Annotated in this window: 31 protein-coding genes and 8 pseudogenes; 20 read left to right on the forward strand and 19 right to left on the reverse strand. The window is 60.9% G+C overall.

Features of this window, described 5'->3' with window-relative positions:
- Positions 1–179: 179 nt before the first annotated feature.
- The 11 genes and pseudogenes from IVB01_RS07405 to IVB01_RS07445 all read right to left on the reverse strand — a co-directional run bounded on the left by IVB01_RS07405 (position 180) and on the right by IVB01_RS07445 (position 13,643).
- Positions 180–1,770, reverse strand: a protein-coding gene (locus IVB01_RS07405) for an IS66 family transposase (protein WP_247494357.1) whose coding sequence is annotated in 2 segments (ribosomal slippage) — positions 180–1,493 and positions 1,495–1,770 — 1,590 coding nt in all. Because the reading frame shifts where the segments join, the coding sequence is not laid out codon by codon here.
- 265 nt (positions 1,771–2,035) lie between these two features.
- Complete coding sequence (locus IVB01_RS07410) at positions 2,036–2,251, reverse strand: GreA/GreB family elongation factor (RefSeq protein ID WP_247494333.1); 216 nt, start codon at positions 2,249–2,251, stop codon at positions 2,036–2,038.
- 44 nt (positions 2,252–2,295) lie between these two features.
- A pseudogene (locus IVB01_RS07415) lies at positions 2,296–2,689 on the reverse strand (IS3 family transposase); the annotation flags it as partial.
- Between the two features lie 78 nt (positions 2,690–2,767).
- Positions 2,768–2,935 (reverse strand): annotated as a pseudogene (locus IVB01_RS35645) (hypothetical protein); the annotation flags it as partial.
- A gap of 1,048 nt (positions 2,936–3,983) precedes the next feature.
- Positions 3,984–4,292, reverse strand: coding sequence for a PDZ domain-containing protein (locus tag IVB01_RS35650; protein ID WP_346659330.1), 309 nt, complete (start codon positions 4,290–4,292; stop codon positions 3,984–3,986).
- A 14-nt stretch (positions 4,293–4,306) separates the two neighbouring features.
- Positions 4,307–4,666 carry a trypsin-like peptidase domain-containing protein gene (locus IVB01_RS35655; RefSeq protein WP_346659331.1) on the reverse strand — a complete coding sequence of 120 codons (360 nt, stop codon included), beginning with the start codon at positions 4,664–4,666 and terminating at the stop codon, positions 4,307–4,309.
- Between the two features lie 1,124 nt (positions 4,667–5,790).
- Positions 5,791–7,155, reverse strand: coding sequence for an HlyD family type I secretion periplasmic adaptor subunit (locus IVB01_RS07425; protein WP_247494334.1), 1,365 nt, complete (start codon positions 7,153–7,155; stop codon positions 5,791–5,793).
- An 18-nt stretch (positions 7,156–7,173) separates the two neighbouring features.
- Positions 7,174–8,994, reverse strand: coding sequence for a type I secretion system permease/ATPase (locus IVB01_RS07430; RefSeq protein WP_247494335.1), 1,821 nt, complete (start codon positions 8,992–8,994; stop codon positions 7,174–7,176).
- A gap of 12 nt (positions 8,995–9,006) precedes the next feature.
- On the reverse strand, positions 9,007–11,559 hold the full coding sequence (locus IVB01_RS07435; RefSeq protein ID WP_247494336.1) for a hypothetical protein: 2,553 nt from the start codon (positions 11,557–11,559) through the stop codon (positions 9,007–9,009).
- Between the two features lie 700 nt (positions 11,560–12,259).
- Positions 12,260–12,802 carry a hypothetical protein gene (locus IVB01_RS07440; protein ID WP_247494337.1) on the reverse strand — a complete coding sequence of 181 codons (543 nt, stop codon included), beginning with the start codon at positions 12,800–12,802 and terminating at the stop codon, positions 12,260–12,262.
- Positions 12,803–12,941: 139 nt separating this feature from the next.
- The gene (locus IVB01_RS07445) at positions 12,942–13,643 is read right to left on the reverse strand and encodes a sigma-70 family RNA polymerase sigma factor (protein ID WP_247494338.1); all 702 of its coding nucleotides are present in this window, start codon (positions 13,641–13,643) and stop codon (positions 12,942–12,944) included.
- Between the two features lie 749 nt (positions 13,644–14,392).
- On the opposite strand from IVB01_RS07445, the gene IVB01_RS07450 reads away from it, so the two are divergent.
- From IVB01_RS07450 to IVB01_RS07460, 3 genes are all read left to right on the forward strand, one after another.
- Complete coding sequence (locus IVB01_RS07450) at positions 14,393–14,572, forward strand: hypothetical protein (protein WP_247494339.1); 180 nt, start codon at positions 14,393–14,395, stop codon at positions 14,570–14,572.
- 147 nt (positions 14,573–14,719) lie between these two features.
- Positions 14,720–15,970 carry an HlyD family efflux transporter periplasmic adaptor subunit gene (locus IVB01_RS07455; protein ID WP_247494340.1) on the forward strand — a complete coding sequence of 417 codons (1,251 nt, stop codon included), beginning with the start codon at positions 14,720–14,722 and terminating at the stop codon, positions 15,968–15,970.
- 3 nt (positions 15,971–15,973) lie between these two features.
- Positions 15,974–18,442 (forward strand): peptidase domain-containing ABC transporter, encoded by a 2,469-nt coding sequence (locus IVB01_RS07460; protein ID WP_247494341.1) that lies wholly within the window; start codon positions 15,974–15,976, stop codon positions 18,440–18,442.
- Positions 18,443–19,213: 771 nt separating this feature from the next.
- Here IVB01_RS07460 and IVB01_RS35660 read toward each other — a convergent pair.
- Positions 19,214–19,423 carry a hypothetical protein gene (locus tag IVB01_RS35660; protein WP_247494358.1) on the reverse strand — a complete coding sequence of 70 codons (210 nt, stop codon included), beginning with the start codon at positions 19,421–19,423 and terminating at the stop codon, positions 19,214–19,216.
- Positions 19,424–20,064: 641 nt separating this feature from the next.
- A pseudogene (locus IVB01_RS07475) lies at positions 20,065–21,436 on the reverse strand (IS1182 family transposase).
- 10 nt (positions 21,437–21,446) lie between these two features.
- Here IVB01_RS07475 and IVB01_RS07480 point away from each other — a divergent pair.
- Positions 21,447–21,653 (forward strand): annotated as a pseudogene (locus IVB01_RS07480) (IS110 family transposase); the annotation flags it as partial.
- Between the two features lie 464 nt (positions 21,654–22,117).
- On the opposite strand, the gene IVB01_RS07485 reads toward IVB01_RS07480, so the two are convergent.
- A complete protein-coding gene (locus IVB01_RS07485; protein ID WP_247494342.1) occupies positions 22,118–23,317 on the reverse strand; it encodes an MBL fold metallo-hydrolase in 1,200 nt (399 codons plus the stop codon).
- A gap of 256 nt (positions 23,318–23,573) precedes the next feature.
- Between IVB01_RS07485 and IVB01_RS07490 the strand changes: the two genes are divergently transcribed.
- Complete coding sequence (locus IVB01_RS07490) at positions 23,574–23,723, forward strand: hypothetical protein (protein ID WP_247494343.1); 150 nt, start codon at positions 23,574–23,576, stop codon at positions 23,721–23,723.
- Positions 23,724–23,732: 9 nt separating this feature from the next.
- Here IVB01_RS07490 and IVB01_RS07495 read toward each other — a convergent pair whose 3' ends face one another.
- Positions 23,733–24,071: a hypothetical protein gene (locus tag IVB01_RS07495; RefSeq protein WP_247494359.1), complete on the reverse strand. Its 339-nt coding sequence runs from the start codon at positions 24,069–24,071 to the stop codon at positions 23,733–23,735.
- Between the two features lie 541 nt (positions 24,072–24,612).
- Here IVB01_RS07495 and IVB01_RS07500 point away from each other — a divergent pair.
- Together IVB01_RS07500 and IVB01_RS07505 are read left to right on the forward strand one after the other, a co-directional pair.
- Positions 24,613–25,965, forward strand: coding sequence for a carbohydrate porin (locus tag IVB01_RS07500; RefSeq protein WP_247494344.1), 1,353 nt, complete (start codon positions 24,613–24,615; stop codon positions 25,963–25,965).
- A 418-nt stretch (positions 25,966–26,383) separates the two neighbouring features.
- The gene (locus IVB01_RS07505; RefSeq protein ID WP_247494345.1) at positions 26,384–26,740 is read left to right on the forward strand and encodes a PRC-barrel domain-containing protein; all 357 of its coding nucleotides are present in this window, start codon (positions 26,384–26,386) and stop codon (positions 26,738–26,740) included.
- A 351-nt stretch (positions 26,741–27,091) separates the two neighbouring features.
- On the opposite strand, the pseudogene IVB01_RS07510 reads toward IVB01_RS07505, so the two are convergent.
- Positions 27,092–27,857, reverse strand: a pseudogene (locus IVB01_RS07510) (IS5 family transposase).
- A 483-nt stretch (positions 27,858–28,340) separates the two neighbouring features.
- On the opposite strand from IVB01_RS07510, the gene IVB01_RS07515 reads away from it, so the two are divergent.
- From IVB01_RS07515 to IVB01_RS35665, 3 genes and pseudogenes are all read left to right on the forward strand, one after another.
- Entirely contained in the window at positions 28,341–29,000 is a 660-nt protein-coding gene (locus tag IVB01_RS07515; RefSeq protein ID WP_247494346.1) for a response regulator transcription factor, read from the forward strand.
- 280 nt (positions 29,001–29,280) lie between these two features.
- A pseudogene (locus IVB01_RS07520) lies at positions 29,281–29,837 on the forward strand (DDE-type integrase/transposase/recombinase); the annotation flags it as partial.
- Positions 29,837–29,992: pseudogene (locus tag IVB01_RS35665) on the forward strand (leucine zipper domain-containing protein); the annotation flags it as partial. The pseudogenes IVB01_RS07520 and IVB01_RS35665, both read left to right, overlap by 1 nt.
- Positions 29,993–30,718: 726 nt before the next feature.
- Here the strand turns inward: IVB01_RS35665 and IVB01_RS35670 are convergent.
- Both IVB01_RS35670 and IVB01_RS07535 read right to left on the reverse strand, forming a co-directional pair.
- Positions 30,719–31,915 (reverse strand): ATP-binding protein, encoded by a 1,197-nt coding sequence (locus IVB01_RS35670; RefSeq protein WP_346659332.1) that lies wholly within the window; start codon positions 31,913–31,915, stop codon positions 30,719–30,721.
- Positions 31,912–32,575 (reverse strand): annotated as a pseudogene (locus tag IVB01_RS07535) (response regulator transcription factor). Before IVB01_RS07535 ends, IVB01_RS35670 begins: the two are co-directional and overlap by 4 nt.
- Positions 32,576–32,853: 278 nt before the next feature.
- On the opposite strand from IVB01_RS07535, the gene IVB01_RS07540 reads away from it, so the two are divergent.
- The 3 genes from IVB01_RS07540 to IVB01_RS07550 all read left to right on the forward strand — a co-directional run bounded on the left by IVB01_RS07540 (position 32,854) and on the right by IVB01_RS07550 (position 34,974).
- A complete protein-coding gene (locus IVB01_RS07540) occupies positions 32,854–33,636 on the forward strand; it encodes a hypothetical protein (protein WP_247494347.1) in 783 nt (260 codons plus the stop codon).
- A 178-nt stretch (positions 33,637–33,814) separates the two neighbouring features.
- On the forward strand, positions 33,815–34,108 hold the full coding sequence (locus IVB01_RS07545; protein ID WP_247494361.1) for a hypothetical protein: 294 nt from the start codon (positions 33,815–33,817) through the stop codon (positions 34,106–34,108).
- Positions 34,109–34,200: 92 nt separating this feature from the next.
- On the forward strand, positions 34,201–34,974 hold the full coding sequence (locus IVB01_RS07550; RefSeq protein ID WP_247494348.1) for a hypothetical protein: 774 nt from the start codon (positions 34,201–34,203) through the stop codon (positions 34,972–34,974).
- 117 nt (positions 34,975–35,091) lie between these two features.
- On the opposite strand, the gene IVB01_RS07555 is transcribed toward IVB01_RS07550, so the two are convergent.
- Positions 35,092–36,015, reverse strand: coding sequence for a LysR substrate-binding domain-containing protein (locus tag IVB01_RS07555; RefSeq protein ID WP_247494349.1), 924 nt, complete (start codon positions 36,013–36,015; stop codon positions 35,092–35,094).
- A 209-nt stretch (positions 36,016–36,224) separates the two neighbouring features.
- Here IVB01_RS07555 and IVB01_RS07560 point away from each other — a divergent pair, with 209 nt between their 5' ends.
- The 7 genes from IVB01_RS07560 to IVB01_RS07590 all read left to right on the forward strand — a co-directional run bounded on the left by IVB01_RS07560 (position 36,225) and on the right by IVB01_RS07590 (position 44,689).
- Positions 36,225–39,410, forward strand: coding sequence for an efflux RND transporter permease subunit (locus IVB01_RS07560; RefSeq protein WP_247494350.1), 3,186 nt, complete (start codon positions 36,225–36,227; stop codon positions 39,408–39,410).
- A 16-nt stretch (positions 39,411–39,426) separates the two neighbouring features.
- On the forward strand, positions 39,427–40,620 hold the full coding sequence (locus IVB01_RS07565) for an efflux RND transporter periplasmic adaptor subunit (protein WP_247494351.1): 1,194 nt from the start codon (positions 39,427–39,429) through the stop codon (positions 40,618–40,620).
- Positions 40,621–40,630: 10 nt separating this feature from the next.
- Positions 40,631–41,782 (forward strand): OpgC domain-containing protein, encoded by a 1,152-nt coding sequence (locus IVB01_RS07570; RefSeq protein WP_247494352.1) that lies wholly within the window; start codon positions 40,631–40,633, stop codon positions 41,780–41,782.
- Positions 41,779–42,531 carry a TMEM165/GDT1 family protein gene (locus IVB01_RS07575; protein ID WP_247494353.1) on the forward strand — a complete coding sequence of 251 codons (753 nt, stop codon included), beginning with the start codon at positions 41,779–41,781 and terminating at the stop codon, positions 42,529–42,531. The genes IVB01_RS07570 and IVB01_RS07575 overlap by 4 nt, the downstream gene beginning before the upstream one ends.
- Positions 42,528–42,728 (forward strand): hypothetical protein, encoded by a 201-nt coding sequence (locus IVB01_RS07580; protein ID WP_247494354.1) that lies wholly within the window; start codon positions 42,528–42,530, stop codon positions 42,726–42,728. The genes IVB01_RS07575 and IVB01_RS07580 overlap by 4 nt, the downstream gene beginning before the upstream one ends.
- A gap of 510 nt (positions 42,729–43,238) precedes the next feature.
- The gene (locus tag IVB01_RS07585) at positions 43,239–43,544 is read left to right on the forward strand and encodes a hypothetical protein (protein WP_247494355.1); all 306 of its coding nucleotides are present in this window, start codon (positions 43,239–43,241) and stop codon (positions 43,542–43,544) included.
- Between the two features lie 908 nt (positions 43,545–44,452).
- Positions 44,453–44,689: a PilZ domain-containing protein gene (locus IVB01_RS07590; protein WP_247494356.1), complete on the forward strand. Its 237-nt coding sequence runs from the start codon at positions 44,453–44,455 to the stop codon at positions 44,687–44,689.
- Positions 44,690–44,863: the final 174 nt, after the last annotated feature.

Below are 44,863 nucleotides of genomic sequence, written 5' to 3' on the forward strand. Positions count from 1 at the left end.
CGCCACCCGGCAATACCGTCATGTGGCGCGGGCTGTCACGTCTCACCGACATAGCGCTAGGTGTCATGGTCGGAGGAGAATTTGTGGGTAATTGAAAGCCGGTGAGGCCCGGTGAGGTCCGGTGAGGCCCGGTGAGGCCCGGTGAGGGCCGCGGGATAATGCATAGCGCGGTGGCCCGTTCAGGCAGCGGACTGAACGGGGGTCTTCCAGTCCCAAGGCAGCAGTTCATTGAGCCGACCTTGCTGCGTGCTGGCGATGCGGGCCAAGACGTCCGCGAGCCAGGCTTGCGGATCGACGTCGTTGAGCTTTGCCGTCATGATCAACGTCGCCATGATGGCGGCGCGATCGGCACCGCGTTCGGAGCCGGCGAAGAGCCAAGACTTGCGGCCGAGAGCAAAGCCGCGTAGCGCGCGCTCCGCCGCATTGTTTGTCAGGCAGATCCGTCCGTCATCGACGAAGCGAGCGAACCGGTCCCAGCGGCGCAGCATATAGTCGATTGGCTTGGCGACCGCGGACGAGTTCGACAGCCGGGCGCGCTGCTCGCGCAGCCATGCTTCCAATGCCGTCAAAAGCGGGGCGCTTTGTTCTTTACGCACCCGCAGCCGCTCTTCGGCGCTTTGGCCGTTGATGCCGCGCTCGATATCGAACAGTGCATCGATGCGCTTGACCGCCTCCAGCGCGATCGGCGAGATCGCCGCCGCGTTCTTGCCGCGCCTCGCATTGGCGACGATGTCCGCCAGTTCGAAGAACTGCCGCCTGGCATGGGCCCAACAGAGTGCGGGCGTGACCGGTCCCGGCGCGCGCGCGGCGTCATACAGCTCGTTGTAGCCGCTATAGGCGTCGGCCTGCAGGATGCCGGTGAAGCCTTGGAGATGCCGCGTGGGATGCTCCCGCCGTCGATCGCGCGAGGCGTAATAGAGCGCGGCCGGCGGCGCCCGTCCGCCAAACGGCCGGTCGTCGCGGACATCGGTCCAGATATGCCCTTTGACCGTCTGCCCCTTGGCCAGGATCGGCACCGTGGTGTCGTCGCCGTGCAGCCGCTCGGCAGCCAGGGCGTGGCGCTCGATCAGTGCATGGAGCGGCTGCAAGGCTGCCGCGCAGGCGCCGACCTGGTCGGCCAGTGTCGACAGGCTCAGATCGATGCCCTCCCGGGCGTAGCGCTCGCTCTGCCGGTTCAGGCGCTGATGCTGACCAAACTTCTCGAACAGGATCATGGCCAGGAGGTTGGGCCCGGCGAAGCCGCGCGGCGTCACGTGGAAGGGGGCCGGCGGCTGAGTGATCGTCTCGCAGTTCCGACACGAGAACTTCTCGCGCACCGTCTGGATCACCTTCCACTGCCGGGGAACGACCTCCAGCATCTCGGTGATGTCCTCCCCCAGCTTCGAGAGCCTCCAGGACCCACAGCAGGGGCAGCTCTCCGGAGCCGAGATCACGATGCGCTCACGCGGCAAATGGTCGGGGAACGGTTTGCGCGACGGTCGCGTGCGCTTTGAACGACTGCACGGTCTGTGTCTTGGCCGCGGCCTGCCCGGCTGCCAGCTCGTCCTCGGTTGCCGTTGCTTCCAGCTCTTCAAGCTGAAGCTCCATCTGCTCCAAAAGCCGCGCCTTGCGCTCCGAGCGGCTGCCATAAATCTGGCGACGCAGCTTCTCGATCTCGAGCTTGAGGTAGCTGATCAGGGCCTCGGCCGCCTTCGCGTCGGCAGCCTCCGCTTTGGCGCTCGCCGCGACCGCTTCCGCCTGAAGGCGCGCGGCGCGCTCCGCGAGGATCATCGCATGCGCGGCGGCAAGATCGGTGGGAAGCGATTCAGATGTGGTCACGACGATGATGGAATCACATCCATCACGATCCGGGAAGCGCAAAGCCTCATCCGACCGACGTCGGCCGCCACGTCTGAGCGCAGTAGTCGCGGCGCTGACCGATGGACGGCCGCGATGATCCCGCTGCCTGCCGGCGTGCGGCAGCAAAAACGATGGTGATAACGATGACCGTTAACGCGGCCTGCTTAGTTGGAACGTCACGCACATCATGCCTCCTTCAGTGGGACACGCTTAGTATCGTCAAGGACCGCTTGCTATGGCCTGGGGTTTGAAACTCGATGCCTTGACCAACCGACAGGCCGATCAACGCAGCTCCGACCGGCGTAAGGACCGAGATGCGCTTTAGTGTTATGTCTGCTTCGTGCGGGTACACCAACACCACGTCCCGCACGTCACCAGTGGTATTATCGCAGTTCCGCACCTGTGAGCCCATGCGGACGCCTGAGCTGCTGCCGGTTTAATGGACACCCGGTTAAGCTAATCCCACCTGCGCTCGAACTCAACCGGGCTGAGATAGCCGATGGTCGAATGCCTGCGGGTCGTGTTGTAAAATCGTTCGATGTAGTCGAACACATCGGCGCGTGCCTCATCTCTGGTTCGATAGATCTTGTTGGCCGTACGCTCGGTCTTGAGCGAGGAGAAGAAGCTCTCCATCGCCGCGTTGTCCCAGACGTTGCCGGAGCGGCTCATGCTGCAAACGATGCCGTGGTCGGCCATCAGGCGCTGGAACTGTTCGCTGGTGTACTGGCTACCCTGGTCGGAGTGATGCAAACAGCGCATCCGGCTTGCCGCGCCGCCAGACGGCCATCAACAATGCGTCGGTCACGAGCTGCGCCGTCATGGCGGCACTCATCGACCAGCCCACCACGCGGCCGATGCGGAACGTCACCCACGAACCCATGGTGACGATGCTGTCCAATCTGGCTGCGCGATGAGGGACGATTTCCGCACGGTCGATCTCACTCAGCAAAAAACGTGCGTCCTCGTCACCTTGATCTGCACCCACACGCGCGAGCCGTCCCAGGCGACTATGGTCAGACGCCGGAAGGGTGATGTCTGCGATATAGTGGTTTTTCACAGCCTCCTTGTTTGAACTCCCCACGTGGGAGAGCCACACACTAAAGCTGCTTGATGAAGGTATCCGGAGGGCACACTGCCGTCCGGCTAAGCTCTGCTTGGACGCGGCCTGTATGCAAGCATCGCCGCGCGATGCGCAGACCTGTCGAGGACATTATCATATCGTGCCAACCGGAAGACCTTCCGCCGCGCGCTGTACCGCGAGCGATCCTGCGCTCATTCTGACACATGGTGATCTCCTTCGATCAGGCGGCGGTAGGCCCTGGATCATCATCCATTGGCTCATTGTTGGCGGACCTGCCTGGACGAACCAGCGGTACTACGTTGGTATCGGAGCCTGTTACGCTTTCGATCCTGACTACGTTCATGCAGCCCGAGACGAAGTACGGCATCTGGTCGCCGACGTGGAGGCCGATCAATGCAGCCCCCAATGCGATAGAACGGATATCTGGGCAAGGTCGGACTTGCAGTCTTCCGGCCAGACTAGTTGGACCGTCTTTCGCGGGACGCCCCAATTCGTCCAATAGGTGATCCAGGATCCGATCGTTACGACCGACTGCAGGTCGGGGGCATCGCCTGGGACAATCTCAGCGCGGTTGATCTCCAGCACTAGGAACATCGCACTGATATCGCCTCGCTGAGTGGCTACGCGCGCGAGTTGCTCGAGACGAGGATAATCGGCGGCGGACAAGGCGATCTTCGGAAGAGGCAGCACGGCGCACTCCTTCTGCTATGGCAAGTTGGGCCCCTGAAGAGAAAGCCGCAAAACCACAATTTTGATGAGAAGAGAGCCCGGACGGCGAGATTTGCCGTCCGGCTAAACGCGTGCTTGCAGGCGACCAGCGTGGAGACAGAGCCGCGCTATGCGCGGATCGATGTCGACTAAAATCGTCATACCGTTAAGATAGTGCCGGATCGCGGGGCCAACATTGCGGCGAAAGCGCGCACACTAGGAGTCTAGCCCAGCTTTCGGTTCTCATATCGTCACTCGGACTGAAATTGACGCCGAGAGGAGCCGCAACTCTCCAGCCTGACTACGCTGCTCACATGGAAGAACAGGCTCGTCATGTCCGCTCGATTATCACAATTTAATGCGCGCGGCCGATGTCGACATCGGCATCGCGCGCTCCGCCCTCACACCTCAGGCTGAGGCGCACGGGCTTGCCGATCCCGATCTGCTCAATCCGATCGGTCAGATCAGAGAGGCGACGCACCAGCTTGCCGTCAGCAGCGGTGATGACGTCGCCGAGTGTGCCGGATGAGAGGTCGACGCCGCGGATTCCGGCGCGTTCGGCCGGAGAGCCCGGCGCGGTGCGTACGACGATCAAACCTTCGGTCCCCAAACGAGCGGCGACCGCTTCGCTCGCGGCGACGATAGCGATGCCGGGCGTCGGCACACGGCCGTAGCGGATTAGTTCGGGGACGCCCGGTTGACTATGTCGATCGGAACGGCAAAGCCGATGTCGGCATTGGACCCCGACGGCGACAGGATCGCCGTCGTTACCGCTGTCAGGCGGCCGGCGGAATCGAGCAGTGGGCCGCCGGAATTGCCCGGGTTGATGGCGGTCTCGGTCTGGATCACGTTAGCGATCTCCCGCCCGCTACAGGTCGGCAGGCGCCGCTTAAGCGCGCTGATAATGCCGCTGGACATCGACTGGTCGAGTCCGATGGGATTGCCTATCGCGAACGCAGACTGGCCGACCTTGAGATCAGCGGAGCTGCCGATCGCGACTGCTGGCGGCAAAGTGCGCGCGCTCCTGATGCGCAGCACGGTGCAGTCGTAGTCCCGCGCCGTGCCGACAATCTCGGCACGCGTCGTTTAGCCGGAGGAAAAGCGGATCGCGACCTCGCTCGCGTTCTGCACCACGTGATTTGTTGGTCACGACGTGCCCATCATTGTCCCAGATAAATCCTGTCCGGGAGGCTCCCCCACCCTCCGACTCCTCGGTGAAAGGGTTGGCGGTAGAGTGCGCCACGACCTGCACGACCGAGGGCGAGACTTTCTCGAAGATTTCGATATTGGCGCGCTCGGCCTCCGACAGTTGGCCGCGCTCCGCAACCGCGCGAGCAACCGAGCCTAGCCAGCGAAGATGCGGGAGGCGGCAAACACCAGCAGTGCGGCCGCTATCACGGCGACGATAATGGAATTGCGGCGATTGATGGTCATGGGATTTTCCGCGCAACAACACGCTGGTTTACAAGAGGTTCTGGTGAACCTGCCTATAAGGTTCCCGCCTTTGAGGACCGACAGCAAGAAAACGAGTATGTCGCAAACACCTTCGTGCGTCGGCGCGATGCTGAGGACTGGGCACTTGGTGTAGAGCGCTCTATCGATCGCGGCACCCCGATCCGACGTTCCCGCTCTTTTGAGCAGCCTCGCATTTTTTCCGATTTGATGCGCTGCATCTCGACGATCTTGCCGAGGTCGGCAAACCCGTCCGCCGACTTTAACCCCCAACAATTTCTGCACTCGGTAGAATTGTTCGCTTCGCTGTGGCAACGGCAATTGCGCCAAGCCGAGATACGTCGAATCGAATGGACTGATGTGACATGTCGACGCGAACGCTCCCCATTCGCGATCGCAAAGATCGCGACGCAAGGACGGAAACATCAAGTAGCTCCTCTCCTCAATTCGACGGGCTACGATGCATGGCAGATTGTGATCGAGCAACGTATCGTCACGCGCGGCGCGTCAGCGTGCCGAACTCCGCCTCGCAATGAGCCCGGCCCGGCGGATGATTGGAGCGCCCCGGTATTGGCAACCGAGATCGCCCCGCTCGCAGCGTTCGTGCGCTGGGCCGGCCGAGCGGCGGCATTTCAGTAAATCTTAACGAAGGGCTCGAGGTCACCTTACTCGCGAGTGCTCGCCATCGACTTCCAAGATGCTCGCTCCCTTCAGGTTTCGCGGAACGCGCGGGAGAAGCTGTCGAGGACCGGCTTCATGATGTACTCGAAAAACGTACGCTCTCCGGTCTTGATGTAAACGTCCGCGGGCATCCCGGGCATCGGGATGAATTCAGGCATTCGCCTGAGAATTTCGTCTTTGTCGAGGCGCACCCGAACGACATAGAATTCCCGACGCGTGTCACCATCAGGGCGGGTTTCGGTCTTCCCCTGCACTTGCTCTGCCAAGACATCCGCTGACACGTAGATGACGCTCGCCCCGACCATGGGCGTGATGCGCTGGTTGAGTGCCGACAGCCGCACCAGCGCCTCCTGGCCTACGCTCACATGCGAAATGTCCTTGGGATTCACACGTGCCTCGATGATACGCTCGTCGCCGATCGGCAGGAGCTCTAGAATCACCGCACCAGGAGAGACGACGCCGCCCGGTGTATGGAAGTTGTTCTTCACCACAATGCCTCGGACCGGTGAACGGACATCGCCCCGATCGACCACATCCTGAGCGGCACGAATCTGCTCCTCCCCGTCGTCCAGCTCCGCCTCGGTCTCGCGCAACTCCTTGATCGCGTCCCGCAGCGCCGTCGCGTGGAGCTGCGCTATTCTTTCGTTCGCCTGAGCGATCCGCTCCTTCGAATCGGCGATTCGGCCGAGATACTCGCCGAGGTCGCCCCCGAGACTCGCCTCAGAGCGCCGCAACGCTAGCACATCCGACTTGCGTACCAACTGCTGGCCAAGAAGCGAATTTTTGTCCTTCAGCTCTTCGGCGAACAAGGCAATGCGCTCCTTGGTCGACTGAACTTGCGCCTGATATCCGCGGATGCTTTCCTCCAGCCCGGCGATTTGCTTCAAGAGAACGCTTTCCTCGGTCACCAGACTAGCCCGGCGCGCCTGAAGCTCGGCACGTTGCCGCTCAAGAATCGCTTTGATTTCTGGATCACGAGCGTTCTCTCTGAGTTCGGCCGGAGTTTCGATTGCATCTGAAGAGCTCATTTCAGCTTCTAGACGCGCCTTCATGGCGAGCAGTCGATACTTCTTCAAAACCAGCCGTTTCAGCTTGGCGTTGGCAGGGGTATCGTCCATACGAACGAGGACTTGGTTGGCCTCGACGACATCCCCGTCCTTGACCGCAATCTCGCGGATGATGCCGCCCTCGAAGTGCTGGACTAACTTGTTCTGCCCGGTAGCCACGAACGTGCCCGAGGCGACGACCGCACTGTTAAGTGGGGCGACTGCGGCCCAAACGCCGAAACACCCGAGCCAAACAACCAGGATGGCGAGGCCGGTGAAGATGGGCCATTTGGCGCTCAGCGGAACACCGCGGTACCATTCGCCAATGTCGTCCTTTACCGCTCTCATGCTGTCCTCCCGCGCTGGTCACCCACTCGAGGATTCGACGAGTTGCGGCTGCTCCGGCTCATCACCGCCGGCCCTGCCGGGCGACCGAACCAGGCGATGCAACACCTCGCTCGGCGAGCCGAATGCTTCCGCGCGTCCGGCCCGCAGTATGAGCACTTTGTCAACACTGTTCAGTAGCGCCGGGCGCAGGGTTACGACCACCGCCGTAACCCCTCGCCTCTTGGCGCGCTGCAGGGTCTCGGTTAGAGCCTGCTCGCCCGCCGCGTCGAGATTCGAGTTGGGCTCGTCGAGCACGACAAGGGACGGATTGCCGAAGAAAGCCCGGGCGAGCGCAATGCGCTGCTTTTGTCCTCCCGAGAGCGGCCCGCCACTGCGGTCGAGCACGGTCTCGTATCCTTGCTTCAACTGGCAGACCATGTCGTGAATTCCGGACAACATCGCCGCCTCATAGATGCTCTCGTCGGGCAAGTCGTCGCGCATGCGGCAGATGTTCTGCTTGATGGTCCCGGGAAATAGCTCGACCTCCTGCGGCAGGTAACCGCTATATTCCCCGAACTGGCGGCGATCCCAGTTGCGCAGCTCCGTTCCGTCCAGCCTGACCTTGCCGGCTGTCGGCACCAGACAACCCACCAGAATGCGGGCGAGAGTCGACTTGCCCGATCCGGACGGTCCGACAATTGCCAAAGACTCTCCGGGCGCGAGCTCGAGTGACACACCATTGAGCACCGGTTCCTTCGAGCCGGGTGGCAGATACAAGACCCGATCAACGCTCAGGCGCCCTTGCGGTCTGGGCAACCGCAGCTTGGGCGTCTCGCGCTGGAACGATTCGACCGCCTGCTTTACGCGGGCATAAGCCGATCGCGCCTGAACGCAGCTGCGCCATCCCTCAATCAAGCCCTCGAGGGGCTGCAGGGCGCGGCCGGCAATGATCGAAGCCGCAATCATCATGCCGCCCGTGATCTCGGCGTGGAGGGCCAGATAGGCCCCGGTGCCCAGGATCGTGATCTGGGCCACGAGCCGGACAAACTTAGACGCCCCGCTGATCCAGAAATTCCGGTCGAGGGCTTGGCTCTGCACCGTCAGGGCCGGCGCCTGCCGGCGCCCCCAGTGGAGAATGCTTTCGCTCAGCATTCCCATCGCATTGATCACCTGCGAATTTCGGGCCAACGACTCGGCCGCCGCATCGGCCTCGGCGGCATGCAGGCTTGCCTCGCTTAGACGCTCCGAGGTCGCTTTCTGGTTGATCAGCGCAATCAGTGCGAGGACCAAGCCCGAAACGACTGCGATCCAGCCCAGATGGCGGTGAACGAGGAATATGACTGCGAAGTAGAGGGGTGAGAGTGGCGCGTCCATCAGTAGAAGCATGATAGGGCTCGAGATGAAGCCTCGCACCTGGTGCAGGCTGCGGATCGCCTGGATGGTTCCGCCCTCGCCGGCCCTGGCGTTGTTGATGCTGCTCGCCAGCACTGCGCCGCCAAGCACAGCCTCCATCTTGGTCGCAAGACGCCCCAGCACCTGCCGACGCAGAATGTCCACGATCGAGAGGATACCGATGAACGTCAGCGCGAGAGCCGAGAGCATCAGCAATGTCTCGAGACTACGGCTCGTCAGCACGCGATCGGATATTTGAAACAGGTAGATCGGCAACGTGAGCATCAGCAGATTCACAACGACCGAAAATGCCGCGACCGCTGTCAGGTTGCTGCGCGCGACCGAACGCCAGGTGGCCAGCGCGTTGACAGGTCCGACATAGTCGCGGACCTCGCCGCCGGGTGCGATGCGAAGTTGAGATCCGGAGTGGTTGCGCGGCAGATCGTCCAGTGTCTCGACAGCTGCCATGTTTGCCTCCCGCTAGAGGATGGCATCATGAGTTCCAACGTGATCGATCGGAGTGTTATCTACGATGTCGGGAGGCGGCGGTGCGGGTTTTTGGACATCGGCAGTCACCGGCGCGGAAATGTCTTGAGCCGATGCGGCGTCCACCTGAGACACGGCAGTCTGGGAGGGCGCGCTGTCGCTGCTGAGCGTGACGCCATAGTCTGTATACTGGGTTCCGTTGAACAGCGCATCTGCCGGAGGCGGTGGCGCATCGTTCAACGCGATCACATCGCTCGCGACGGCGCTCGTGGCCGTGGCATTCGATGTCTCCGTCACGACGTTCTCCGGGGCAGTGGTGGCGGATCCCGAACTCTCAATCGGTGCGTCAGCGGTGGTGGCGAGTGCAAGAAGCGTGTCGGCCGATCCAGGAGTTTGAGCGCTGCTGGTGTCCGGCACCGCCGGCTCTGCCGGTTCGGGCGCGGGTATGCTGAGCGAGTCTCCGGCGCTGGTGAGCACTGGCTCGGTCGTGTCAGCGACCGGAGCCGAACTCGCCAAGGCATCGCCAGCCACACTGCCCGTGTCGGCCGGTTGCGACACGTGGCTCGGCGCATCGGTCAGCGCGGCGGCCGTTGTGGTGAGAACCGGCTCACTCGTGTCCTCGACCGGCGCCGCACTCGCCAAAGCATCGCCCGTCCCACTGCCGGTGTAGGCCGGTTGCGATAGCTCACTCGGTAGATCGGTCGGAGCCGCGACTGTTGTGGTGAGCACCGGCTCGATCATGTCAGCAACCGGCGCCGGACTCGCCAATGCATCACCAGCCACACTCGCCGTGTCGGCCGGATCCGGCAGCTCGCTCGGCGGATCGGTCGAAGCCGCAGCTGTTGTGGTGAGCACCGGCTCGGTCATGTCGGCGACCGGCGCCGGGCTCGCCAATGCGTCGCCAGCCACACTCGCCGTATCGGCCGGATCCGACAGCTCGCCCAGTGGATCGGTCGGAGCCGCAGCTGTTGTGGTGAGCACCGGCTCAGTCATGTCAGCAACCGGCGTCCCGCTCGCCAGAGCGTCGCCAGCCACGTTCGCCATGTTGGCCGGATGGGACAGCTCGCTGGTCGGATCGGTCGAAGCGGCAGCTGTTGTGGTGAGCACAGGCTCGCTCGTCTCGAGAACCGGCGCGCCACTCGCAAGAGCATTGCTAGCCATATCAGTGGGCTGTGACACGTCACCAGGCGCACCGTTACCCGTGGTCAGTTCCGACTCCGCGATCTCAAGGGGTGGTGCTGAACTATCGAAGCTGTGACTTCCCGTGCTGTCCGATGCAGCCGTTTGCGACAACGCGGTCCACTGAGTGTCTGGACCCGTCGTCTGGCCAACCACTTCGTTGCTCACTGTGCTCACTGTGTCGGTCGCTGTCGCGAGTGCCGGCGGCACCGCCGCCTCGAGCGGCGCAATCGCGCCAACCACGTCGTTGGATAGCGTGCTGACGGTGTCGGTCGCGGTCGCCAGTGCCGGCGGCACCGCCGCCTCGACCGGCGCAATGGCGCCAACCACGTCGTTGGATAGCGTGCTCACGGTGTCGGTCGCCGTCGCCAGTGCCGGCGACACCGCCGCCTCGACCGGCGCAATGGCGCCAACCACGTCGTTGGATAGCGTGCTCGCGGTGTCGGTCGCCGTCGCCAGTGCCGGCGGCACCGCCGCCTCGACCGGCGCAATCGCGCCAATCACGTCGTTGGATAGCGTGCTGACGCTGTCGCTCGCCGTCGCCAGGGCCGGCGGCACTGCCGCCTCGACCGGCGGAATTTCGGCAACCACGTCGTTGGATAGCATGCTAACGGTGTCGGTCGCCGTCACCAGTGCCGGCGGCACCGCCGCCTCGAGCGGGGCAATGGCGCCAACCACGTCATTCGGTAGCGTGCTGACGGTGTCGGTCGCTGTCGCCAGTGCCGGCGGCACCGCCGCCTCGAGCGGCGCAATTTCGCCAACCACGTCGTTCGGTAGCGTGCTGACGCTGTCGCTCGCCGTCGCCAGGGCCGGCGGCACCGCCGCCTCGACCGGCGCAATGGCGCCAACCACGTCGTTGGATAGCGTGCTCACGCTGTCGGTCGCGGTCGCCAGTGCCGGCGGCACCGCCGCCTCGAGCGGCGCAATGGCGCCAACCACGTCGTTGGGCAGCGTGCTGACAGTGCCGGTCGCCGTCGCGAGTGCCGGCGGCACGACCGCCTCGACCGGCGGAATTTCGGCAACCACGTCGTTGGGCAGCGTGCTAACCGTGTCGGTCGCTGTCGCGAGTGCCGGCGGCACGACCGCCTCGACCGGCGGAATTTCGGCAACCACGTCGTTGGATAGCATGCTGACGGTGTCGGTCGCCGTCGCCAGTGCCGGCGGCACCGCCGCCTCGAGCGGGGCAATGGCGCCAACCACGTCATTCGGTAGCGTGCTGACGGTGTCGGTCGCCGTCGCGAGTGCCGGCGGCACCGCCGCCTCGACCAGCGCAGTTGCGCCAACAACGTCGTTCGGTAGCGTGCTGACGGTGTCGGTCGCCGTCGCCAGTGCCGGCGGCACTGCCGCCTCGACCGGCTCGCCGACCATTCCAAGCAGGGGAGGAAAGGAGCTGACGATCGACGGGTCACACGAGTCGCAAAGCACATTAGACCGAATGGACTCGAGCGTTGACCCACCAGGCAATTCAGTGCTTCCGAGGTCGGAATCTGTTGACAGCGAGTTGACGCGACTGACGTCGGCTGAGGTGTGAACATGGTGCTTGCAAGACTCGGCCTCTTCGCCACCCCCGCCCTCACCTCCATGGTTCGCAGCGGCGACTGCTTCGTCACGAGCGGTGCTCGGTCTGGGCGTCTGTTCATGCGGATCCGCCAGGAGGCTGGTCGGATCGAGCTGAGCCACTTGCGTCTCCGGCGAAGCGGCCGGCCCTTTAGGCCTCTCATCTTCCGCGCCCGACTTCGCGGGATCGCTCGCAGGCAGCTCGTCGTTCGTCTGTTGCGACCCCGTACCTGCCTGAGCGGCTGGCGCCTCTTCGTGCTCGGCCAGCACGGGTTTGAACGGGGCGGCAAGGAACTCTTCGCAGGCAATCAGCGGGGCAATGAAGAACGACCAGGTCAAGAAACTGAAAGAGCCGGATCGCTTGTCAGTGCGCTGCACTCCGGCTTCGAAAATCTTCCGCTCTTGTTCGAACAATTCGCGCTTTTCTACCTGCTGCATGACCGGCGCCTTTCGTGTTCAAAAACCACTCTCGCCCGGCAGCATTCACCGCCAGGCGGGTCTCTTCGGCATGTCAGGCGTCCGTGTCATGCGACGTATCCGTCGCCGTGTCGAAATGCCCTACGTCGAAGTGATCCGTTGGGCCCATCAAACCGATGGCGTATTCGAGCGCATCGTCGCAAGACATCGAAGCGAGCGCGCCGTGTATGTCACCCGAATGATCGGGACCGTGCGAGCTGAAATCACCCGCGAACTCACCATGGGAGAAGTCGAACTTGGCCAGCGCATCACCCGGACTACGATCGGTGTCGCCTCGGCTGCCACCGTCAGCCGGCTCGAGGTGGCAATAATCCTTGGGCTGGTATTCGCCGTCCTTCGCGTCCTTCCAGCCCCCATCCTGCTCTGGGTAGTCGCCCTCGCCGCTAAGCCTGGGATGATCGTCCTTGCCGCCGACGTTCGAATACGCGTCGTTATCGCTGTGATCGTCATTCCACCTTGACTGCTTGCCGTCGCCACCGTCGTCCGGCTTGGTTGACGTGCATTCCTCGCGTGGGACGCCGGTTCCTACAAGCTTTGTCAGTCCGAGAATGCTCGTAACACTGCTCAGGATAGACATGGCTTCGCTCCTCGCTTCAGCTTTGCGACGACCCGGGCACATGCGTCACGTGCGTGTGCCCTGCTCGGATCACCACGCCGTCACCCTACTGTCGCCGAAGCACGCCTTTGGATGCATCGGCGAAAAATAAGTTCAGGCCTCATTCGAGCTGCCGACGCATGGCCACGAGCTCTCTCCGGATCCAGGCCTTGACGGTTCCGACCGGAACCCGGAGGTATTCGGAAATCTCCTCGTGCGTGCGCCCGTCGACGATCGCCAGAAGCAGGCTCGCGCGGCGCTGTGGCTCGAGTTGATCGAGCATGGTTCGCAGCGTCATGCTGTCTGGGATGCAGGAGGCAGGGTTCGGAACGGTCTGTTCCCGCGCACAGATGGCATTCAATGTATCGTCCTCGATCGCGAATTCGCGCCTGGCGTTCTGCCGCATCTTGAGCGCCGTGTTGCGGACGATCGCATAGATCCAGCCCCGGGCTGATCCGCGTGCAGGGTCGAAGTTCTTCGCATACCGAAGAACCTGCGCGAATGCGTCGTGGATGACATCCTCGGAACGCGATCTGTCGTGCACGATACGGTGCGCCATCGCGCGCAACTGCTCCTTCTCCTGAGTGTAGATCTTGCCAACGGCCGACTGCGATCCGGAGGCGCACTCAAGCAGAGCTGTTTCATAATTAAGAGCCGTCTCGCGATTGATATAACTGTCATGGCGCGCTGCGCCGGAGCGAGACTTCGCCTTCGTTAAAGCGACGCATTGATGGGGCATGGTCGAGATCAACCCCTCAAAAGGCAGAAAAACCTGACTGCATTCACCCGCAGGCCCGCCGCCTGCTGCATTTAATGCCTGCATTTAAAATGCATTTAAATGATCCGCTTTTAAAAAAATACGAAATTGCTGTCGGCGAACTCAAGTCAGCAGCATCGACTTCGTTCCCGAAGTTTTCAAACTTTTTTCCCGACCGCCAAACCGGGGACGCGGTCGCCAGGGTGTAGGCGGATCATAACGGGTCGTGCTCGCTGGCCAGGTGAGCCGCTGTGAGCAGCGACACAACTCCTCGAGCCGACTTCTCAGCATGGCGATTAGTCTCGTTTGTAACTTCAGAGCACGCATCTGATCCGACGACCGGGTAACGCCATCGAGGGTGGTTTCGAAGTACCTTCAAGAAAACTACGCTCCAAGCCTTCACCTTCCCGCCTCTATCCAACCTGACTGCAACGTAATCAGTTGCGACGGCTCTGAGCCTTGTAACGCCCAGCGGGCGCTGCGGATTGCGCGAGTTCACCATCGAAACACGTCAAGTCGTTTCTTGGATCGAGGCTCGCGCCGATGGAGCGCCAACGGGCTTTCCTTCGGAAGACGCGATGTCGCATCTCAGCCGCGCAGAACCAGGAGATCAGAACGTCCAACTGATGAAGCCGCCACTGACTTCCACTTGGGACGCCTTGCATACAACGTTGCAAACATCACGATGCAACAAGCGTCAACACTGCCCCTCACAAATTTTGCGAGACCGTGCATCCAGATTGGCGGCTTCCGACTAATTGTAGCGTGGCAGCACCTACAGCAACATCGCGCCACTAACATCCAAGGAGAGCAACATGATGGAAGAACTTACCTACCCTGTCGAACTAACCGATGAGGAACTCGACCTCGTAGCAGCCGGCACCGGCAGCTGCGGCTGCGGCGGCGGCGACCGCAATTTTCAAGTCGGCCTGGTTAACCTCAATGACGTGAACATTGGCGTTAACGTCGGCGGGATCCAGCTCCAAAAGGCGTAATGGCAAGATGTGTGGGCGAACCGCTTCTCCCTACCGGGGAGCGGTTCGCCACCGCATTGTGCGGTACCCATCCGCAGCCGTGGCGCGGCGGAGAGATACTATGTACAGCCCTTGAATTGACGAACGAGAGCGTAGCAAGGTGCGTCCATGGATACTCGGCCAGCTCTATTTCGCAAGGAAGCTGTCGACTTTTTGCATCAGCGCCACACCTGGGGTGAGGTCGTACTGCTGCAGCCGCTGTCGAGCACGCTTCTTAGCTGGAGCCTTGCGACTCTCGTTGTACTCATTTTGTGTTTTCTCTCCATCGCGCAGTACGCGCGCAAGGAGACCGTCTCCGGGTATCTGACGCCGACCTCCGGCACAGCTAGGATTTTCGTACCACAACAGGGCTTCATCAAAGCGATACAAGTGAAGGAGGGGCAAGAGGTTGCGGAGGGCGACCCGCTCCTGACCGTAGTCACTTCCCAAATCACCGCCAATGGCGATGACGTCAATGCCACCGTACTTGTGGTGCTGACGCAGCAACGCAATGTAGTCGAGCGACAGATCGATGCGGAAGATCGCCGAACCGCCTCCGAGCAGGACCGCCTCGACTCCACGATCAAGGGGATTGAAGGAGAGATTGCCCAACTCGAGGACCAGCGGAACATCCAAAACGAGCGACTGAAGCTTTCCGAGAGCTTCGTATCAACGGGCGCCAAGCTAACCGCGAGTGGCGCCTTGCCAACGATTGAGCTCAAGCGCCGCGAGCAGGCCGCACTTGAGCAGAAGCAGAGTGTGGTGTCGCTCGATCAGCAGATCACCGCGCGACGCACCCAGTTGACAGACGCTCGGCATACACTCGACCAACTCCCGACCATCGCCGCAGAGAGGATCCGGGGACTGCGTAATGAACTCTCCTCGATCGAACAGCGCGTCGCCGAGGTGAACGGGCGGCAGGCTTACGTCATCAGGGCGCCAACGAGTGGGCGCGTATCCACGCTGCAGGCGACTGTTGGCCAGATCGCCGATCCGAGGCATATGCAGCTCGAAATCATTCCCCTTGATACGCACTTGCAGGCCGAGTTGTTCTTTCCGACACGCGCGTTTGGTTTTGTGCGCCCCGGCCAGCAGGTTAGGATCCTTTACGATGCATTTCCTTATCAGAAATTCGGCACCTACCGTGGCAGCGTGACAAAAGTCTCTCACACAATTCTGACCGGCACCGAAACGACCGGGCCGATCACCCTCAAGGAACCGGCTTACCGTGTGACTGCGGCTCTCGAGCGGCCCGACATCGACGCCTATGGCCGTAAGATGCCGCTTCAGCCGGACATGCTGCTCAGGGCCGACGTTATCCTTGAGCAGCGCTCGCTGATGAGGTGGCTGCTTGATCCGGTGTTAAGCGCAAGGATGTAGCGCATGCAGGGACTATTGAATTTCAGCGGACGCAGAACCCTCCCGGTCATCCGGCAGACGGAGGCGACGGAATGCGGACTCGCTTGCCTCGCCATGGTAGCGTCCTATCATGGTCATCGGACTGACTTGAACAGCCTGCGGCGCCGGCATCCAGTGTCCTTAAAAGGCGTCACTCTTCGCGACCTCATCCAAATAGCAGCTCACCTGGGACTGGCATGTCGGCCGCTGCGAATTGAGATCGGCCATCTCTGCCAATTGCGTGCGCCGGCTATTCTGCACTGGGACATGGCTCATTTCGTTGTACTGAAAGCATACAGGAAGAAGGGGATCGTGGTGCACGATCCGGCAGCCGGCGAGAAATGGTTTCCCCTCCCTGAAGCATCTAGACATCTCACCGGGATCGCACTCGAACTCTCGCCCACTGAAGAGTTCCGCCGCACAGACGAGAGAGTGAGATTGCCGTTCTCGGTATTCTGGAGCGGAATCAACGGAAACACGTGTGCTATCGCCCAAATATTGGTTCTGTCAGTGGTCATCGAGATTCTTCTCCTCGCCGCCCCTTTCTATATGCAGCTCACCGTTGACGAGGTCATCGCCAGGGGAGATGTCGATCTCATGGTCGTACTCGGGCTAGGCTTCGCGCTCCTTCTCCTCATACGGATCGCGTCGACGGCGACTCGCTCCTTCATTATTCTGGTTCTGCAGAACACGTTGAGTTTTGAAATTGGCGCGCGGCTGTTTCATCATCTGGTGCGCTTGCCACTCTCATACTTCGAAAAACGGCACATCGGCGACATCCTGTCGCGCTTCAATTCGATCGAGCCCATCCGCAACGTACTCGCGGAGGGATTGATCACGGGGTTGATCGACGGTCTCATGTCGGTGTTGATGCTGGCGTTGATGTTCACCTACAGTGTTCAGCTCGGACTTGTCGTCCTGCTAGCGTTCGCGTTGTATGCCGCGCTGCGGCTCGCTCTTTTTGGGATGTTCCGGCAACGGAGCGAAGCGACCATTCATAGTAAGGCAGACGAGAACTCCACCTTCATCGAAACCGTGCGAGCGGTGCAAAGCCTAAAGTTGCTCAACCGCGAAAACGAACGGGAGAGCCAGTGGCTGAACCGCTATGCGGCGTACATTAATGCCAACGTGCGGCTAGGTCGGGCGAGGATCAGCTTCAAAGCAATGAACGACACGATATTTGGCTTGGAGAACGTCGTCACAATCTACCTCGCCGCTCGCCTCGCACTGGACAATCTCATCACTGTTGGCATGATATTCGCGTTTGTCAGCTACAAGCTGCAGTTCGCTGAGCGGACGGCGCTGCTGATCGAAAAGCTGGTGGATGTCCGCATTCTCGGACTGCACCTGGAGCGGCTCGCCGACATTGCGCTCACCCCGCTCGAGCGGGGGCACGACCGAGACCTGTCGTATATCCGACCGATTCGCGGCGAGATCGAACTGCGCAACGTGTGCTTCCGGTATGCAGAAGGAGAGTCTCTGATTCTTAACAACGTCAATCTGTACGTTGCTCCCGGACAATTCGTGACAATCATGGGGCCATCGGGCTGCGGCAAGTCAACTCTTGTCAAGATTATGCTTGGACTGCTCGAGCCCACGAGCGGAGAGGTTCTGGTCGACGGCCTTCCGCTGGGCCAGATCGGACCGCGCGCTTATCGCGAGCAAATCGGCGCGGTGATGCAGGAGGATCAATTGCTGTCGGGGTCCATTGCCGACAATATCTGCTTTTTTGATACAACATTCGATCTGCAAGTCATGATCGATTGCGCGCGGATTGCCGGCATTCACGAGGACATCATGGCCATGCCGATGAGCTACAACAGCCTCATCGGCGACATGGGAAGCTCGTTATCCAGCGGACAGAAACAGCGAGTACTGCTTGCGCGCGCGCTCTATCGCCGACCAAAGATCCTGTTTCTGGACGAGGGCACGGCACATCTCGACACCGAGAAGGAGAAAGAAATCAATGCGAATCTCCGGCATCTAAACATGACACGCGTGAGTGTAGCGCACCGGCCCGAAATCACCCACGGAGCGGATCTTATCGTCCATCTCGCCTCGGCGAGTGGGCCGTCCCAGGTCGGAATTCCAAGCCGCAGCCCAGCTGCGGCGCCTACGGGCAATGCCGGCTCCGCTGGGCTTGCCGTAGAGGATGCAAGGTCGGGCGATGCTGCATCGGTCGTGGACGGCCACGATGGCCGCTCCGATCACGGCCGCACGAGCGATTACTCCAATCATGCCGGAAAGGACGACTCGTCGAATGATGGCAAGGGCGACCAGTCCACGCACGATGGCGACTTCAAGAGCGCCGAGAACGACGAGTCCCAGCCGCAGCACAACGAGGACCTGCCAAAGAAGGACAATTGCCCCAAGCCGTCCGATGACCGCGGGAACGGCGGCACCCATCGCAGCCCGGGTGAAGCGCTAGCAAAGATCGACTTTTCGCGATGGTAATCTCGGCTCGCGTGATCCCCGACAATTAGGGTGACATGCAGGGACGCTCCATGTCGGTTTCCTCGACAATGCGCTCGAGGTGCGATCGATCATCAGCACAATCGGATTATGATTGGGTACGATATCGACATCATCCGGCAACGGCTATTGCAATGCTTTGGCCTCATCCCATGGCGCGCGCATCGGACATCGCGTCGCTCGTCAAGATTACCGGCTTGCCTTGGGGTGGATCGGTCCGACCACCGCATTTGGCGTTGTCGTTAGGAAGCCGTAGTCCGAAGGCGGCCCCGGCGTGGTCAGCCTCCTGCATCGAACCAACTTTGAAAGGGATAGACATTAAGCGTGAACTTCCGAACCCAACTTTCCGTGGTTTCCATTTGCATCAATGGAGTAACCTGGTTTCGACTTTGGGGGCGTGGGGATGGCGCACTACCGAGCTTACCTTTTGGATCAGCACCACCACGTTATAAGCGTGGCCAAGTTGCAGTGTGCCGACGAGCAGGAAGCACGAGAACGTGCCCAGCAGCTAGTTGATGTCAACGACATCGAGCTATGGCAACTCGATCACTGTGTTGCGGTATTTCAAGCCGCCATAACCCGAACCTCGCAGGCGGCGGTACAGGGAAGCGTTCAGCGGGCGCAGCCCCCTACAATGAAACCTAAGTGAAGGCTGCGACTTTAAGAGGCGTGCGACCCGGTTGAGCGCGAGGATGGAGGCTTGGCTGGCTGTGACGCTGTAGAGATTGCAGGTGGAGATCACCGGCCGCCGACCTACTCGACCTCGATCATTCGCTCCTTGGCGGCCCGCAGGCTGCGGAGATAGTAGCCTTGTGCCCGAACGGCTGACTTGATTTCGTCGCTGACCTTAAGAACTCTTTTTCTGCTCTTGCGCCACTTATGTGCAGAGTAAAGCACGGGTACGCCAGAGCCCGTACTTAGAACGAGCAAGTCGCGCTTGTCATTGCGATAGACATCAAACACCTTTCGACCCCGCTGCTCATCTTGAACTAAGAATGAAATATGTTTGGTCGTCTCAATGGACGAGCTTAGTATCTCGAACGGCTGTGCGGGTTGTAAATCTGCAACGCCCGCGACTTTTGCGTCATGGCGTTCCGGATTTGGAACGAACTGATGCAAGCTCGGATATCGCCAAATTGGGCGCGCTAGGCAGTTAATTCAGCGATGCCGTGAACGGCACGAGACAGGAGGATCGCTTGTACCCGTCCCGTGCGGATCGGACATGCCAGGAGCTCGAACAGCAACGATCAGCCGGATGTGATTCTAAGGAAGGTAGAACGAAATACTCACGGAGCCAATTCAGGAGACTGACGAATTCTGGAAAATGGCGTGCCCGACCGCCATCAGTTTCAAGACTCCGATCCGAAAGACCTGCTTCTGCTGTTGCACGCCAGCCATCAGCGGGCATGCCAATGCCGCTCCGCTCACCAACGTCTTGAAATCGCGCCGTCTCATACCCGTCCCCCGAATGGGTACGGAAGATACACATTGCTCCGATTCAATTGAGCAAGCCGGCCCGCCAACCGCGGAGGTCGGGATGGGTCTTGGCCGTGTAAAAACACCCTTCCCAATGAAGTCGATGGGAAGCGAGGACCGGTTCGGTCTCAGGCCGCGATTGCAGCCATCAGCGGCTTGGTCCCGACGATGTTCATGACCCGTGTTAGATTATAGGCAAGGACCGAGAGAGCCATCTCGGCGGCTACTTTTGGAAGCGTTTTGGTGAGGAAGTGTGTCGCTCCCATGCGGGCCTTCATCGTGCCGAACGGATGCTCGACCGTCTCGCGACGCTGGCGCATGGCTTGTGGGTTTGCATCAAGGCGCTGCTGCACGGCTTCGAGCAGATACTCATGCTCCCATCGCGGGATACGCCGCTCTGGGCCTGTCGTGCACTGCGATTTGAGCGAACAATCTTGACAGGTAGCCGCTTGCCGTCCTCTTCGCTCGTAAAGCGATATGGCAGTTGTTCCCCGGCCGGACAGCGATAGGCGTCCTCTTCTGGCAAATAGACAAAGTCCTGCCTGCCGAAGCGACCATGTGACTTGGCACCCGACGTCTGCGGCTTTGGCAGAGTCACCGTGACGCCGGCCTCGTGGCACGCGAGGATCTCCAGGCTGCTGAAGTAGCCGCAATCGGCAACGGCCTCGAGCGTCTCGGTCTTGAGAATAACCTTGGCCTGCTTAGCCATATTGGCCAGTTGGTCCCGATCCGAGCCGCTGTTCGTGACCTCATGCGTCGCAATCAGATGATGCTCGGTATCCACGGCGACCTGCACGTTGTAGCCGACGACGCCGGAACCACGCCCGCTCGTCGCCATCGAACGGCTGTCGGGATCGGTCAGTGAGATTTGGTGGTCAGACGAAGCAAGCATCTGCTTCTCGTAAACGGCAAGCTTGCCCATTTTCTCCTTCGGCTTCGTCAGTTTCTCGGTAAGCCTCGTTACCTTCGCGGCTAGTGCCTCCGTCGGCTCCTGCCGGTCGGCCGTGTCAAGTTGGCTCAGATAGCGCGCGACGCTCTCCTCCAGCTGGGCCCGCCGCCGCTCCACCTTCGCCCGCGTGAAGTTCTTGTCGCGATTGTTCACGGCCTTAAACTTGCTGCCATCGATGGCAACGCCCGCCGTCGCCAGCAAGCCCATCTCGCGGCAGAGTTCGACGAAGCGCGCACATACCTTGCGCAGCGCCAGGCCATTGTCTTTGCGGAAGTCCGCGATCGTCTTGTGATCAGGTGCGAGCCGACCCAGCAACCACATGACCTCGACATTGCGCCCGGCCTCTCGTTCGAGCCGCCGGCTCGACTGAACCCGGTTCCGATAGCCGTAAATGTAAAGCTTGAGGAGAACCGAGGGGTGGTACGATGGCCGACCAGTCGCCGCCGGCTCCACCAGCTCATCTCAGCCAAATCGAGCGCATCGACAAACGCGTCGATCACGCGAACAGGGTTGCTATCGTCAATGAAATCATCGAGGCATTCGGGCAACAACGTCGACTGTCTCTACGAAGCAGCCAACGTACTTCTCACTCGCGTAGCAAAATGGTCAGCGCTCAAAGCCTGGGGCATTCGGCTCGCGAAACGAAGCGGGCTGCGGAAGGCCAAGGTTGCAGTTGCCCGAAAACTTGCTGTCATTCTCCACCGGATGTGGGTTGATGGCACCGACTTCAAATGGTCATCAAAGGAGACTGCCGGCCAAACAGCATAAGACTATCGAAATCCCGCCGACCTACGGCGGGAGCTGATGTCCCTGCCGGGACGCTGGCGTTGGTGCGATCGCCCCTGGCTTTGCGATGCTCAAAAAAGCAAGCGCGCTTCACACATTGATCCGCCAACGTCATCCTACGCCATCATGCGGAGGGCATGCCCCTACCGCGGAGAGAACCATGGACCCGGCAAGGATGTGAGGAGAGTCTTGACCGCAGGCCCGGAATTAGAGAACAGCCAGGGTCATTCGCGTAGGTTTGACCGGATTACGGCGACTTCCGGTCTACCCCTGGCGGTGAACGGACATTCTCCGGACAGTCGGGCAAGTCTCAAAGGGGCCACTTGCCGCCTGGAGAACCGGGCGACGTCGCCTGTGGTCAAACTCAAAAGTCTGAGTGCGCAACTGGGAAGTCCGCTTTGCCCTCAACTACGGGCATCGGTCAGCTAGACCTATCAGGTCCGATCTCACGGCTCGAAAACCAATCGCGTTCCCGTGTACGCGCGTAAGAGCTTTGTCGGCATCGCAGCACGCGCGGCTTCGTAAAATGGCTCCCCGGTACAATGCAGCGGAATCACGTAAGTCGGATCGATTTCCTGGAGTGCCTTGACCGTATCTCGAATGTAGTCCTCTTGATAGGGCGCCAGATGAAAGCCGCCGATCACCGCATGAATCTTTGCCACGCCCGAGGCGGCTTGAGCTTCCTTGATCGCGTTGACTACGCCGCGATGGCTGCATGAAGTTAGGACGACAAGCCCCCGTCCTTTTAGATTGAACGCCGTCGCGATCTCGTGCTGAAACTGATCCGGTACGACGGGCGCAGTACGTTCCGCCTCGCTGAGGCGCTCGGGATAACAGCCGATGCCGCGGTCGAAACCAATGGTCATTGCGCTCGGTGACAGCACCTTCTCGAAGGTCTTCTGACTGATCTGCCCCGTGGCCACGGCGTGATCCGCAACCAGGGCAGGTCTGGCTGCGACGGTTACGGCGAGGTCCGCCTCCTCGAGTGCTTTGCGGTCGATGACGCCAAAGCTGCCCCGCACCGGGGGTGCAGTCCACTCGCGCGCGCAGAAACATCCTTCGCCGCCGACAAACAACGGAAGTTTGGGCTTTAGCTTGCCGCTATGCGCCTGCAAGAAACCGACGAGACCGCCAAAGTGGTCCTGGTGCCCGTGGCTGAGCACAAGTGCGTCGATGGCCGCCGGGTCAATACCAAGCAAGCTCGTGTTGTTGAGAAGGGCTTCCGGCGTGAAACCGAAATCAACTAGGACGTTGCGCGTCTCGTTGCCGCGTCGCGACTCGACATGCGTCGCAAGGCCGAATTCGCTGACCAACGTTCTGCGGGGCGGTTTGTCGCTGAGACCCCAGCCAAAGTGCTGGACGTCAAGGTTGGGTAGCTTCCTGCTCGGTGCGACAGCGAACTGATAGCTGTCGATCACTATCCGAACAGCTATGCGGTCGAGTTCAGGCAATGGTCCGGCGACGGCCTCGGCCCGGACCGACTTCGAGCCAGCGAGGAGCGTAGCAAGTATCACGCTTAAGACACTGGCGCCTCCGCTGCAGACAAATTCTCGCCGTCCAATCTCGTCGCAGAAAAACTGCCGTCGAGGCCCCTGGGGGCCTGCTTCTGACAGCACGATTGAGGTCGAGGTATAATCGATAGCCATTTGCTACCTCCCGTTCTGCCAACATCGAGGCCATAAACAGAAGGCGCGGGACCGCAGGAGCGTTTCGTTCCGAAGGTCGGGCGTCTCACGTCAAATATGATCATCTCAACTTACGCTAGGTCAAGAGAACTACCGGCCTGAGCTGCGACTTCGCGATATAGCAAAGTTACTGTCCTTCCCAACGGGTGGCTTCGAGGGGCGGCGCCCATGTCCGGTCAGGGTCAACCGCGTCGGTCGAGGGCTAAGGACCCTAATAATGGACGCAGAGGCAAGAACGCTAGTTGGCGCGGCCCGCTCAAATACGGTCAGCCAAGAGTTCAAGACCGTCGCGATCTTCTGCGGCCTGGGGCTGCTGCTCTCACTCGTCGCTGTCATCAGCTTCGACTTGAATTTCGGAGCTTTCTGACGGCCGCCGCTACGCGGAGTGGGAAGCGTCCGCCCGCGCCCGTTCACGCACCTTGCGCCGACGCTCGCGGCGTTCACGACGCCGGCTCGCCCGCTCGGGCGGTTGCGACAGCGGCGCGTCTAGCGTCGGTACCGTCTCTATCGCCTGGTCGGCGGCCGGCGGGGCCCCCATGAATTCCAGCACCGTCCGCCCCTTGACGGTGATCCTCCAGCCGCCACTTTCGCGGGCGACGAGACCTTGCGAAAGGATGTCGAGGTCCGGCACGCGCGCGCCCAGCCGCTTGGTGCGGTCGGCCCAGTCTCGACCACTGGCCGCCAGGATCGCCATGTCGCGCTTGAGGTCGGCCATCACGGCAAATCCATCCGGGTAGCTCACCAGGATCTTCAGCACCGTGACTGAAAATTCACCCCCGCCCCCCTCGTCCGCACGTCACATGGTCCGCGCTTGCGCGAGAGCTTAGCGCCTGACCTCCTCGAGACCTTCGAGCGATACGCTCCGCGGGTCGCGGCTTCCAGAATCTTCGCAGGCGACGTGAGCGCGCGCCCCGATCTCGCGGTGCGAAACGCTCTCGCAGACTTCCTCGAGGACCGCGCGCAAAAGCGCGGTAGTGGCTGTATCGAACATGAGATGCCCCAAGCGGAAAAGCCCGAGCGCAGCTTTTTCAATTTGGGCTTTCAGGAATACATTGCGAGAGGTCAGCCCATCTGACTTGTTTCCAGTGCTAGGGTGCGCCCGGCGACGGGCAGCGCGGTGCCTTGAGAGAGGTCGTCGAATGATGGACTTGGGGCCTAAGATCAGGCAAGTCCCTGAGGCACTTCCAGTATGAGGAGTTCCCGTGTCGCGGCCAAGGAAGGCATACCGGCAAGCGGCTCTTTCGATATCTGTCGTCTTGATTCTTGCAGCCAATGCCATGGCGCAGGAGGACAAGAAGACTGACGAGGACAAGCCCGCCGACCCCGACACGGGAGAGAGCACGGTGGAGGAGAAGACGCTCGGTCTTCTGCCCAATCCTTTACAGAAATACGGCGTGAAGTTCGCGGCGACCTATATCGGCGAGGTGCTCGGCAATGCTTCCGGAGGATTGAAGCAGGGCGCGATCTACGAAGGCCGCCTGAACCTCGCCGTCGACGTCGATCTTCAGAAGCTCGTCGGGATCGACAAGCTCACCTTCCATGCCAACATGTTCCAGATCCATGGCGACGGGCTGTCGCGCAGCAATCTGCAGAACTTCTTCGTCGTCAGCGGAATCGAAGCTCTGCCGTCGACGCGGCTGTACGAAGCCTATTTCGAGAAGCAGTGGGGCGCGAAACAGGTCTCGCTAAAATTTGGGCAGCTCGCCGCCGACAGTGAATTCTTCAACACCAAGTACACCGATGTGCTCACCAACGCCTCGATGGGTTGGCCGGCCATCACGTCGCTCGACTTGCCGAGCGGCGGACCGTCGCCGCCCTTGGCCGCGATCGGCGCCCGACTGCTCGTCAACGTGACCGACCAGCTTTCCCTGCTTGGCGGAATCTTCGATGGCGACCAGGCCGGTCCCGGTCCGGGCGATCCGCAGGAGCGCAACCGCTACGGCGTCAACTTCCGCGTTAACGATCCGCCCCTCCTGCTCGGGCAGATCCAGTACGCCTGGAACAACAAGAAGGGCGATCCGAACCTGACGGGCCAGATCAAGTTCGGGGGCTGGCGGCACTTCGGCTCCTTTGCGGACCAGCGGCTCGCCTCTAACGGCGTCTCGCTCGCCGCTCCCGCCAGCAGCGGCGAGCCACTGCCGTTGTCGGGCGATATCGGCGGATGGGCAGTGTTCGAACAGCAGATCTATCGCGTGCCTCACAACGACGATCGCGGGATCGGCGTGTTCACTCGCGTTGCGGGCGCGCCCGCCGACCGCAACCTGATCGATCTCTACGCGGATGCCGGCATCGAATTCATCGGTCTGCGCGACGACCGTCCGGACGACAAGTTCGGGATCGCAGCGGGGTACGCCCACGTCTCGAAACGAGCGCAGGCGCTGGATGCGGATTATCGGACGCTGGTGAATCCGAATTGGCCCGTGCGACGCTTCGAAGGATTGCTGACCGCCGTCTATCAGTATCAGGTCAAGGACGGCTGGACGGTGCAGCCCAATTTCCAATACATCGTCCACCCGGGCGGCGGCGCCACGCTACCGGCGGGGCCGCTCGCCGGAAGGGCCCTCAGGAACGCGTCGGTGTTCGGTCTCAGAACCACTCTCAAGTTCTAAGTCAATGTTCCCCATGAACGTCGTGGCGGCGATGTGCAGCCGCGCGGGAATGTTCACTTTTGACCGGACGGCGCTTGAGCGTTGGCCTTGCCCGGATCCGGCTAGTTCGCCTCGTGATGGCCGATTATGCAGCCAGCCGCTGCGCCCACTTTGCCATGGCCGGCCATGTGGCCGGCGACGCCACCGATGGCTCCCTCAATGCATCCTTTTGCCTCCCCGGCGCCTGCGGAGACGAGCGCAACGGCGACACAGGCAATGGCGAGTATGGATTTCATAATACATCTGCGACTTTCGATCCCGAGGTTCACTCGCCATACTGACCGTCCGTTCCTCGCCTTCGTGTCGCTAGAAAAATCGAAGGAACGAGCATCCGGCACCCTCCGTTATCTCACATCGATGTTGCAAAACGGAGGAGACGATGGAAACGGACAGGCGTGAAACAGGAACGCTGATCGGCAGCGATAAGGTCGAGGGCACCGCGGTGTACAGCGCCGACAATCAGAAGATCGGCTCGATCGAGCGCGTGATGATCGACAAGGTCAGCGGCCAAGTGTCGTATGCGGTTCTCGGCTTCGGTGGCTTCCTGGGAATCGGCGACGATCATTACCCGCTGCCATGGCAATCCTTGAAATACGACACGGCGCTCGGCGGCTACCGAACCAATCTCACAGCAGATAGGCTGCAGGGAGCGCCGAAATACGGCAACGACAACGACTGGAATTGGGAGGACCCGGGACGGGCGAGAGCGGTGAACGATTACTATTCCGGGTTCTAACCAACCGGGCCGAGGCCACCCTCCAGCATAAGCGCTCTTCTGAGGCGCGCGCACGCAAAGTTGTAGTAGGGGCAAGGCGAACGCGATGCGAGAGTAGAGTTGAAATTCGTACCGAGCAATATCACGAGCTGTTGCGGTTGCGGGGCTCCGGACTTCTAGGCACTCTGGGGCCCGCTTCTGGGCTACCGGCGGCCGCGCGAGCTTTCCGTCCATCGCCGTACCACGGGATCTTGGAGCGGATCATTTCCGTCGCAGTTCGCGTAGATATACCGTCGCGCGTCTGCCCGGCCTCGTCGGATGCGCTTTATTTTGTCTTGCCGCACCAGCGTCATGTCCTTGCCGCCGGCTAGTCTAGGACGTAGACTCACTACCGCGTAGCCAATGCGGACGCAGACGAGTTTGAGGGCAGCGAGGTAGTTTTCTGCCAGCTTGTCATATCGAGTTGCGATGCGACGGAAGTGCTTGGCCTTGTTGAAGAAGCGTTCGACGAGGTTGCGTGCCTTGTAGAGGAAGGGGTTGAAGCACATCGGGTCCTTGCGGTTGGCCTTGGGCGGGATGTTGGCCCATGCCTTTCGCTCGGTGACGACAGTGCGCAAGATAGTGGCATCATAGCCCTTGTCTGCGAGCAGCATGGCACCCTCGGGCAAATCCGTGATCAAGTCCGCTGCGGAAGCGACGTCACTCATCTGACCTGCCGTGAGCATCAGCTTGATCGGCCTGCCTTTCGCGTCGACAAGAGCATGGATTTTGGTTGTCAGCCCGCCTCGGGATCGATCGAGACAATGATCTCGATCCCCCTTTTTGCCGTCGCACCCTGCTGATGGACGCGAACAATGGAGGTGTCGATCATCTGCACCTCACCGTCATGGGCTTTGGTAATGTTGGCCATGAGGCGACCCCACACACATGCTTTCCGCCATCGAACAAAGCGATTGTAGCAGATTGTGCGTGGGCCGTATCGCTCAGGCAGATCGCGCAATGGCGCACCCGATCGCAGCACCCAGAAGATGCCGTTCAGCATCCGCCGATCATCGACGCGCGGCACCCCTCGCGGCTTATTGGGCAACAGTGGCTCGATCACGCGCCATTCGAAGTCGGTCAGGTCATATCGGCTCATGCTGAACCTGAATCATCAACGGCAACCACGTCGTCGCCAACCAAGGTGACCTGCAGTACGACGCGAGCCACAAGCAGAGTGACTCAGGAGGCATTGAACAACGCATCCAAGCACTCGGGGAGCACTCAGCAAACCGTAATGCTCCGATGCGAAGACGGGATGCTGCGGCTCTCGGTGCGCGACTACGGATGCGGCCTTTCCATTGCGACGCGGGCCAGGCCGCATTCGGGTCTCGGAATGCTGGGAATGGCCTCTAGAGTGAGAGCGCTCGGAGGCACCTTTTCGGTACTCTCCAGTCCGGAACGAGGTACCGAAATTCTGTGTGAGCTCTTCGTTAACGGTTCCCAGGCGGAACTGCCGCGGGCGCGATTGCTTCGTTAATGTACCGAAAGTGATTGAATTTGTATCCTCATGATGCCTATCATTCGATCATTCTGGAATGCCAATTTCATCGCTGTGAGTTTTGCATTGTGAGTGTCGCATATGGAAATTTTGAGTGAGCAAGCCACGATTGCCATCATCGACGATCACCCGATCTACCGCCAAGGACTGACCGCCGTATTCCGGGCTGAACCCCGCTTCAAGGTCGTAGCCGAAGGTGTCTCGTCCGCAGACGCTCTGGACATAGCGAAGGCACATCGCCCGAACATCATGATTCTCGATCTCGGGATTCCCGGCGACAGCCTGGAGACGCTCAAGCAGTTGTGCTTGGAATTCCCCGAAACGCACTGCGTGATACTTACCGCCTGCGACGATCCGCAGACTGGCATCGCCGCCCTGAACGCGGGCGCCCACGGCTACATCCTGAAGGGGGTCAGCGCGAGCGAATTGAAGGCCGCGATCTGGGCCGTCTTCAAGAACGAGTCCTCGTTCGTCTCGCCGGAGTTTGCGGCGCGGCTGCTTTCGGCGGTTCAGCACAAGGAGGTGGGGTCGATCGACCTGGGTCTCAGCCATCGCGAACTGCAGATCATCGCGGAGGTCGAGAACGGCGCCACCAACAGGATGGTCGCCGAGAAACTCAAGATCAGCGAAAAGACCGTCAAGCACTACATGAGTAGCATCATGCACACGTGCGGCGCCACGAACCGCGTGTCCGCGGTCATGGCATATCAGAGGATGCGCCAGTCCGGCCAACACGCCTGAAAGGGTAGCGCCGCCTGATTCAAGCTTGTCCAGCGAAGCCATGGGCTCTGGCCTTGGCCTCCTCTTTGCGCTTCGGGAAGCTCTCTAAATGCCATGAGCGGCCGGAGTGATGAGGCGGCTTCATTCCTCGCGTATGTCGATCGGTTTCGACGCCTCCGGCCGCGAGGTCTGAACCGAAGAAGCTGAGGCTGCGAAGCTTCAGTGTTCCAAGGAGAGGCCAGATGAACGTCCACAAGAATGCGCCTTTGACGCCCAAAGGTCGTGCACAGTCATCGAGACATTGCGACGGCAGCGCCACACCGGCAAGCAGATCGCAGCCGAGGTCGAGGTGTCACCGGCCACCGTCAGCCGCGTCCTTCGCCGTTTGGGATTAACCGGATAGGCGACCTGGAGCCGGCCGAGCCGGAGCGCCGCTACGAGCGCGAGACCCCAGGCGAGATGCTCCACATCGACATCAAAAAGCTTGGGCGGTTCGAGCGTGTCGGCCACCGCATCACCGGCGATCCGAGTGGCCCGAACAAGAGCCGTGGCGCTGATTGGGATTTCGTCCACGTCCGCATTGACGACCATTCCCGCGTGGCCTTCTCCGAGATCATGCCCGACGAGACGGCGGACAGCGCTGTTCCCTTTCTCAAGGCGGCTGTGGCTTATTACAAGAGCCTCGGCGTCACCGTAACGCGCGTCATGACCGACAATGGCAGTTGCTACCAGTCCTTCTTCCGCGACGCTTGCCGGCACCTGGGCATCAAGCACATCCGCACCAAGCCTTACACGCCCAGAACAAACGGCAAGGCCGAGCGCTTCATCCAGACCGCGCTTCAGGCCTGGTCCGAAGCGTGGTCGAGGGCGGGCTGAGCAAAGCCGACGCCGCTTTCCAGTTCAACACGACGCCGAAGACCGTCGCCAAATGGGTCAAGCGGTTCCTCGCAGAAGGTGTGGAGGGGTTGCGTGATCGCTCCTCCAGGCCCCATTCATCGCCGAGCCAAACCCCGCCAGCCACGGCTCGGTTTGACCAAGGACAACCTCTTGAGGCACCACACTCCAGGTGCGTGCTCCCTGCCATTTGGGGCCAAGGGGCTGAGGCAAGAAAACGAGACCTTTCGAACAAAATACAACATAGCTTGAAGTGGAAGTTCGCGATAGCGGCGGCGATCGGTGGTCTCACTCAATCTCGGACCTACGTCGCGGAAAGGACGAGGCCAAATCGACGAATTGCGGAGCGCGCACAACCAGACATGTCGCGGACATGCCAAAACCGACGCGAACGACCTCAGACCTCAGTACGGCCCGAGCGTTCAATCTCTGTCGCTGATAACCCTTTGGGGGCGAGAAGAACTTCGCCGGCTAACGCGCGACCAGAGTTACTATCAAGAGACTAAGCGTTAGCCCGATAGACGACATCATAAATACGGGCACAAAAGTCTCGAAGCCGATCTCGGAATTTCCAACCACTGCTTCGTGCCGAAGAACTCGGTCCACGCTTGTCTGCATCATCATTGCGATTCTCCCGTCTCATGACGTCGTTGGATTTGGCGTCATCCGAAAAGCGACGAAGATTCCTTAACTGGAACGACTTAGCTGCGACATAGAGAGGGGAGCTTCCTAGGCATCACTTCCACACATGGCCGGGAGGCGGACGGTTGCTCGAAGACCTTTCGGGGGGTGGTCGGAAATATTCTCCAGCACAACTATCCCCCCGAGGCGGTCAACGATGCGTTTTACGATCGAGAGGCCCAATCCGGTACCATCTCAGCCGGTCGGCTGCCGCGGAAGAACGGCTCGAATATCCGATCGATGTCGCCGGACGGGATGCCCGGTCCGGTATCTTCGATCTTCACCACCGCTTCGTTGCCCTCGCGATAGATCCCGATATCGACGCGTCCGCCTTGCGGCGTGAAGCGTACGGCATTGTCGAGCAGGTTCCGTATCATCGTTGCGATCATCACGGGCTCACCCTTGGTCGCGATCGATTCAATCAACTGGAAACCGAGATCTATTCCCTTGCGCGACGCGTCTGGCACCAGATCCGCCACCAATTCCTTCACGTTGCGGTCTAGCGGCACCACGGTGGCTTCACCGTTCGGGCCGGCCTCATGTCGCGCCAGCACGAGCAACTGCTCAAGAAGATGCTTGGTGCGGCGCATCCCCTCCTTGAGCGCGCCGAGGCGTTCGCGCGCTTGCTCCGGAAGATCGGCCGGATCGAGATTCTCGGCCTGCAAGCCAAGCGCGGTGATGGGCGTCCGCAGTTCATGCGCAGCATCGGCGATGAAACGTCGCTGCTGATCCAGCATCAATTTCATTCGCTCCAATAGCCGATTGATCGATGCGATGAACGGATGAAGTTCGCTTGGCGTGTCCGCCAGCAGAAGCGGGGTCGTGTCATCCGCACGTCTTAAGTCGAGATCACCGGCCAATCGGACCATTGGCCGCAGCGATCCCGCGACGACCAACGCCGCGACCAGCAGGAGGCAGGGAATCAGCGCAGCGATCGGGAGCAGCGTGCGAAGCGCCATGCTGCTCGCTATGTCATCTCTGACGTCGGTCAGCTGTGTCACGGCAAACCGGCTTCCGTCAGGCCGGGTCCGCAATAGCACCCGCGCCGACTGACCGGTGCGCGACGCCACGTGTAGTCCGTCCTGGAGGCTCCAGAGTCGCCGCTCCTCGGCCGAGCCATGCGGCGCCGTCCCGAGTTCCGTGACATCAACCTCCGCGTCCGCATCAACGCCGCGCAGCGACTGATCGCTCTTGAGGCCGCCGTTCTGCATCAGGCTTCCAATCTGGACCAGGACCGAATCCTGCATCTCGATCGCCTCGTCGAACGCCCAGAGGTAGGTAAATACGCCACCTAGACAGCCCGCCAAAAGGATGACCGCGGTCAAGCCGACGAAAAGACGAGCGCGCAGGGACTTTGTCATAACGAGCGGTCCACCATCCAGCCGACGCCGCGCACATTGCGGATCACTGTGGCGCCAAGTTTCTTGCGGATGGTATGGATCAGGAATTCGATCGCATTGCTCTCGACTTCTTCGTTCCAGCCGTAGATTTGCCGTTCCAACTCGCTGCGCGACAGGATCGTGCCCGGCCGCGCCAACAGCGCCGTAAAGCAGCGCGAACTCGCGGGCGGTAAGCAGCGATGCTTCGCCGTGGAACCAAGCTTCCCGCGTCGCAGGGTCCAAATGAAGCGTGCCATTGCTGAGCAGCGCCGGTGAACCACTGCCTTCGCGGCGAAGCACTGCGCGCATGCGCGCCAGCAATTCTCGAATCTCGAACGGCTTTACCAGATAGTCATCCGCGCCGAGATCGAGGCCATTGATGCGGTCGTCAACGCCGTCCCGCGCGGTCACAATGATAACTGGGAGTTTACGGCCAGACGAGCGAAGCTGGCGCAGCACTTCGCGGCCACCCGCCAGTGGAAGCCCAAGATCGAGCAGTGCGACCTCGTAGGCCTCATTCTCCGCGGCGTGGATGGCGGTCTCACCATCCTCCACCCAATCCACCGCATAGGCCGCATCCCTAAGCGCCTGCTCGACGGCCGCGCCGACCATCCTGTCGTCCTCGATAAGCAAAACCCTCATTTCGATGCCTCTGTTCCGATGCCCAGTTAGTCCCTCATGGGACGTTGCACCCCGGGATACCGTCCTTCTCGTCACGCACGGCCAAATGCTCCGGCTTGAAACCGGTATCGTTCTCTCCATCCCAACTTAGCGGAGACTTAGAGTGGTCCTCGTCAATAGCATTGCGGGGTCAACACGCGCGTCCACTCCGCCAAAATCTCCTCCTAAGCCGCTCCTAAGTTCGCGTCGTCATCGTGCCGCATCGGCTTCGAACACGCATTCCTTCGAGGAGAGACCACGTGCCCGCCACGGTGAACCCCCGTCTGCCACTGTTGCTCAATAAGGTCCCCGAAGTGACAGCGATCTTCTGGGTAATCAAGATCCTGTCGACCACGGTCGGTGAGACCGGCGCCGATTATCTCGCCGTGCATGTCGGCCTTGGGGCAAGCGCGACGACCGTGATCATGGTTGGTTTCCTCGTCGCGGCGCTGGCCTTGCAGCTTCGCGCGCGAAGTTACGTTCCCTGGATCTATTGGCTGACGGTGGTTCTCGTCAGCGTCGTCGGCACGCAGATCACCGACCTGCTCACCGACAAGCTTGAAATCAGCCTCTATCTCAGCACGGCAGTCTTCGCAGCCACTTTGGCCGCGACTTCCGCGATCTGGTACGGCGTCGAGCAGACGCTTTCAATTCACACCATCGTCACCAGGCGGCGCGAGCTATTCTACTGGGGGGCGATCCTCTTCACATTTGCACTGGGGACAGCGGCCGGGGATCTGGCGACCGAAGCCCTCGGCCTCGGCTTCCAGCTCGGCGTCGTCGCATTTGGCGCGCTGATCGCGGTCATCGCGCTCACTTATTATCTCGGAGCCAACCCAGTTCTCACCTTCTGGCTGGGCTACGTCCTCACGCGTCCGCTGGGCGCTTCGCTCGGTGACCTGCTTTCGCAGTCCAGAACATACGGCGGCCTCGGCCTCGGCACCATCTACACCAGCATTGGGTTTCTCACCGTCATCGTCGCACTCGTCGCCTGGGTGAGCTTTGAAGGCGAGCGAACCGGCAAGACCGATCCGGTGCGGTGATTCCAATCTCATTGTCCATTAGAAACCCACGCAACCGCGTGCAGGCAAGACCAAGAGGAGAACACGCATGAACAAGACAATTCTGGCGCTGGCCGTCGGCCTTCTGACGGTGTCGACAAGCGAGCCGAACTTGCACCCCAACGGGCACATTTCGTTCGTACCGCTTGCCGAAGCGGCAATGTCATCGAAGCTCGGCGACCTGACGCCGTTCCGCACCATCGTCGTCGACGTCTCGGCGCTGCTCGACAAGGGCGACCTCGCGGAAGCCAAGACGCGGATCAAAGATCTCGAGACCCAATGGGATGAGGCGGAGGCCGCCTTGAAGCCGCGCGCCGCCGCCGACTGGCACACCGTCGACAAGGCCATCGACCGTGCGCTCGAAGCACTACGCGCCAGCACCCCCGACGCCACTAAATGCAAGCAAGCCGTTGCTGAGTTACTGTCCATCATGGATTCAGTCGGGAAATCCTGACGCTCGGCCGCGTTGCATTTTGACACGTATCGAACATGGCCGACGGCGGCGCCACGCGCCCACCGTCGACATCCAGCGGAAGCGGAAGAAGCATGGATCAATACTACAAAAGCGCAGTCGACACTGAGCGAGCGAGCAAGGTTCCAGAAGTCACCCTGGGATTTTGGATCATCAAAATACTCGCGACGACGCTCGGCGAGACCGGCGGCGACGCCGTGACGATGTCGATGAATCTCGGCTATTTGGCTGGAACGGCGATCTTTGCGGCGATCTTCGCCGCCGGTGTCACCGCACAGATGAGCGCGAAGCGATTTCACCCGCTGCTTTACTGGGTGGTGATCGTCGCGACCACCACCGTCGGCACCACGCTCGCCGATTTCGTCGATCGCTCGCTTGGCATCGGCTATCTCGGCGGCTCCTCACTCCTGGCCGCGCTGCTTGTCGCTTCGCTTGCGCTCTGGCATCGAACGATGGGAACGGTTTCGACCGCATCGATCAACTCGAAGTCGGCCGAGACCTTCTACTGGGTGACGATCATGTTCTCGCAGACTTTAGGCACCGCGCTCAGCGACTGGATGGCCGATTCGACCGGGCTTGGCTATGCCGGCGGCGCGCTGGTGTTTGCCGCCGGACTCGCAGTCGTAACCGGGGCCTACCTCTGGACCAACATTTCGCGGACCGTCCTGTTCTGGGTCGCGTTCGTGCTCACCCGACCGCTTGGGGCTACCGTTGGCGACTTCCTCGACAAGCCGCTCGACCATGGCGGGCTGGCACTCAGCCGATACGCCGCGTCGGCCTCGCTGGCGGCCATCATGGTGTTGTTGATCGTGCTCGTGCCGCAGCGCTCGGGGGAACATCCGGCTTGACGACGTGGCGCGCAAAAGCAGACATTCGGCAGAGCGAGGCGGGCATCGCGCCGAACCGGGGCCCACCCATTCTTCGCACGCGCGCTATGGCACCGGGTTTCCGCCGGAACATGTCTATCAACCCCGAAGCTCGCTCGTCACGCTGCTGATGACATCTCGCAGCCAAGCATGTGCCGGCTGGTTATCGAGCCGTCGCAGCCAAATCATTGCAGCTTCGATCGGCTTGGGCGAACGCGACAGCCGACGGAAAACAAGGGGGTGAGACCTTGTCATGTTCCTCGCGACGTTGAGTGGAAGCACCGATACCAGGTCCGATGTCGCCAGAATCTGCGCGGCAGACAGAAATGGCGCACGCATCGCAGGTCTTGGGCCGGGCTTTGATCGTCCAGGCCCGTTCTCGGCAAGATCGGTGCCGAATTGAGCCGACGAGATTTCGAGCTGGGGGAGCGCGGCCAGCTTCTCGGCCGATAGTTCCTGCACCCTTGCGCTCGGATGACCCTTGCGATGTACCACGACGAACTGATCCTGCAGCAATCGCCTCCGCGAGAAGCGTTCGCCCGTCGCGGCGGATGGCCCTATCACCAGATGCAGTTCGCTTCGATCAAGCTGATCGAGAACGTCCAGCGTACCGCTTGGCCGAAAATCCAGCTTCACCGCGGGAGCAATTCGGGCAACATGCGCCGCAATCGGTGCGACCAGAACGATCGCAGCATAATTGTCGACGGCAATGCGGAATGATGCCGTCGCCGTTGACGCATCGAACTGCACCGGTTCAAGCGATTGCTGCAGCCCATCGAGTGCGATTCTGATCGGCGTGGCGAGTTCGTCGGCCCGCGGGGTCGGCACCATTCCGTTAGGACTGCGGATAAAGAGCTCATCTTTCAGCATGTGACGCAATCTCGTCAGGGCATGGCTCATCGCAGGCTGGCTCAGTCCCAGTCGTTGCCCCGCCCGCGTGACGGATCGGTCCCGCATGATGGCGTCGAACACCACCAGTAGATTTAGATCAAGCGCTGCTAACCTGGGCGCTGTCTTGCTCAAGCGACTGGAACTCCAACACAATTCAAAGCGCGCATGTGAAGATGAAGAGAATGCATTGTACGAATGCGAAACTCAACCCTAGATTCGTGATTGTCGATTGGACAATTGCGTTTGGCGAGGCTGAGAAACGGCAGGTGGGCCGGGCACTAAGGCCGCCCCAAGGATCGGGCGCTACAGCGGCGGCACATCGTTTTACACGGGAGAAGCTCATGATTGGAATCGTTCGGCTCGCCTTGCGGCGGCCCTATACGTTCGTCGTCATGGCGGTGCTGATCCTGATTTTTGGTACGGCGTCGGCGCTGCGGACCCCGACCGACATCTTTCCGAACATCAACATTCCCGTCATCAGCGTGGTGTTCAGCTACACCGGCCTGCCCGCCGACGACATGGCCGGCCGCATCGTCACGTTCTACGAGCGCTCGCTGCCCAACAGCGTCAACGATATCGAGCACATCGAATCCCAGTCGATCGTAAACTACGGGATCATCAAGATCTTCTTTCAGCCGACCGTAAACATCAATGCCGCGCTGGCGCAGGTCAACGGCATGTCGCAGACCGTGCTGAAGCAGATGCCGCCCGGCATTACGCCGCCGTTGATCCTGAGCTTCAACGCCTCGAGCGTGCCGATCCTGCAGCTCGCGCTTTCAAGCGACAAGATGTCGGAGACCCAGATTTTCGACTCGGCACTCAATTTCATCCGCCCAGCGCTGGCGCCGGTTCCAGGCGCCGCGTTGCCGCTTCCCTTTGGCGGCAAGGTGCGTCAGGTCCAGGCCGATCTCAATCAGCAGGCGCTGCATCAGTACGGCGTGTCCGCCAACGACGTGATCAACGCGCTTTCGCTGCAGAACCTGATCACGCCGGTGGGAACGCAGAAAATCGGCTCCTACGAATACACCGTCAATTTGAACGACTCGCCGAAAGCGGTGCAGGCTTTCAACGACCTTCCGGTCAAGACCGTCAACGGCACCGTCATCTATATGCGGGACGTCGCCTACGTGCATGATGGCAGTCCGGCGCAGACCAATGCCGTTCACGTCAACGGTGCCAGCGCCGTTCTGCTGACGATTATGAAGTCGGGCGCCAGCTCGACGCTCGACATCATCAACGGCGTCAAGCGCCTGCTGCCGTCGGTGTCGCAGACGTTGCCCGCTAGCCTGAAATTGACGGCCGTGGGCGATCAGTCGGTGTTCGTGACCGATGCCGTATCCAGCGTTGTCAGAGAAGGCGTGATCGCGGCGGCACTGACGGGCGCGATGATCCTGCTGTTCCTCGGCAGTTGGCGCTCGACCTTGATCATCACGCTCTCGATCCCGCTGGCCATCCTGGCGGCGCTGACCGGACTTTCGCTGCTCGGCGAAACCGTCAACGTCATGACCCTCGGCGGCCTGGCGCTCGCGGTCGGTATCCTGGTCGACGACGCCACCGTTACCATCGAGAACATCAACTGGCATCTTGAGCAGGGCAAGGAGATCGAGCCCGCCATTCTCGATGGCGCCCAGCAGATCGTGGTGCCGGCGACCGTCTCGTTGCTTTGCATTTGCATCGCCTTCGTGCCGATGTTCGGTCTTGGCGGCGTCGCCGGTTATCTGTTTCGGCCGCTCGCCGAAGCGGTGATGCTGGCGCTGGCCGCTTCCTACGTCTTGTCACGCACGCTGGTGCCGACGCTGGCAAACTATCTGCTGCGCCATCAACACGGCCACGGCTCGTCCGATGACGCCGGCCGCGCCAAAGCCAGCCGCAACCCGCTCGCGCGCTTCCAGCGCGGTTTTGAGCACATGTTCGAAAACGTTCGAAAGGCCTATCTCGGCCTGCTGCAGCTCTGCCTCGGGAACCGGATCAAGGTGATCGCCGGATTCATGGCTTTCAGCATCCTGTCGTTCGGCCTCGCGCCCTCACTCGGCCAGGACTTCTTCCCGACCGTCGACGGCGGCCAGATCAAGCTGCGTATCCGGGCGCCGACGGGAACGCGGATCGAGGAAACCACCAGCCTGGCCGACCAGATTGGAACGGCCATTCACGGCATCATTCCGGCAGGCGAACTCGGCGGCATCGTGAGCAATATCGGGCTTTCGGTCTCCGGCATCAACATGGCGTACAACAATTCCGGCACCATCGGGGTCGGCGACGCCGACATCCTGATCAGCCTCAAGCCCAACCATGCGCCGACCGACGACCACATCAAGACCATGCGGGAAAAACTGCCGCAGCAGTTTCCGGGCACCAGCTTCGCCTTCCTTCCCGCTGATATCGTCAGCCAGGTGCTGAACTTCGGCGTACCGGCGCCGATCGACCTGCAGGTCGCCGGCAGCGACCTTGCGGCCAATCGCAAATATGCCAATGCGCTGTTGACGAAAATCAGAGCGATCCCGGGAATCGCGGATGCGCGCATCCAGCAGGCGTTTCAGCAGCCGACGCTGGACGTCAATGTCGACCGTTCCCTGACGTCGCTGGTGGGCCTGACCGAAAAAGACGTCGCCACAGCGATGCTGACGACGCTGTCGGGAAGCTCGCAGTCCGCCCCGACCTATTGGCTCAATCCGGCCAACGGCGTGTCCTACGCGGTATCGGTGCAGACGCCGCAGCGCGATATCAACAGCATGACCGGCCTGCAAAACATTCCGGTGACGTCGGCAGCGACCGCCAATACCCAGCTGCTCGGCGGCCTGGCGCAGGTCCAGCGCGCCAACAGCAACGCTGTGGTGTCGCACTACAATGTTGCGCCGGTGATCGACATCTATGCGACGCCACAGGGACGCGATCTCGGCGCGCTGGCGTCGGATATTCGAACCGCCATTCACGACACCGCAAAAGATCTTCCCAAGGGCGCAAGCGTCGCACTGCGTGGCCAGGTGAGCACGATGACAAGCGCCTATCAGCAGCTCTTCGTCGGCCTCGCGGCGGCGATCGTGCTGATCTATTTTCTGATCGTCATCAACTTCCAATCCTGGGTGGACCCATTCGTCATCGTTATGGCGCTGCCGTCCGCACTGGCCGGGATCGTCTGGATGCTGTTCGGCACCGGCACGACGCTTTCGGTTCCCGCGCTGACCGGCGCCATCATGTGCATGGGGGTGGCGACCGCCAACAGCATTCTGGTGATCAGTTTTGCCCGCGAGCGGATGGAAGCTGGCGCGAATGCGTTCGCGGCGGCATTCGAGGCCGGCGGTTCGCGGTTTCGCCCGGTGCTGATGACGGCGCTCGCCATGGTGATCGGCATGCTGCCGATGGCGATCGAGCCCGGACAGAACCAGCCGCTGGGCCGGGCCGTGATCGGCGGGCTGATCTTCGCCACCTGCGCCACGCTGTTTCTGGTGCCGACGATCTTCAGCCTGGTGCACGGCTCGAAGCCCGGCGCGGCAAGTGAGCCAGACGGCGCAACGATACAATGGCATTGAGTGGAGATAAGTGAAAATGCCCTCGGAAGACATCAAAGCGCCAGGCCGGAAAAGCCTTTGCATCGCCGCGGCTGCCGCCGTCCTGGTGGCCGGCATCGTGCTAAGCTACGGCTTCATCGGCCGGGCGCAGAGCAAGCAGGAGGTGGTGGACTGGACCAACACCCATGCCATCCCCACGGTTGCGCTCGCCGGACTGATCCCCGGCAGCTCGCATCAGACGCTGACGTTACCGGGCAACATCCAGCCGTTTAACCGGGCGGCGATCTTCGCGCGCGTCAACGGTTACGTGAAGAGCTGGGACCACGACATCGGATCGCCGGTCAAGGCCGGCCAGGTGCTGGCCACCATCGATGCGCCCGATCTCGATCAGCAGCTCGGCCAGGCCAAGGCAACACTGGCAAGCGTCAAGGCCAATCATCAAATCGCATCGCTGACCGCCAACCGCAATAACATCCTGCTGCAAAAGCAGATCGTAGCGCAACAGCTGGCGGACCAGACCGACGCCGACGCCAAGGCGAAGGAGGCCGTCGTCGACGCCAACGAAGCCAATGTTCGGCAGCTCGAGGCCATGCAGTCGTTCAAGACGCTGGCCGCACCGTTTGACGGCGTCCTAACCGCCCGCAACGTCGAACTCGGCATGCTGATCAACTCGGGCGGCTCCGGCCAGCCGCTGTTCGAGGTGTCGGACCTGCATCGCGTTCGCATCTACGTGCAGGTGCCGCAATCGTTTACGGCCGGGCTGACCGTTGGCATGAAAGCAACGTTCGAAATGCCGCAATATCCCGGTGCGCGATTCGAGGCGACGCTGTCGCATGTCTCCAAGTCGATAAATCAAAATTCGCACAGCATGCAGGTCGAGCTGCAGGCCGACAATGCCGCCGGAAAATTCTTCGGCGGGAGCTATTGCAACGTGCATTTCGAGATTCCGACCGACGCGCATCTGGTCAAGGTGCCGTCGACCGCGCTGATCACCGGCAATCAGGGCACGCAGATCGCGACCCTCGACAGCAACGACAAGGTCGTTTTCAGAAGCGTGCAACTGGGTCGCGATCTCGGCGACAGCGTGGAGGTCCTTGCCGGATTGTCGCCGGCCGAGCGGATCATCAATAACCCGCCGGAGACGCTGGCTGCGGGCGACGCAGTTCGCGTGGCGCAGGCGGCCTCGCAGGCCGCCGCGCCGGCATCGCCGCCGCCATCGTCCAAGCCATGAGGCGCATGTCATGCGGATTCATGCAGCTATCCCCTTCGGCACGCGCGACGTCAGGCTGGATTTGTTTCGCGGGCTGGCGAACTGGGCGATCTTTCTGGACCACATTCCTCATGAAGTGCTGAATTGGACCACGGGCAGGAATTACGGCTTCAGCGATGCCGCCGATCTCTTTGTATTCATCTCGGGCTACACGGCAGCCCTCGCGTTTGGACGAATCATGGTCGAGCGCGGCTATCTGGCCGCAGCGTCGCGCCTGTCAAAGCGCGCTTTCGAACTCTATGCCGCCCACATCGTGGTGGTCGCCGTCTATATCGCGGTGATTGCGTGCGCCTCCCGCGAATTTCTTGATCCAGACGACCTGAACCAGTTCAACGTCGCTATTTTCCTGAACATGCCGTTCCGGGAATCCATCCAGGCGCTGGCATTGCGATACAAACCCGTCAATCTCGACGTGCTTCCGCTTTATATTCTGTTGTTGAGCGTGTTCGCGCCGGCGCTGTGGCTGATGGTTCGCAAGCCGAACTGGATATTGGCTGGCTCGATCGTCATATATTTTGCCGGCAGGCATTTTGGCTGGAATCTGGCCGCTTCTCCGTCGGGCTCCTGGTATTTCAACCCATTCGCCTGGCAACTGCTTTTTGTTCTGGGCGCATGGACAGCCCTCGGCGGCGCCCAGGCCCTGCAGCCGGTCCTCGGAACGGGGGCGGCGTTCCGGCTCGCGATCGGCTACCTTTTATTCGCTTTTGTCGTGACGACGGCCATTCGGTCTCCAGATATCGGCGGCCTTGTTCCGCATTGGATGCTGCAGCCATTCGATCCCAACGATAAGACCAACCTCGCGCCTTACCGTGTCCTTCACTTCATCGCGCTCGCTGTGGTGGTGACCTGGTTCCTGCCTCTGGATTCGCCAATCCTGCAGTGGCGCGCGTTGGCGCCGCTGGCCCAGTGTGGCCGAAAGTCGCTCCAGGTCTTTTGCACTGGCATCGTCCTCTCGTTTTGCGCCCATGCCGCGATCGAACTGAGTCTGAACGCGTTGTGGATTCAGATTGCCGTTGGCGTGATCGGAATATCGCTCATGACAGCAGTCGCCTATTGCGGGACGCGGTCGAAAGAACGGGATCGCGCACTTTCTTCGCGGGTTCGAATTGGAGAGCTCGCATGATTGCCAATTGGGGACTGATCTGGCCGGCCATCATCGCGGCGTTCCTGGCCTCGCTGGTCGAGGCGGTCGAAGCTCTGACGATCGTGCTGGCGGTTGCGACCGTGCGCGGCTGGCGACCGGCCGGACTCGGCGCACTCATTGGTCTTGCGGTACTGGCGCTCATTGTCGTGGCGCTCGGGCCGCTGCTGGATCATGTTCCGCTGCACCTGCTGCAGTTCGTGATCGGGGTCCTGCTCCTGCTGTTCGGCATGCGCTGGCTGCGAAAGGCGATCCTGCGCGCGGCAGGGGTCATCCCGCTCCATGATGAGGCGTTGACGTTCGCGGCCGAGACGGCAGAATTGCGCGAGCAGGCTCGCCGCAACGAGGCGCGGCTCGATTGGCTCGCGGCCATCACGACCTTCAAGGCGGTTCTCCTCGAAGGGCTCGAAGTCGTGTTCATCGTATTTGCAGTGGGTGCCGGTCGCGGAATGGTCCTTCCCGCGAGCGCCGGCGCTATTGCGGCGTGTCTCGGCGTTGCGGTTGTCGGCCTTGCCGTCCATCGGCCGCTGGCGCGGGTTCCGGAAAACACGCTCAAATTCGCCGTCGGCATTATGCTGTCCGCGTTCGGCGTGTTCTGGACCGGTGAGGGGCTCGGCGTGCCTTGGCCCGGCGGCGATTTCGCGATCGTCGGATTTGCGGCGATGTTTCTGGCTGCCAGCGGCGCAGCCGTCGTGCTCGCGCGCCGGCCGAAAACGGGGGCCTTGTCATGATGATTCTGCTGCGGCAACTGGCCGGGCTGTTCGTCGACAACGGGTCGCTCGCGCTCGCGATCCTGGCGGTCGTCAGCCTCGCGGGCATGGCAGCAGTGCTGATGCCTGATACGCCGTTGGCGGCGGGCGCTGTCTTGTTGTTCGGTTGTCTCGCCGCGCTGGTTTCGAGCGCCTGCCGACGTAATCGCGCGCCCTAAGCGCATTCGCGAGGGCAGATGTCTAAAGATACACCGCGGCGGCCCCCAAGACTTTCATCTGCACAATATGCGAATCGATCGTAGGCTCACTAATCGAAAAGTTGCTGCCGAGGCGGCGATGCAGATTTCGCAACTGAGGCCTTCAGGTTCGTCGGCCGCAGCTGGTCTGCGCAGAAGTATCACGGAATTCTACGCGTAGTTGCCGACCCGGACGACAAGCGGGTGCCGGAGGTTGCCCGCGCGTGTCTTGCCCCGATCGGTACCCAGCTGCTCGCCCTCCCAGGAGCAGATTTGGCAGTTCGATCGGATTATCCCACATAGCATTGCCCCTGCGGAGCGCCTGTGAGTATCCTTGAGCATCAGCACGGATCTAGGCGAAGTGCCTGCAGTGTCAACGTCAGTTCTGCTGACGTTTTTTCAGTCCGAGCGATTAGATTTCCCTAGTTCTTGTTTTTCTGAAGATCTAGGTTTCGCAAATTAGACGGCTCGATTCTATTGGGAGACATTGCGATGGCAAAACCCGCCGTTTCGCGTGATGCCTTTCGTGGGCTGTTCGCTTTTTATGCAGCGAAGGCTCATCACGACCGCAAGCACGATGGCGAACATTGTCTATTGAAGTTGTTCGGGTCGACTGAAGACATTCCCGATAGGTTGCTGCAGCAGTGGTCGGAAAGAGCTGAGCTGCTCGGCCCGGAAATTGTCGGTCGCATACTGGAGCCGCACACCAGTCAAATCGCGAATGGCAGCGTGCGTTATGACCATGCCAGCGACTTTCTCCACGTGCTCTTGAGAGACCTCGGGAGAAAAGTGCAGTGACCGATCTCAGTCATTATTACTCACATGACGCTGACCGATGCGAAGGCCAACTTACCATCCCCTCCATGAAAGGCTGCTAACGGAAAGTCGTCAAAGCCTTCGGCTAACCTTTTCAGAGGTTGAATCGATATTGGGAAAGCCTCTACCCACGTCGGCTTACAAATTCACTGGCTGGTGGAGCACACTACAGGGGGCAGGCCCACAAGCGAAAGCGTGGCTGTCTGCAGGCTTTCGTGTCCGCGTATCAATGAAGCACCGCGTTGTCGAGTTCTATCGTTCTGACGTGGACACGAATAAATGTTAAGGGCACCTCCGCTCAGTTCACTGCTTGGTTTGTGGGCCCGAGCGAAGCAAGATCTCGCAGGCAACGGCGTCCGTCGCTTGTTCGCTTTGCTCGCTTGTTTGGCGTAGCAAGCCGCAGCCCTTCAATGCGAATGGTACTTCACGGTTTGCACCGCGCGATCGTGCCACTCATTCACCTACAGCAGCGAGGCAAATTCCAAATGCTGGAAAGCGCGAACGCCGTCGTCGAGGCGGTGTTGGACGATGCGAAGCATTCACGCCGGGCCCGGGCGCCTCGGGAAAGATTCCCACCTGCTCGGAATTGATGCGCTTGATCATGTTTTGTCCTCCGGGCTACGCGGCGAGCGACCGCGTGACGTGCCGGCTTCGATTTGCCGCTGATCGGGCACGGTCGTAGCGCCTAGGTCGGGGCGGTGGCCCGTTCCGGCGGCTTAAAGCCGGACGCCGCGGATGGCACGATTGCACCGACCGATACGGTAAATGGATTGTTCACTGCATCCCCGCATTCGCCTCCGACTTTCCGTAACAACTTTTATCGATCTCTCAGAAGTGCCGCTTAAAGTCGGTGACATTCTCGACTGCTTAGGACGTCAAGGAGTTCGATCATGGAGAACCGAACCAGCCGCCGTCGACGCGTTTTCAAAGCCGCGACGATCGAGTTTCCGGGGGGCGCATTCAGCTGCGTCGTTCGAAATTTGTCCGATATGGGCGCCAACCTGGATATGCCGAACGCATTTGGTATCCCGCACGAGTTTACGCTGATCATTCCGAGTGCGCAGTTCCGATTTCCCTGTCGTGCCGTGTGGCGGTCGGAGCACCGGATTGGCGTCGCATTTTCCTGACCCAGTACTCGTCGCCACGGCAAGGTGCTGATTGTAGTCGCCGTGGCCTAGCCCCGAATGTATCCGTCTGGTGAAGCTTTCAATTACCCACATTTAGCCGAGAGGGCTTAGGGAGCGCACCAACTATTGCATCGCAGGAATCGACCGTGATTCCTTGTCTGGCACCGATTCGCA

The organism is Bradyrhizobium sp. 164 (assembly GCF_023073715.1).
Lineage (GTDB): Bacteria > Pseudomonadota > Alphaproteobacteria > Rhizobiales > Xanthobacteraceae > Bradyrhizobium.

Excerpts from the sequence above, each read along its gene's own strand:
- IVB01_RS07425 (WP_247494334.1), bottom strand. The coding sequence starts at position 7,155 with ATGAGAGCGGTAAAGGACGACATTGGCGAATGGTACCGCGGTGTTCCG.
- IVB01_RS07560 (WP_247494350.1), top strand. The coding sequence starts at position 36,225 with ATGATTGGAATCGTTCGGCTCGCCTTGCGGCGGCCCTATACGTTCGTC.
- IVB01_RS07450 (WP_247494339.1), top strand. The coding sequence starts at position 14,393 with ATGATGGAAGAACTTACCTACCCTGTCGAACTAACCGATGAGGAACTC.
- IVB01_RS07485 (WP_247494342.1), bottom strand. The coding sequence starts at position 23,317 with ATGGCTATCGATTATACCTCGACCTCAATCGTGCTGTCAGAAGCAGGC.
- IVB01_RS07430 (WP_247494335.1), bottom strand. The coding sequence starts at position 8,994 with ATGGCAGCTGTCGAGACACTGGACGATCTGCCGCGCAACCACTCCGGA.
- IVB01_RS07460 (WP_247494341.1), top strand. The coding sequence starts at position 15,974 with ATGCAGGGACTATTGAATTTCAGCGGACGCAGAACCCTCCCGGTCATC.
- IVB01_RS07445 (WP_247494338.1), bottom strand. The coding sequence starts at position 13,643 with ATGCAGGCATTAAATGCAGCAGGCGGCGGGCCTGCGGGTGAATGCAGT.
- IVB01_RS07440 (WP_247494337.1), bottom strand. The coding sequence starts at position 12,802 with ATGTCTATCCTGAGCAGTGTTACGAGCATTCTCGGACTGACAAAGCTT.
- IVB01_RS07575 (WP_247494353.1), top strand. The coding sequence starts at position 41,779 with ATGATTGCCAATTGGGGACTGATCTGGCCGGCCATCATCGCGGCGTTC.
- IVB01_RS07545 (WP_247494361.1), top strand. The coding sequence starts at position 33,815 with ATGTCATCGAAGCTCGGCGACCTGACGCCGTTCCGCACCATCGTCGTC.
- IVB01_RS07435 (WP_247494336.1), bottom strand. The coding sequence starts at position 11,559 with ATGGTCGGCGAGCCGGTCGAGGCGGCAGTGCCGCCGGCACTGGCGACG.
- IVB01_RS07565 (WP_247494351.1), top strand. The coding sequence starts at position 39,427 with ATGCCCTCGGAAGACATCAAAGCGCCAGGCCGGAAAAGCCTTTGCATC.
- IVB01_RS07585 (WP_247494355.1), top strand. The coding sequence starts at position 43,239 with ATGGCAAAACCCGCCGTTTCGCGTGATGCCTTTCGTGGGCTGTTCGCT.
- IVB01_RS07455 (WP_247494340.1), top strand. The coding sequence starts at position 14,720 with ATGGATACTCGGCCAGCTCTATTTCGCAAGGAAGCTGTCGACTTTTTG.
- IVB01_RS07550 (WP_247494348.1), top strand. The coding sequence starts at position 34,201 with ATGGATCAATACTACAAAAGCGCAGTCGACACTGAGCGAGCGAGCAAG.
- IVB01_RS07490 (WP_247494343.1), top strand. The coding sequence starts at position 23,574 with ATGGACGCAGAGGCAAGAACGCTAGTTGGCGCGGCCCGCTCAAATACG.
- IVB01_RS07580 (WP_247494354.1), top strand. The coding sequence starts at position 42,528 with ATGATGATTCTGCTGCGGCAACTGGCCGGGCTGTTCGTCGACAACGGG.
- IVB01_RS07410 (WP_247494333.1), bottom strand. The coding sequence starts at position 2,251 with ATGGGCTCACAGGTGCGGAACTGCGATAATACCACTGGTGACGTGCGG.
- IVB01_RS35670 (WP_346659332.1), bottom strand. The coding sequence starts at position 31,915 with ATGACAAAGTCCCTGCGCGCTCGTCTTTTCGTCGGCTTGACCGCGGTC.
- IVB01_RS07505 (WP_247494345.1), top strand. The coding sequence starts at position 26,384 with ATGGAAACGGACAGGCGTGAAACAGGAACGCTGATCGGCAGCGATAAG.
- IVB01_RS07570 (WP_247494352.1), top strand. The coding sequence starts at position 40,631 with ATGCGGATTCATGCAGCTATCCCCTTCGGCACGCGCGACGTCAGGCTG.
- IVB01_RS07515 (WP_247494346.1), top strand. The coding sequence starts at position 28,341 with ATGGAAATTTTGAGTGAGCAAGCCACGATTGCCATCATCGACGATCAC.
- IVB01_RS07495 (WP_247494359.1), bottom strand. The coding sequence starts at position 24,071 with ATGGCCGACCTCAAGCGCGACATGGCGATCCTGGCGGCCAGTGGTCGA.
- IVB01_RS07590 (WP_247494356.1), top strand. The coding sequence starts at position 44,453 with ATGGAGAACCGAACCAGCCGCCGTCGACGCGTTTTCAAAGCCGCGACG.